Origin of the sequence: Clostridium sp. K13, assembly GCF_019734195.1 — a bacterium.
Lineage (GTDB): Bacteria > Bacillota > Clostridia > Clostridiales > Clostridiaceae > Clostridium.
Genome location: NZ_JAASHM010000004.1, coordinates 115,344 through 173,014, shown reverse-complemented (window position 1 = coordinate 173,014; position 57,671 = coordinate 115,344). Strand labels below are relative to the sequence as shown.

41 protein-coding genes, 1 pseudogene and 1 riboswitch (2 of these 43 cut by a window edge) are annotated in these 57,671 nt (G+C 27.9%); of the genes and pseudogenes, 36 read left to right on the top strand and 6 right to left on the bottom strand.

Annotated elements, in window-relative coordinates; genetic code table 11:
• The 9 genes from HCG76_RS04640 to HCG76_RS04605 form a co-directional block, all read left to right on the top strand.
• Nucleotides 1-112, top strand: the 3' portion of a protein-coding gene (locus HCG76_RS04640) for a DUF3006 domain-containing protein (protein WP_221698755.1). The gene continues 110 nt to the left of window position 1, outside the view; only the last 112 of its 222 coding nucleotides appear in the window; its start codon lies beyond the left edge, outside the window; the stop codon is at nt 110-112.
• Entirely contained in the window at nt 112-633 is a 522-nt protein-coding gene (lepB, locus tag HCG76_RS04635) for a signal peptidase I (RefSeq protein ID WP_294173671.1), read from the top strand. Before HCG76_RS04640 ends, lepB begins: the two co-directional genes overlap by 1 nt.
• A 172-nt stretch (nt 634-805) precedes the next feature.
• Complete coding sequence (gene ftsH / locus HCG76_RS04630) at nt 806-2,893, top strand: ATP-dependent zinc metalloprotease FtsH (RefSeq protein ID WP_221698757.1); 2,088 nt, start codon at nt 806-808, stop codon at nt 2,891-2,893.
• A 109-nt stretch (nt 2,894-3,002) separates the two neighbouring features.
• Nucleotides 3,003-5,096 carry a HelD family protein gene (locus tag HCG76_RS04625; protein ID WP_221698758.1) on the top strand — a complete coding sequence of 698 codons (2,094 nt, stop codon included), beginning with the start codon at nt 3,003-3,005 and terminating at the stop codon, nt 5,094-5,096.
• 310 nt (nt 5,097-5,406) lie between these two features.
• Nucleotides 5,407-5,859, top strand: a complete 453-nt coding sequence (locus HCG76_RS19360) for a CAT RNA binding domain-containing protein (protein WP_311776381.1) — start codon at nt 5,407-5,409, stop codon at nt 5,857-5,859.
• Nucleotides 5,860-5,874: 15 nt separating this feature from the next.
• Nucleotides 5,875-6,258 carry a PRD domain-containing protein gene (locus tag HCG76_RS19355; RefSeq protein ID WP_311776382.1) on the top strand — a complete coding sequence of 128 codons (384 nt, stop codon included), beginning with the start codon at nt 5,875-5,877 and terminating at the stop codon, nt 6,256-6,258.
• The gene (gene ptsG / locus HCG76_RS04615) at nt 6,255-8,351 is read left to right on the top strand and encodes a glucose-specific PTS transporter subunit IIBC (RefSeq protein ID WP_221698759.1); all 2,097 of its coding nucleotides are present in this window, start codon (nt 6,255-6,257) and stop codon (nt 8,349-8,351) included. Before HCG76_RS19355 ends, ptsG begins: the two co-directional genes overlap by 4 nt.
• 233 nt (nt 8,352-8,584) lie before the next feature.
• Nucleotides 8,585-11,149: an MGH1-like glycoside hydrolase domain-containing protein gene (locus tag HCG76_RS04610; RefSeq protein WP_221698760.1), complete on the top strand. Its 2,565-nt coding sequence runs from the start codon at nt 8,585-8,587 to the stop codon at nt 11,147-11,149.
• Between the two features lie 278 nt (nt 11,150-11,427).
• Complete coding sequence (locus HCG76_RS04605; protein WP_221698761.1) at nt 11,428-12,792, top strand: MFS transporter; 1,365 nt, start codon at nt 11,428-11,430, stop codon at nt 12,790-12,792.
• A gap of 61 nt (nt 12,793-12,853) precedes the next feature.
• On the opposite strand, the gene HCG76_RS04600 is transcribed toward HCG76_RS04605, so the two are convergent.
• Nucleotides 12,854-13,687 (bottom strand): AraC family transcriptional regulator, encoded by an 834-nt coding sequence (locus HCG76_RS04600; protein WP_221698762.1) that lies wholly within the window; start codon nt 13,685-13,687, stop codon nt 12,854-12,856.
• A gap of 214 nt (nt 13,688-13,901) precedes the next feature.
• On the opposite strand from HCG76_RS04600, the gene HCG76_RS04595 reads away from it, so the two are divergent.
• The 9 genes and pseudogenes from HCG76_RS04595 (at nt 13,902) to HCG76_RS04555 (ending at nt 25,921) form a co-directional block, all read left to right on the top strand.
• Nucleotides 13,902-16,940: a glycoside hydrolase family 2 TIM barrel-domain containing protein gene (locus HCG76_RS04595; RefSeq protein WP_221698763.1), complete on the top strand. Its 3,039-nt coding sequence runs from the start codon at nt 13,902-13,904 to the stop codon at nt 16,938-16,940.
• A gap of 348 nt (nt 16,941-17,288) precedes the next feature.
• Nucleotides 17,289-17,594: a PTS sugar transporter subunit IIB gene (locus HCG76_RS04590; protein WP_207745941.1), complete on the top strand. Its 306-nt coding sequence runs from the start codon at nt 17,289-17,291 to the stop codon at nt 17,592-17,594.
• Nucleotides 17,595-17,673: 79 nt separating this feature from the next.
• Nucleotides 17,674-18,996: pseudogene (locus HCG76_RS04585) on the top strand (PTS sugar transporter subunit IIC).
• A 265-nt stretch (nt 18,997-19,261) separates the two neighbouring features.
• The gene (locus HCG76_RS04580) at nt 19,262-20,566 is read left to right on the top strand and encodes a 6-phospho-beta-glucosidase (RefSeq protein WP_221698764.1); all 1,305 of its coding nucleotides are present in this window, start codon (nt 19,262-19,264) and stop codon (nt 20,564-20,566) included.
• A gap of 56 nt (nt 20,567-20,622) precedes the next feature.
• Nucleotides 20,623-21,357 carry a chitin disaccharide deacetylase gene (gene chbG / locus HCG76_RS04575; RefSeq protein ID WP_221698765.1) on the top strand — a complete coding sequence of 245 codons (735 nt, stop codon included), beginning with the start codon at nt 20,623-20,625 and terminating at the stop codon, nt 21,355-21,357.
• A gap of 12 nt (nt 21,358-21,369) precedes the next feature.
• On the top strand, nt 21,370-21,696 hold the full coding sequence (locus HCG76_RS04570; protein WP_221698766.1) for a PTS lactose/cellobiose transporter subunit IIA: 327 nt from the start codon (nt 21,370-21,372) through the stop codon (nt 21,694-21,696).
• A gap of 263 nt (nt 21,697-21,959) precedes the next feature.
• Nucleotides 21,960-22,664 (top strand): GntR family transcriptional regulator, encoded by a 705-nt coding sequence (locus HCG76_RS04565; protein WP_221698767.1) that lies wholly within the window; start codon nt 21,960-21,962, stop codon nt 22,662-22,664.
• A 94-nt stretch (nt 22,665-22,758) separates the two neighbouring features.
• A riboswitch (Lysine riboswitch) is annotated at nt 22,759-22,934 on the top strand.
• A gap of 209 nt (nt 22,935-23,143) precedes the next feature.
• Nucleotides 23,144-24,586, top strand: a complete 1,443-nt coding sequence (locus tag HCG76_RS04560) for a YfcC family protein (protein ID WP_221719000.1) — start codon at nt 23,144-23,146, stop codon at nt 24,584-24,586.
• A 204-nt stretch (nt 24,587-24,790) separates the two neighbouring features.
• Nucleotides 24,791-25,921 carry a M20 family metallopeptidase gene (locus tag HCG76_RS04555; RefSeq protein WP_221698769.1) on the top strand — a complete coding sequence of 377 codons (1,131 nt, stop codon included), beginning with the start codon at nt 24,791-24,793 and terminating at the stop codon, nt 25,919-25,921.
• A gap of 58 nt (nt 25,922-25,979) precedes the next feature.
• On the opposite strand, the gene HCG76_RS04550 is transcribed toward HCG76_RS04555, so the two are convergent.
• Nucleotides 25,980-26,702, bottom strand: coding sequence for a LytR/AlgR family response regulator transcription factor (locus HCG76_RS04550; RefSeq protein WP_221698770.1), 723 nt, complete (start codon nt 26,700-26,702; stop codon nt 25,980-25,982).
• Between the two features lie 362 nt (nt 26,703-27,064).
• Here HCG76_RS04550 and HCG76_RS04545 point away from each other — a divergent pair, with 362 nt between their 5' ends.
• From HCG76_RS04545 to HCG76_RS04520, 6 genes are all read left to right on the top strand, one after another.
• Nucleotides 27,065-27,364: a lactococcin 972 family bacteriocin gene (locus HCG76_RS04545; RefSeq protein WP_221698771.1), complete on the top strand. Its 300-nt coding sequence runs from the start codon at nt 27,065-27,067 to the stop codon at nt 27,362-27,364.
• Nucleotides 27,365-27,463: 99 nt separating this feature from the next.
• The gene (locus HCG76_RS04540) at nt 27,464-29,623 is read left to right on the top strand and encodes an extracellular solute-binding protein (RefSeq protein ID WP_221698772.1); all 2,160 of its coding nucleotides are present in this window, start codon (nt 27,464-27,466) and stop codon (nt 29,621-29,623) included.
• A gap of 21 nt (nt 29,624-29,644) precedes the next feature.
• On the top strand, nt 29,645-31,840 hold the full coding sequence (locus tag HCG76_RS04535; RefSeq protein ID WP_221698773.1) for a DUF1430 domain-containing protein: 2,196 nt from the start codon (nt 29,645-29,647) through the stop codon (nt 31,838-31,840).
• A gap of 24 nt (nt 31,841-31,864) precedes the next feature.
• Entirely contained in the window at nt 31,865-32,500 is a 636-nt protein-coding gene (locus tag HCG76_RS04530) for a putative bacteriocin export ABC transporter (RefSeq protein ID WP_221698774.1), read from the top strand.
• Nucleotides 32,501-33,106: 606 nt separating this feature from the next.
• Entirely contained in the window at nt 33,107-34,381 is a 1,275-nt protein-coding gene (locus HCG76_RS04525; RefSeq protein ID WP_221698775.1) for a 4Fe-4S dicluster domain-containing protein, read from the top strand.
• A gap of 303 nt (nt 34,382-34,684) precedes the next feature.
• Nucleotides 34,685-38,191 (top strand): beta-N-acetylglucosaminidase domain-containing protein, encoded by a 3,507-nt coding sequence (locus HCG76_RS04520; RefSeq protein ID WP_221698776.1) that lies wholly within the window; start codon nt 34,685-34,687, stop codon nt 38,189-38,191.
• A gap of 60 nt (nt 38,192-38,251) precedes the next feature.
• Here HCG76_RS04520 and HCG76_RS04515 read toward each other — a convergent pair whose 3' ends face one another.
• Complete coding sequence (locus HCG76_RS04515) at nt 38,252-39,334, bottom strand: PRK06851 family protein (RefSeq protein ID WP_204572388.1); 1,083 nt, start codon at nt 39,332-39,334, stop codon at nt 38,252-38,254.
• 352 nt (nt 39,335-39,686) lie between these two features.
• On the opposite strand from HCG76_RS04515, the gene HCG76_RS04510 reads away from it, so the two are divergent.
• The 4 genes from HCG76_RS04510 (at nt 39,687) to HCG76_RS04495 (ending at nt 44,977) form a co-directional block, all read left to right on the top strand.
• Complete coding sequence (locus tag HCG76_RS04510) at nt 39,687-40,553, top strand: transporter substrate-binding domain-containing protein (protein ID WP_221698777.1); 867 nt, start codon at nt 39,687-39,689, stop codon at nt 40,551-40,553.
• Nucleotides 40,554-40,790: 237 nt separating this feature from the next.
• Nucleotides 40,791-41,471 carry an amino acid ABC transporter permease gene (locus HCG76_RS04505; protein ID WP_195986789.1) on the top strand — a complete coding sequence of 227 codons (681 nt, stop codon included), beginning with the start codon at nt 40,791-40,793 and terminating at the stop codon, nt 41,469-41,471.
• Nucleotides 41,458-42,180 (top strand): amino acid ABC transporter ATP-binding protein, encoded by a 723-nt coding sequence (locus HCG76_RS04500; RefSeq protein ID WP_221698778.1) that lies wholly within the window; start codon nt 41,458-41,460, stop codon nt 42,178-42,180. The genes HCG76_RS04505 and HCG76_RS04500 overlap by 14 nt, the downstream gene beginning before the upstream one ends.
• Nucleotides 42,181-42,376: 196 nt before the next feature.
• On the top strand, nt 42,377-44,977 hold the full coding sequence (locus HCG76_RS04495) for a hypothetical protein (protein WP_221698779.1): 2,601 nt from the start codon (nt 42,377-42,379) through the stop codon (nt 44,975-44,977).
• Between the two features lie 385 nt (nt 44,978-45,362).
• Here the strand turns inward: HCG76_RS04495 and HCG76_RS04490 are convergent, their stop codons facing one another.
• A complete protein-coding gene (locus HCG76_RS04490) occupies nt 45,363-46,538 on the bottom strand; it encodes a cation diffusion facilitator family transporter (protein ID WP_221698780.1) in 1,176 nt (391 codons plus the stop codon).
• Nucleotides 46,539-46,835: 297 nt separating this feature from the next.
• Here HCG76_RS04490 and HCG76_RS04485 point away from each other — a divergent pair, with 297 nt between their 5' ends.
• Nucleotides 46,836-48,131 (top strand): M18 family aminopeptidase, encoded by a 1,296-nt coding sequence (locus tag HCG76_RS04485; RefSeq protein WP_221698781.1) that lies wholly within the window; start codon nt 46,836-46,838, stop codon nt 48,129-48,131.
• 139 nt (nt 48,132-48,270) lie between these two features.
• Here HCG76_RS04485 and HCG76_RS04480 read toward each other — a convergent pair whose 3' ends face one another.
• Both HCG76_RS04480 and HCG76_RS04475 read right to left on the bottom strand, forming a co-directional pair.
• Entirely contained in the window at nt 48,271-48,711 is a 441-nt protein-coding gene (locus tag HCG76_RS04480) for a type II secretion system protein (RefSeq protein ID WP_260458009.1), read from the bottom strand.
• A gap of 761 nt (nt 48,712-49,472) precedes the next feature.
• A complete protein-coding gene (locus HCG76_RS04475) occupies nt 49,473-50,144 on the bottom strand; it encodes a helix-turn-helix transcriptional regulator (protein WP_221698782.1) in 672 nt (223 codons plus the stop codon).
• Between the two features lie 636 nt (nt 50,145-50,780).
• On the opposite strand from HCG76_RS04475, the gene HCG76_RS04470 reads away from it, so the two are divergent.
• The 7 genes from HCG76_RS04470 to HCG76_RS04440 form a co-directional block, all read left to right on the top strand.
• Nucleotides 50,781-52,673 carry a polysaccharide biosynthesis protein gene (locus HCG76_RS04470; RefSeq protein ID WP_221698887.1) on the top strand — a complete coding sequence of 631 codons (1,893 nt, stop codon included), beginning with the start codon at nt 50,781-50,783 and terminating at the stop codon, nt 52,671-52,673.
• Nucleotides 52,673-53,836, top strand: a complete 1,164-nt coding sequence (locus tag HCG76_RS04465) for a DegT/DnrJ/EryC1/StrS family aminotransferase (RefSeq protein WP_221698783.1) — start codon at nt 52,673-52,675, stop codon at nt 53,834-53,836. The genes HCG76_RS04470 and HCG76_RS04465 overlap by 1 nt, the downstream gene beginning before the upstream one ends.
• 59 nt (nt 53,837-53,895) lie before the next feature.
• Complete coding sequence (locus tag HCG76_RS04460) at nt 53,896-54,492, top strand: sugar transferase (RefSeq protein WP_221698784.1); 597 nt, start codon at nt 53,896-53,898, stop codon at nt 54,490-54,492.
• 110 nt (nt 54,493-54,602) lie between these two features.
• On the top strand, nt 54,603-55,343 hold the full coding sequence (locus HCG76_RS04455) for a YveK family protein (protein WP_221698785.1): 741 nt from the start codon (nt 54,603-54,605) through the stop codon (nt 55,341-55,343).
• Complete coding sequence (locus HCG76_RS04450) at nt 55,294-55,986, top strand: CpsD/CapB family tyrosine-protein kinase (protein WP_221698786.1); 693 nt, start codon at nt 55,294-55,296, stop codon at nt 55,984-55,986. Before HCG76_RS04455 ends, HCG76_RS04450 begins: the two co-directional genes overlap by 50 nt.
• Before the next feature lie 19 nt (nt 55,987-56,005).
• Entirely contained in the window at nt 56,006-56,656 is a 651-nt protein-coding gene (locus HCG76_RS04445; protein WP_221698787.1) for an acetyltransferase, read from the top strand.
• A gap of 3 nt (nt 56,657-56,659) precedes the next feature.
• Nucleotides 56,660-57,671, top strand: partial view of a glycosyltransferase family 4 protein gene (locus tag HCG76_RS04440; RefSeq protein ID WP_221698788.1) — the 5' portion only. It continues 152 nt past the right edge of the window; the window shows 1,012 of its 1,164 coding nt (coding positions 1-1,012); it begins with the start codon at nt 56,660-56,662; its stop codon lies off the right edge, out of view.

The window sequence follows — 57,671 nt, the reverse complement described above, 5'->3', positions numbered from 1 at the left end:
TAAGGATGGCGACGTAGTGATAATGCACAATAATTCATTTTATGTAGATAAAGATGCTACAAAACAAAGAAAGAATAAAATTAATAGTTTAATGAAAGGTATGTGGGAATAGTGAGTCAAGGAACAAAGAAGTCCAATTTCTTTAGTGACTGGATTGTACCTATAGTAATAGCTGTAATATTAGCCATATTAATAAATAGATTTTTAATATTTAAGGTTAAAATTCCATCAGAATCTATGGTACCGACATTAAATGTAGGTGATAGATTATTTGTTACTAGAGTTTATAATCCAGAAAATTTAAAAAGAGGAGATATAGTAGTTTTTTATTCAGAAGAAAAAAATGAAGATATGATTAAAAGACTAATTGGTTTACCAGGAGATAAGATTGTAATTAAGGATGGAACAGTAATTGTAAATAATGAAACATTAAAGGAAAATTACATAGGAACAGCAGATAATTATAATGGTGAGTTTATAGTGCCAGAAGGAAAGTATTTCTTTTTAGGAGATAATAGATATTGGTCATTAGATTCTAGGTACTGGGAAGATCCATATATTGATGCAAGTGAAATAAAGGGGAAAGCTCAAGTAAAGGTATATCCATGGAAAGACTTCGGGAAAATAGAATAAAGAGCTTTATAAATTGAATTCTTAGTTTTAACTGTAGGGTTAACTCATTTAGAATGTTAGAATTCATTATCTAGAAACGTGACATTGTTATATTAAATTTAGGTAATTTGGATTATTACAATGTCTAGATATCAGATAAAAGACTTTAGAGTTAGTAGGAGATTTTAAAAGTATGAATAATGATGTAAACAATAGAAAAGATGGAGAAAAAAAGAACAATAATAAAAAGTTTTTAATAATTTATGCAGTAATAGCATTCCTATTTTTATACTCATTTTCAACAGCAAAGGAAATGTTAACGACAAAAGAAATTTCTTATAATGAATTTGTCCAAATGGTTGAAAATAAGGAAGTTAAAGAAGTTACAGTTGATGGAACAGCACTTGTAATCACACCACAAGATTCAAGTGAGATGAAAGGTAAAGTCCTTTACACTGGTAATGCAGATAATCCAGATTTAATAAAGTTATTACTAGATAATGATGTTAAATATTATCCACAAATAACAAAACAACAATCTGTATTTATGGATTTCATAATACTTAACGTATTACCGTTAGTATTAATGTTCTTCTTAGTTAGATTTGTATTTGGAAAAATGGCTAAGAAAATGGGCGGCGGCCCAATGGGAATGGGCATGGGTAAAAGCAATGCCAAAGTATATGTTGAAAAAGATATAAAGGTTAGTTTTGAAGATGTTGCAGGGCAAGATGAAGCTAAAGAATCATTAACAGAGATAATAGATTTCCTTCATAATCCTAAAAGATATACAGAGATAGGAGCTAAATTACCTAAGGGTGCGCTTTTAGTAGGGCCTCCAGGAACAGGTAAAACTCTTATAGCAAAAGCAGTTGCAGGTGAAGCAAAGGTACCATTCTTATCAGTTTCAGGTTCAACATTTGTTGAAATGTTTGTTGGTATGGGTGCAGCTAAAGTAAGAGACTTATTTAAAGAAGCAGAAAAAATGGCTCCTTGTATTATATTTATAGATGAAATTGACTCTATAGGTAAGAGCAGAGATAATCAAATGCAAAGTAATGATGAAAGAGAGCAAACTTTAAATCAATTACTTACTGAAATGGATGGATTTGATACATCTAAGGGAATAGTTATCTTAGGTGCTACAAATAGACCAGAAATATTAGATAAGGCACTTTTAAGACCAGGTAGATTTGATAGAAGAGTTATTGTTGATAGACCTGACTTAAAGGGAAGAATTGCAATATTAAATGTTCACTCTAAAGATGTTAAAATGTCTTCAGAGGTTGATTTAGAATCAATTGCAAAGGGAACTCCAGGTGCTGTAGGAGCTGATCTTGCTAATATAGTAAATGAAGCAGCTTTAAGAGCAGTTAGAAGTGGAAGAGAGTTAGTTATTCAAGAAGATTTAGAAGAAGCAGTTGAAGTAATAATTGCTGGTAAAGAAAAGAAGGATAGAATACTTTCTAAAAAAGAAAGAGAAGTTGTTGCATTCCATGAAGTTGGGCATGCGCTTGTTGCTGGACTTTTAGAAGGAACAGATCCAGTTCATAAAATAACTATAGTTCCTAGAACAATGGGTGCATTAGGTTATACAATGCAGCTTCCAGAAGAAGAAAAATACCTAGTTTCTAAGGAAGAGTTAATGAATCAAATAATGGTTATGCTTGGTGGTAGAGCTGCAGAAGAAGAAGTATTTAATCTTGTATCTACAGGGGCTTCTAATGATATTGAAAGAGCAACTCAAACTGCAAGAAATATGGTTACTATTTATGGTATGACTGATAATTTTGATATGATGGCTTTAGAATCAGTTCAAAACAGATATTTAGATGGTAGAGCAGTTAGAAATTGTAGTGAAGAAACATCAACTTTAGTAGATAAAGAAGTTTTATCTATAATAAGAGAATGTCACCAAAAAGCAAGAGAAATATTAAGGGAAAATAGAGATTTATTAGATAAGATATCTGAATATTTATTAGATAAAGAAACAATCTTCGGAGATGAGTTCTTTAAGTTTGTGTATGAAAAATATCCAGAATTAAAGATAAAAAGAGAAGAAGAAAAGAAAAGTAGAGAGCTTGAAAATAATGAAAAAGCTTCTGAAGAGGTAGTAACTGAGGTAGAAGAAGAATTGCAAGATAAAAAGGTTGCACAAGAAGTAATCGAAGCAGTTGAAAAAGAAGAAGAAGCCATTATGAAAGAAGCATCTATTGAAACTGTAGAAATATTAGATATGGACAAAGAAGAAGCTAATAAAGAAGATTCAAAAGATAAATAAGAATTTATAAAGATAAGGGGTTAAGACGGTATATCGACTTAACCCCTAATGTTAGTTAGAAGTTAATATATAACTACTAACAACTAACTAATCAAAGGAGTGTGTTGTTTTGAATAAATTTGAATTTTTACAAGAAGAACAAAATCTAGAGGTAACTTTAGAGTTATTAAGCAAAGAAATATTAAATTACATACAAAAAAGAAAAGATGTTGCAGATTATATATTAGAGTATAGAAAAAAATTCATAGAAGAATACAGAGATGATGAAGATAAAGTAATGGAATACTTCGATCATGAGAGATACGTTAAGGAAGAAATGTATAGAACTATAGATAGAAAGTTAGCAGAATTTACAAAGTTAAAAGAATCACCTTACTTTGGAAAAGTTAATTTTGAGGATAATGGTTATGCAGAACAAATATATGTTGGTAGATATGGTTTAACTCCAGAAGGAAGCTTTGATGCAGCTGTGGTAGACTGGAGAGCTCCGGTAGCATCATTGTTTTATAAAGGAACATTAGGTGAAACAAGTTATAAATCACCAGATGGGGAAGTGCCAGTAGATATATTAGCAAGAAGACAAATAATGATTAAAAAAGGTAAATTAGAGGGATTCTTTGATTCAGATGTTGATGTAAAAGATGATATTCTTCAAATGATTTTATCATCAAATGCTGGTGAAAAACTTAAAGATATAGTTATGACTATTCAAAAAGAGCAAGATGAAATAATAAGAGAAGAAAGAATGAAGGTTGTAGTAGTTAATGGAGTTGCTGGTTCAGGAAAAACTACAATTGCCCTTCATAGAGTTGCATATCTTTTATATAATTTTAGAGAACAATTAGGAGATAAAGTGCTAATATTAGGACCTAATGATATCTTTATTGATTATATTAGAGATGTACTTCCTACATTAGGAGAAAGTAAGGTTAATCAACAAACATTTGCTCATTTTGCAATGAATGAAATAGGATTAAATGAGTCTGTAGTTGATTTTACTGCTTATTTAGAAGAAGTTTTAAAAGGAAATGAAGAAGTTATTAATGAAATTAAGTATAAAGCTGGAGAAGAATTTATAGCTGTTTTAGATAAAAAGTGTGAAGAGTTAGAAAATAATTACTTTGAATTTGAACCAGTAAAATTCTTTGATGAAGAGGTAGTTTCATTAGATGAAATAAATGAATTATTTGAAAAGCACTATAAATACATGCCTTTATTTAGAAGAAGTCAAAAGATTAAGAGAGTTATTATTTCAAAGCTAAAGGATAAGAGAGACGAATTAGTAAGAAACTTAAATGCAGAAGTTAAGGATAAGCTTGCTAGTCTTTCAGAAGAACAATTAGCTATTGAACAAAATAATATAGAATTCCAAAGAAGATTAAGAGTTAGAGAAATTGTAGGAGAACTTATGGTTCAAAAGGATAATTTAGCTCATTGGATAGACAATAAAAATATAGTAGATATTTATAAAGAATTTACTAATACTGAGCAGTTATCATATTTAGATTTACCTGCAATTCTTTATATGATGATTAAGCTTGATGGTAAAAAAACTAAACATGATATTAAACATATAGTAATTGATGAAGCGCAAGATTATAGTATGTTACAATTCATAGTATTAAAAGAATTAACTGGTTGTAGAAGCTATACTATTGTTGGAGATGCAAATCAAAGACTAATAAAAGTAGAAGAAGAGCCAGCAATGCTTAAATTAAAGTCTCTATTTGGGGGATTTGTTAAGAATTATGCTTTAAATAAGAGCTATAGATCAACATTCCAAATAATGGAGTATGCAAGTAAGCTATTAGATGAAAATGCAATAGTTCCATTTGTTAGAAAAGGTAAATATGATGTTGAAGAAGTTAATATTAATGATAAAGATGATTTAATTGATACTATTTTAGAAACATTAGAAGATTATGATGATGAAAATTATGATAATATTGCAATTATAACAAAGGATAAAGAAGACCTTAAGAAGATAGCACCAGAGCTTAAAAAGTTTACTAAGCTTTTAGCTTTTGATAGAGAAGAAGTTATGTATAGAGGTGGTAAAGTTATAGTTCCATCTTATTATGCTAAAGGATTAGAATTTGATGGAGTTATAATAGTAAACTTTGATGATAAGACTGATGATTTAGTAAAGTATATTATGACAACTAGAGCACTTCATAGATTAAAAGTGATAAATTATAAATAATTGAAAAAAAGCTGTATTTTAGACAAAATACAGCTTTTTTTATAAGTTTTACAATCGGACGTTTAAAGTAAAAAAAATAGTTTTAAATTTAAATGAATATTTAAAAATTAAAGTATTATTTTTTAAAGGTAATTATTAATTAATTAATTTAAACTATATGATTTTATAAAATATTTTAATAAAAATAGACTATAATTTTTCAATTTATAAGTTAAATTAAAATTATAATTTTGTTGACAACGATTACTTCAGGTGATATTTTATATCTTCAGAAGCACTTTAATTAAATTTAAGATGAGGAGGGGCTAAAATGATTATAGAAAAAGTTTTAAATAATAATACTATTGTAACTATTGATCCAAAAACTAATAAGGAGATTATTCTAGTTGGATGTGGTATTGCATTTAATAAAAGGACAGGTCAAGAGGTTGATGAAGACAAAATAGAAAAAACTTTTATTATAGAAAATAAAAGAATAGGAAATAAGTTAAAAAAGCTTATTAATCAAATACCAGATGGAATTTTTGAATTATCACATATGATAATTAGTCATGCAAGTAAGGAGTTAAATAGAAATCTTGATAAACAAGTTTACATTTCGTTATCAGATCATATAGCTTTTGCAATCAAAAGATATAAAAAAAATATATTAATAAGAAATCATTTTTTAGATGAAATAAGAAGAATTCATAAAGATGAATATAAGGTTGCCTTATGGGGAGTTAAGCTTATAAATGAAAAGCTTAATATAAATTTACCATAGGATGAAGCTGCATTTATTGCACTACATTTAGTTAATGCAGGTAATAATGATAGTTCAAAGGAGTCTTTAGAAACAACTAACATAGTAAAGGGAATACTAAACATAATAAGATATTATTATTCAGTTGAATTTAATGAAGATGATTTAAATTATGATAGACTTTTAACTCATCTTAAGTTTTTTGCAAAGAGAATATTTACTGAAAATCAACATAGACAAAGTGATGGAATGCTTTTAGAGATAGCTGAAAAAAATTATCCAGAAGCATTTGATTGTGCATTAAAAGTTAAATATTACATAGAAAATAATTACAATTATGTGGTTGTTGATGATGAAGTAGTATATTTAACTATACATATTCACAGAGTTATTAGTGTTTTAAGGGATGAGCTTAAATGAGTATAAGAGAGGGTTTTAAAAATTCCTTTGGTGGATTACAGAAAATAGGAAAAGCACTTATGCTGCCAGTTGCATTATTGCCGGCAGCAGGGTTATTAGTAGGAATTGGACTAATTTTTAATAATCATGAAGTTATGGTAAATTCATATTGGATTAATACTTTTGCCAATATTTTATCAGCAGCAGGAAATATTATATTTGATAATTTACCACTTTTGTTTGCAACAGGTGTTGCTATTGGATTGTCTGATGGAGATGGGGTATCTGGATTATCAGCAGTAGTAGGATTTTTAGTTCTTAATATGACAATGTCAGTATGTATAGGACTAACTACAGGTTCAATTAGAGGTAATCCATATTTTGATATGGTTTTAGGAATTCCAACATTACAAATGGGAGTAATGGGAGGAATAATTATAGGTGTAGTAACCTCAATCGTATACAAGAGATTTTATAAAATTAGATTACCTGAATGTTTAGGATTTTTTTCGGGAAAAAGATTTGTACCTATCATGACTGCAATAGTATCTGTATTTTTAGGTTTAATTCTAGTAGGAATTTGGCCTAGAGTACAAACTTTATTGATGAGTATATCAAGAAGTTTAATAAATACAAATCTGAATTTATCTACGTTTATTTTTGGGACAGTAGAAAGAGCATTAGTTCCAGTTGGGTTACATCACATTTGGTATAACCCATTTTGGTATCAATTTGGAGAATATATAAATTCATCAGGCCAATTAATTATAGGAGATCAGGCAATATTTTTTGAGCAACTTAAAGATAATGTAGCTCTTACCGCAGGTACTTTTATGACAGGAAAATTTCCAATAATGATGTTTGGATTACCAGGTGCTGCTTTAGCAATGTATCATGAAGCTTTTGATGAAAATAAGAAAAGAGTATCAGCATTGCTATTATCAGCTGCTTTATCATCATTTTTAACAGGAATAACAGAGCCAATAGAATTTTCATTTTTATTCTTAGCACCAGTATTGTTTGCTATTCATTGTGTATTTGCAGGCTTCTCATTTATGATTATGAATCTATTAAATGTCAAGATTGGAATGACTTTTTCAGGAGGATTAATAGATTTCTTATTTTTAGGAGTATTACCTAATAAAACACCATGGTACTTAGTTATTCTAGTAGGAATAGGATTTTTTATTATATACTATTTCGGATTTAGGTTTATAATTAGAAAATTACATTTACAAACTCCAGGTAGAGAGCAAGATGATGATCTTGAAGCAATAAATGAATTTGAGATAGAAATTGATTTAAATGGGGAAGAATTAGCTAAAAATGTTTTAGATGCATTAGGTGGAAAAAACAATATAAAATATCTAGATGCTTGTATAACAAGATTAAGAATAACAGTTAAAAATTTAAGAAAAGTACAAAAACAAAAACTAAAAAAATTAGGTGTGGCAGGAATTATGGTAATTGGTAATAATATTCAGGCTATTTTTGGACCACAATCAGATCTTTTAAAGGATCAAATAAAAGACTTAATGGAAGGAAAAGAAGTAAAGCTACCGAAAGTCAAAAATAAAGAGCTTCAAATTATCAAAAAAGGAGAAGATACAGGGAAAAAAGTATTTATTCCTATTGGTGGAACTATAAAAGCATTAGAAAGCGTTCCAGATGATATTTTTTCTCTTAAGCTTATAGGAGATGGTTTTGCAATTGAACCCTCTGAAAATATAATAGCTTCACCAGTTGAAGGAGAAGTATTATTTATATCACCTAATAATCATGCTATAACAATAAAATCAAATGATGGATTAGAGATACTTATTCATATTGGAATAGATAGTATTAAGATGAAGGGCAAGGGGTTCAACTCATTAGTTAAGGTTGGAGATATAGTAAAAGTTAATGATGAGCTTATAGAATTTTCATTAGATTTATTAAAAAAAGAAGCTAAATCAACTATGATTCCAATAATATTTAAGAATTTATCAAGAAAAGAATTTATATATTTTATACCAGATAAAGCTGTTGAAAGGAGTATGAATAATATAGTTCACATACATAAAAAACAAGATAATTCTAATAATAATTTAGATAAAATTCAGGTTTCACAATAAATATGAAAAAAAATTCACACAAAATGTTGACAATGTTTACAGTACATTGTACAATGAAATCAACTTAAAACAATTTATAAATATTAGGATTGTTACTGAAGAAGGCGATACCTAAACAAAGAATAATTTTTAACGAAATTATTATTCTTTGTTTAGGTATTGCCTTTTTGGCTTGTATTAATTATGTCGCGACTTTTAATAATAACAATATATTTAAAGAGGAGAGAAATTTTATGGCATTAAAATTAGGGAAAAAATCACTTATGGCAGCAGCTTTAGCTACAGCATTAACTTTAAATTTAACAGCGGTAAATGTACTTGCTACAGATAAAAGATCAAAAGTTGTAGATTTTAGCAATGTATTAAACGTAACTGCAAACCCAACAGATTTATTATATGGATCATATTCAACAAATAAATACAACAACTTCTCAGATCAAGGTGCATGGCATGGATACTACTTACCATCAAAAGATGCTACTAACATCTATGGAGGATTTGCAGGACCTGTAATAATAGCTGAAGAATATCCAGTAAACTTAGGTGATACAATAAGTAAAATTACAGTAAGCAATGTAGAAAATGGACAAGCGTATGATTTAGCGCAAGCAGAAGTTTCATTTGATTATTATCCAGGAAAGTTAGTTCAAACTTATGATTTAGAAGATTTTAAATTAACTTTAGAATTAATATTTGCTTCTAATAGAACTGCATTAATAACAACTAAAATTGATAATAAAACTAATAAAGATTTAAACTTAAACCTAGAATGGACAGGAAATATATTTAACCAATTCAAAGAAAAAGAAGATGGAAAAGTATATGAATTAGGACAAAGTTTACAAGCTACTGAAAATGGAGTACAAGTTAACTTCTCTGAAATGAGAGAAACTTGGAGATACTTCTCAACAGAAGAAACTAAATTCGTAGTTAATTACGAAGGTGATGTTGAAACTATAGTTGAAGGAAACTCTTATACAACAAGACTTACAACTCCAGTAACTATTAAGTCAAATGAGTCATTCACAACAGATTCAACTCAAACATATACATTTACAACAGAAGAATTAAATAATGAGCAATCAAAGATTCAAGACATGCTTAGTAATTCAGATAAATACTTTGTAGAAAACAACACTCGTTGGCAAGGTTACTTAGATAAGACTTTTGCTAATGCAGAAGGAAAAGTTGACGAAAGCTACAAAAATGCAGCTGTAAAATCTATAGAAACTTTAACTACTAACTGGAGAAGTGCTGCAGGAGATATATTACATGATGGTGTAGTTCCTTCAATGTCATACAAATGGTTCATTGGAATGTGGGCTTGGGATTCATGGAAACAAGCAGTAGCTACAGCAGAATTCGATGGAGAATTAGCTAAAAACAACATAAGAGCATTATTTGATTACCAAATCACAGAAGAAGATGAATTAAGACCACAAGATGCTGGTGCAATAATAGATGCTATATTCTATAACAAAGATGCAGCTAGAGGAGATGATGGTGGAAACTGGAACGAAAGAAACTCTAAGCCAGCATTAGCAGCATGGGCAGTATGGAATGTATATGAAGCTACTAAAGATGAAGCTTTCTTACAAGAAATGTATCCAAAGCTAGTTGCTTACCATGATTGGTGGTACACAAACAGAGACCATGATAAGAACGGTATTGCTGAATACGGTGGAATGGTTCACGAATTAAATAATTCAAAAGAAGAAATTATATTAGCAGCAGCTTGGGAAAGTGGAATGGATAACGCTCCAAGATTTGACGTTGAAGGATATGGAGAAGGAGATACAGGTGTAGATGTATTTGAAAACAAAGCTGAAGACGGAACTCTTTTAGGATATTCTATAAACCAAGAATCAGTAGATTTAAATGCATATTTATATGCTGAAAAAGGATTCTTAAAATCAATGGCAGCTGCTTTAGGAAAAGATGAAGATGTTAAGAAGTACACAGAAGAAGCAGAACATGTAAGAGAATACGTAAGTGATAACATGTTTGATGAAGAAACAGGATTCTTCTATGACTTACAAATAAATGAAGATGGTTCAGAAAAGAAATTATTAGTTAACAGAGGTAAAGGACCAGAAGGTTGGATACCACTATGGGCTAAAATGGCTACTCCAGAAGAAGCAGAGCAAGTTGTAGAAAATATGTTAGATGGAAACAAATTCAATACAACTGTACCATTCGGAACAGCTTCTCAAGATAACCCAAGCTTCAGTGCAAGCAAATATTGGAGAGGTCCAGTTTGGTTAGACCAAGCTTTATATGGAGTTGAAGCTCTTCAAAACTATGGTTACTATGATGAAGCAGTAACAGCTGCTAAAAAGATGTTCAACAATGCTGAAGGATTAATGGGAGATGGACCAATAAGAGAAAACTATAATCCATTAACTGGAGAAGGGTTACACACTAAAAACTTCAGTTGGTCTGCATCAGCTTACTACTTAATGTACAAGAACACATTAGAAGGTGATGAAACAACTTCTCAAAAAGGATTTACTATTCCAACTGATGTTGAAGTTCCAGTAGAACCAGAAAAACCAGAAACTCCAGATGTTGATGTTAAACCAGAAACACCTGAAAACCCAGGAAAACCAGAAAACCCAGGAAAACCTGAAAATCCAGGAAAGCCTGAAAATCCAGGAAAACCTGAAAACAAACCACAAAAACCAAATGGATCACTTCCACAAACAGGTGCTGTAGTTGGTTCAGGAATATTAGCTGCAATTGGGGCAGCAACTGCAGGTGTAGGTTTCTACTTAAACAGAAAGAAAAAAAATAAATAATTAATTAGCCCTATATCCTATTAAATATATAAAACTTAAATACTTATGGAAAAATAACCTATACAGATAAACTCTCTTTTGAGAGTCTATCTTATAGGTTATTTTTTATTATCATATATTTTATTAGGAATTATAAATCAATATTTTAGAAACTTAATTCTATTTTATTAATAATAAAAATTTGTAATAATATATTTGAAGGATGAGAAAACGATTTCTCTTAAATGTTTAATTAAACAGACATTACAAATTTTGTTATAAAATATAGAGGTGATGATTTGAATACTACAATAAATAAAAAAATCAATAAAAATAATGATGTTTCTATAAAAACTTTATTTGCTTATAGCTCAGGAAGCTTAGGAAATAATATGGTATGTGCATTAATTAACTCTTATCTTTTAATTTTTCTAACTGATAGTTTTGGAATAGGTGCAGCAGCAATAGGTACACTATTTCTAGTAGCAAGAATTATAGATGGAATAACAGATCCAATAATGGGTATTATAGTTGATAATACTAATACAAAGGTTGGGAAAAGTAGACCATACTTATTTATTGTTCCTATATTTATGGGAATTGCAACAATAATGTGCTTTTCATCACCTGACTTAAGTTATAGTAATAAGATAATATGGATGTATGTAGCATATATCTTATGGGGAATATGTTTTACAGCTATGGATATACCATATTGGTCACTATCTGCAAATATTACAAAGTCTTCTCAAGGAAAAACTAAAATTGTTACAGCTGCAAGAACAGTAGCATATGTAGGTAACTTTATAGTATTATCACTTACTATACCACTTGTATCAATTCTTGGAAGTTGGACAAAGGTAGCTATAATTTATGTTTGTTTTGCTACTGTTTTTACTTGGATTACTGCTTTTGGAGTTAAAGAACTTACTAATGAGAGCAATAAAAAAGAAAAGCAAGGCATAAAGCAATTTATAAATTTATTAAAAACAAACAAGCCTTTAAGAATAGTACTATTATCAATGTTAGTGTTAGAGTTAAGTAATTCAATAAAAGGTACAATACTAATATATTATGTAAAGTATAATTTTAATGCAGAGATGATGATTCCAATAGTAAGCTCAATTGGTATGGCAGCAAGTATAGTAGGAGGAATAATCTCTCCATATATAGCAAGTAAATTAGGAAAGAAAAAAACTGCTCTATTAGGATTAGTATCTAGTGCATTAGGGTCACTTATGGTGTTCTTCCTATCATATTCTTCATTACCTTTCCTAATAGTTATAAACTTTATAAGTGGAATTTTTGATGGAGCAGGTTATATTACTTTAACATCAATGGTTGCTGATTGTGTTGAATATGGAGAATGGAAAACAGGAAAGAGATCAGAAGGAATGATATTCTCTCTAAATATATTTAAAAGTAAGATTGCCAACGCAATTGGTGGTTCTGTATGCGGATATATTTTAGCTTATATTGGTTATAGTGCTAATACAGCTCAATCTACATTTACACTAAACGGAATACACATCATTCAAACTATAATTCCATGTGTAATTATAATAATAAGCTTCTTACTATTAAGAAGATATAATTTATCTGAAGCAGAATATGATGCAATAGTTGATGATTTAAAAAATGGTGTTACAAGAGTAAGCCAATAGAAATTTAATAAAAGTATAAATGAAGTATATTAAATTAAACTTCATTTATACTTTTTATATTTTATTCCTTATTTACTTTATTATTTCTATAATTTAATGGAGATACAGAAAAATACTTTGAAAAAGTTTTTGAAAATAACAAAGAATCAGCATACCCTACTTTATTTGCAACTTCTCCTATGGGAAGCTTAGTATTTTTTAATAAAAGTGTTGCTTTATACATTCTAAGATTTATAAGATACTTTTGTGGAGAAATCTTAAGATTTTTTATAAACATTTTATATAAATAACTCCTACTTAAGTTCACATGTTCAGCAATTTCATGAACAGTTATACTATTCATATAATTAGAATTAATAAAATCGATAGCATCTTGAATATATGTGTGTAATTCCTTATCTTTGTACTCAAAGGGTTTAGGAAATTCCTTTATAAGTGTATACAATAATGAATAAAGTTCCTTTAATAATACTATGTCATCAGAATTGGATGGATTATAAGTTTTTGATATTTCACACATATTTACTATTATATTTGGTATTTTTGAATTTCCACTGCAATTAGCAACATAAGAATCAATAATAGAAGTCCTATTTAAATATTCACCAACCTTTGAGCCACTAAACCCAATCCAATAATACTCCCAAGGATCATCTATAGAAGCCATATATTCAACATCCATACCTTTTAATAATATAAATATATCCCCTTCTTTTAAATTATATACTTTATTATTAAACTTAAAAGTTCCGCACCCTTTAGTTACATAATGTATAACAGAATTTTTTAACACTTCATACTTGTATCCAAAACCTGGAATACCTTGTTCTATACCACATTCATCTAAATTCACTTCAAAATTTTCTTTTGTGTATTTTTTCCAAAGTATTTGCATATATATACCCTACCTTTATGTACAAATCGATTTTATAGGAAACATTATAACATATTTTAGAACTTTATAACTATTCTAAAAGATTAATTCGTATATTAATATTGTATTATAAGCAAAAAATGTATTAAAAAATAAATTATATGGAATTATGTTTCATACTTATAGAATTATGTTTCATACTACATAATGATTATAAATATATTAGGAGGGAAAAATGTTACTACTAAATGAATACCATGAAGATATTTCTAAACTACATGTAAATATGATGCAAAGAAGGAGTTATTATGTTCCTTTTATAGATGCTAACGAAGCTATTACTATTAAGGATAGAAATAAACAAAATAACTTCTTTTCACTTAATGGCCAATGGGAATTTAATTATTTTGATAGCTTACAATCAATTAAGGAATTTGATAATATTAATGAAATCACTCTTTCAGATACAATAGAGGTTCCTTCTGTTTGGCAACTAAACGGATATGATTATAATCAATATACTAATGTAAAGTATCCTATTCCTTATAATCCACCTTTTGTTCCTAAAAATAATCCATGTGGAATTTATAAAAAAGAATTTGACTTTGAAGTACTTCCAGAAAAATATGATTATAATATAAACTTTGAAGGTGTTGATTCATGTTTCTATTTATGGATAAATGGAGTATTTGTAGGATATAGTCAAATAGCTCATAGTATATCAGAGTTTGATATTACAAAATTCTTAGTAAATGGCAAAAATACAATTACAGTATTAGTTTTAAAATGGTGCGATGGAACTTATTTTGAGGATCAAGATAGATTTAGAATGTCAGGTATTTTTAGAGATGTATATATATTAAAAAGAGCAAAATCAAGAGTTGTAGATTATAAAATAACTCCTGCTGTTAATGTAGAAGATAAAGAAGGAAAACTAGATATTGAGATTCTTTCTACTATTGGTAACCCAACTATTAACTATAGTTTACTTGATCCTAATAATGATGTTATCTCATCTGGAAATATAGATAATGATAAAATACAAATAGATATTAATGATGTAGAACTTTGGAGTGCTGAATCACCTGCTCTATATACATTATTAATAAAAACAGAAAATGAAGTTATAAAAGAAAGAATAGGTATGAGAGATGTTAAAATAGAAAACTCTGTTTTAAAAATTAATAACGTACCTGTTAAATTAAAAGGTGTTAATCACCATGATTCTGATCCAGTTAAAGGATATGTAGTTAATTATGATGATTTAATTGTAGACTTAAAATTAATGAAGGAATGTAACATTAACTCTATAAGAACTTCACATTATCCTAAAGCTCCAATTTTTTATGAGCTATGTGATGAATATGGATTCTATGTTATGAGTGAAGCTGATATTGAAGCTCATGGTGTTGTTGAATTATACGGCTTAGGATATTTAGATAATTATAATATGATAGCTGATGATATAACTTATAAAGATGTTATCGTTGATAGAATTGATTCTTCTATAGTTCCTTTTAGAAATAGATCTTGTATCTTTATGTGGTCACTTGGAAATGAATCAGGATTTGGAATTAACTTTGAAATCGGAGCAAAATATTCTAAAGATCTAGATCCTTCACGTCCAGTACATTATGAAGGAGCATTTTACGCAAATAAAGAAAGAAATAATGACTTCAGCAATCTTGATGTTATTAGCCGTATGTATCCAAGTCTAGAGGAAATCAATGAGTATTTTGAAAAAGGACTAGATAAGCCATTCTTATTATGTGAATATGCACATGCAATGGGAAATGGTCCTGGTGGATTAATTGAATATGATGAATTACTTCAAAAGCATGATGAATTTGCAGGTGTATATGTTTGGGAATGGTGTGACCATGCTATTGTTATGGGTGAAGGTAAAAATGGCAAAAAGGCATATGGCTATGGAGGAGACTTTGGAGAACAAAATCATGATGGAAACTTCTGCGTTGATGGTTTAGTTTATCCGGATAGAAGACCTCATACTGGATTATTAGAATATAAGAATATTAATAGACCTATAAGAGCAGTAGAATTTGATCAAGCTAATAAAAAAGTTAAATTTAAAAATATGCTTGATTTTAAAAATGCTAGTGAATTATTCGATGTTACTTATAAAGTATGCGTAGATGGCGAACTTATCTCATTAAATAAATTAGAATTAGAAAGTTTAAGTGCAAGAGAAGAAAAATGGTATGATTTAGATATACCAAAATTACCTGTTGGAATTACTACTATCTTGTTTGAGTATAGTGCAAAATGTGATAATTCTCTTTGTGAAAAAGATACTGTATTAGGTCACGATCAATTTATTATAGAAACTGAAGCAAAAAATATAGAATCTGTAAATAAACTAATAGGAATTAATGATAATGAAGAAAAGTTTAATATAGAAGAAAAAAATAATACAATAAAAATCACAAATTCGAACTTTAATTTTGTATACAATAAAAATACAGCAACATTTGATTTTATTGAATCATTAGGAGAAGTATTTATAGATAGTCCAATGGAATTCTCTATTTGGAGATCACCTACAGATAACGATAGAAAAATTAAGAATCTTTGGATTGAGGCTGGCTTTAACCAAATTGAACCATATGTATATAGTACTGAAATTAAAGAGTCTTCAAACAAAGTAGACATAGTTAGTGTTTTAAGCTTACTTCCAATATATAGAGAAAAAGTACTTGATGTTACAGTAACATGGAGCATTTACTCATCTGGTTTAATTAAATGTGATATTAAATCTAATAAAAATATGATAACTCCTTATTTACCACGTTTTGGAGTAAAACTTAAATTAAATAAATCATATGAAGATGTAAGCTATTTTGGTTTTGGTCCATATGAAAATTATATAGATAAAAATTCATGTTGTTATTTAGGTAGATTTAATTCAACAGTTTCTGAAATGCATGAAGACTATATAAAACCTCAAGAAAACGGAAGCCATCATTTCTGTAGAGAAGTATCTGTTAAGAATGATTCTGGAAAGATATATGTTTTATCTGAAAATGATTTTGCATTTAATGTCTCACATTTTTCAGTTGAGCAATTAACTAATACAGCTCATAACTTTGAGTTAAATGAAGAAGATTCAACTTATTTAATCGTTGATTATAAGCAAAGTGGTATTGGTTCAAATAGTTGTGGTCCTGATTTACCTGAAGAATATAGACTTAATGAAGAAGATTTTTCATACAATTTTTATTTGAAATTTGAAAATTTTAATAAAGAAATAAATTAGTATAGTTAGTATATAGCTGTCTCATAAGTTATTTAAAATAATTTATGGAGACAGCTTTATTTTATTTTATTTAAAAGTTTATATAGTAATTTAAATGTATTTAGAAAAGTAATAAAATTAGTTTTAAATGTATAGTTCAAATGTATAGTTAGAATTAGAGTATATGTACATTTAAGAGATGATTTTAGTTTTTGAAGTATAATTATTACTTAAAAAGGGAAAAGTGTAATGAAAATGCTTAAAAAATTTTTATAAAACTACTTAAAATGTATAGACAATTAATATACAATGTATACATAAGGTAAGAAAACGAATACATTATTTAATAAATGTTTGGAGGTATATATTATGATTAAAATTATGTTAGCTTGCTCAGCAGGTATGTCAACAAGTTTATTAGTAACTAAAATGCAAGAGGCCGCAAAGGAAAAAGGCGTAGAATGTGAAATATGGGCTATTTCAGAAGTAAATTTACAAAATGAAATAACAAAGTGTGATGTTTTACTATTAGGGCCACAAGTTAGATATATTTTAAGTAAAGCAAAAGGTTTAGCAGATCCACATGGAATTCCAGTAGAAGTTATCAATATGATGGACTATGGAAGATGTAATGGTAAAGCTGTTTTAGAAAGAGCATTAGAATTAAAGAAATAGAATATAAAAAATGGTATTTAGGTATTGAGAATTAGAGAAAAAGCATATAAAAAATGTAAGGTAAAGGTAGGGGAAGAACATGGAAAAGTTTATGGCTTTTATGGATAAATATATTACTCCATATGCAGCAAAGATGGGAGCACAAAGACATCTTGTAGCAGTTAGAGATGCTTTCGTTGTAATGATACCGTTAACAATAATCGGATCTTTAGCAACACTTATAAATAATGCACCAATAAAAGCATTAAATAATTTTTTAGCAGAAAATACATTCGGACAACAAATAAAATCATTAAACGGAGATATATGGTTTGGAACATTAGCTATTATGGCATTACTTTTAGTAATAGGTGTTGCATATAATCTTGCAAAATCATATGAAGAAAATGGTCTTCAAGCATCAATGATAGCAACATCAATATTAGTTCTTTTAATTCCACAAGTTGCAAAGATTGCAGTAGATGGACAACCTGCAGTAGAAGGTTGGGGATTCATTGGAGTTGCATACTTAGGAACAGGAGCATTATTTACAGCAATTATAATAGGTATATTATCAACAGAAGTATTTATAAGATTAGGTAAAGTAAAACAATTAGTAGTTAAAATGCCTGATGGGGTACCACCAGCAGTATCAAGATCATTTGCTAAGTTAATACCAGGAATGTTAACAGTAGTTATATTCGCAGTTATAGGATTATTAATAAGATTAGCAGCAGGTGGACAATTCTTAACAGATTTAATAAACAAATACTTAGGAATTCCATTAAGTAATATAACAGATACATTACCATCAGCTATATTAATAGCATTCTTTATACATGGATTATGGTTTGTTGGTTTACATGGTGCAAACATTGCATTACCTTTTACAGGAACAATGTTAACTAACTTAGGAGCATAAAATGCAGAAATGATTCAAAGTGGAGCTCCATTAGAACAATTACATGTATTAGCAGGGCCATTCTTCGATGCTTTCATATTCATGGGAGGATCAGGAGTAATCATCGGTTTATTAGTTGCTATAGCAATAGCAGGTAAAAGAAGAAGAGATATGCTTGCTTTAGGATTAGCACCAGCAATATTCAATATTAGCGAACCAGTAATATTTGGATTACCAATAGTATTAAATCCTATATTCGGAATACCATTTGTAATTGCACCAATTGTTACAACAATAATTTCATATCTTTCAATTTCATTTGGACTAGTTCATCCAGTAATAATGGCAACTATGCCTTGGACTACACCTCCAATACTAGGTGGATTCATGGCAACAGGACATTGGTCAGGTGCAGCATTATGTGTAGTTAATATAGTAGTTTCAATATTAATATACTTACCATTCGTAGTTATGGCAGAAAAGATGGATGCTAAAAAAATGGACATGGACCAAGCAGCTTAAAAGGACTTAATTAAACATATAAAAATAGAGTTTAAGTTAAAGGAAAGGTAAGGCCGACAATTAAGTCGGCTTTGCTCCAAACTCAAAATGTATAGAAGTTTGTATTTTGTTTTTTATTCATTTATATAGTGAGTAAAAATCAGCATATAAAATGCTATCTTAAATGATACTTTAAAAATAAATACAAAGATAATCACAAGAGAATTAATACATATAGCTTAGTTAAAGCAAAATTTATAAATAAAAAGTTAGGATGGTGGATAGTATGAAAAACGGAATAAAAATAGTTACTATAGGTGGAGGATCAAGTTATACACCTGAATTAGTAGAGGGTTTTATAAAGAGACATAAGGAACTACCAGTAAGAGAATTGTGGTTAGTTGATATAGAAGAAGGTAAGCATAAGTTAGAAATAGTAGGTAATCTTGCAAAGAGAATGGTTAAAAAAGCAGGAATAGATATGGAAATACATCTAACTTTAAATAGAAGAGAAGCATTAAAGGATGCTGATTTTGTAACTACTCAATTAAGAGTTGGATTATTAGATGCAAGAATTAAAGATGAAAGAATTCCACTTTCACATGGAGTTATAGGTCAAGAAACTAATGGAGCAGGTGGATTATTTAAAGCACTTAGAACAGTTCCAGTGGTATTAGATATTATAAAAGACATTGAAGAGCTTTGTCCAAATGCATGGCTAGTAAACTTTACAAATCCAACAGGAGTAATTTCAGAAGCGGTATTTAAATATACAAACTTCAGAAGATATATCGGTTTATGTAATGTTCCAATAGGTGTTAAGAATGGAATGGCAGATATATTAAAAGTAGAAAAAGATAGACTTGAGATGGATTTTGCAGGTCTTAACCATATGGTTTATGCATTAAATGTAAGATTAGATGGAAAGGACATAACTAAAGAAGCAATAGAGAAGTTTGTTACTTCATCATTAACAATGCAAAATATAAAGGATATTCCACTAAATGCTGATTTTGTTAGAGCATTAGGAGTTATACCTTGTCCATATCACAAATATTACTATAAGCATAAAGAAATGCTTGAAGAAGAATTAGAAGGCTTTAAAGATGGAAAAACTAGAGGTGAAACAGTTAAGGCATTAGAAGATGACTTATTTGAATTATATAAAGATGAAAACTTAGCAGTTAAACCACCACAATTAGAAAAAAGAGGTGGAGCATATTATAGTGATGCAGCTTGTAACTTAATTAACTCAATTTACAATGATAAAAAAGATGTTCAAGTTGTAAATACATTAAATAATGGAGCAATAAGAGACTTTAGAGAAGATTCAGCAGCAGAAATGAGCTGTGTGATAACTAAAGATGGTCCTAAGCCTTTAGCAGTAGGATATTTACCAGTTGCAGTTAGTGGATTAGTTACTGAAATAAAGGCATTTGAAATATTAGCAGCTAAGGCAGCAGTTGAAGGAGATTATAATGCAGCATTACAAGCATTATGTATAAATCCATTAATACCATCAGATGATTTAGCTAAAACTATATTAGATGAAATGCTTGAAGCTCATAAAGAATATTTACCACAATTTTAGAATTATAAGAGAAAAAGGAGATATTCCTCTTTCTCTAGGGAAACCGAGGTGTTAGTATGACAAAGATAATAGTAAATGCAGATGATTTTGGACTAAGTGAAGCTGTTAATTATGGAATTATATCAGCTTATAAAAATGGAATAGTAAGGTCAACGACTATAATGCCTGGTATGCCTGCCTTTGAGCATGCTATTGGTTTATTAAAAGAAAATAAGGGATTAGGATGCGGAGTTCATATGACATTAAGCGTAAATAAACCTATTTTAAACTGTCATAAAACAATAGTAGATGAAAATGGAAATTTCTATAAAAGAATAACTAATGAAATTATAGAAGAAAAGTTTGATTTAGATGAAGTATATGAAGAATTTTCTGCTCAAATTGATAAAGTAATTAATAGTGGAGTTAAGGTTGATCATTTAGATTCTCATCATCATGTCCATACATTAAAAGCTTTAAAGTCTGTCATAGAAAGAATATTAGAAAAATATAAACTACCTATAAGAGGTGGATTTGAATACGAACTTAATTATGATAAAGTTATTCCAATGACAGAAGGCTTCTATAGTGATAATGTAACAGATGATTATTTTGAAAACTTTATAAATGAAATTAAGGGACATGAAATAATAGATATTATGTGTCATCCGGCATTTATAGATGAAAACTTAGTTAACTCAACATCCTATGTAATGCAAAAGATAAAAGAGTATAGTATTTTAACATCTAAAAAAGTACAAGAATTTTTAACAAGAAATAATATAGAACTTATTAATTATAGTAAATTATAGGAGAATATGAATATGAACGAAGAATTAATGGAAATATCATTTGGACTAATAGCAAATGCAGGAGAAGCAAAGGGGTTAGCTTTTGATGCTTTAAGTAAAGCAAAAGAAGGAAACTTTGAAGAAGCTAGAGAATTAATAAACAAATCAAGAGAAGAGATGCATAAAGCTCATGCATTCCAAACTCAACTTATAACTAAAGAAGCTTTAGGAGAAAAATTAGAAATAGGTGTATTATTAATACATTCTCAAGACCATTTAATGAATGCTATGAATTTTCAACAATTAGCTGAAGAGTTTATAGATGTATATGAAAGATTATCAAAGTTAGAAAATAAATAATTAAGAAGATAAACCATTTAACATTTTAAATATATAAATTAGAAAGTAACGATGTAGTTATAAGGGAAGGTTTCTTATTAGCTATGTCGTTATTTTTATGTGCGTTTCAAAGCAACCTTAAAAGAAAGATTTATTATATATTTAATAAAGTTTAATAATTAAATTACATTATATTATAAGTAATTAAGTTTAGCATTATGGTACAATAAATAAAGAGAATATTTGAATTTGTATTTAATATAGTGCAAAGAGGAGTTTAGCAAATGAGTGAGCCAATATATATAAAAATAGAAAAATATTTAAAGGATTTAATTGATTCTGGAGAAATAAAGCAAGGAGAATTACTTCCTTCTGAAAATAAGTTATGTGAAAAGTTTAATGTTACAAGAATGACAGTAAGATCAGCCTTTAACAATTTAGTTAAAGAAGGATATATATCAAGAAAAAGGGGTATAGGAAGTATAGTTTTAGTTAATAGAATTTCTGATAATATAGGTACTGTAGAAAGCTATACAAAGGAAATGGTTAATAAGGGATATAGCATTATAACTAAATTAATAAGTTTAACTATAGTTGAAGCGGATAATATAATAAAGGATAAGTTAAATTTAGATTTAGGTGAAAATGTTTGGGAAGTTAAAAGAGTTAGATATGCAGATGGATGTCCGGTATCATATATGATAACTTATATGCCAGTAAAAATGTTTCCTAACTTAAAAAGATCAGATTGTAATTCACTATATAATTACTTAGATCAATGTGGATATAAGATATCAACAGCTCAACGTGTAGTTGAAGCATTAATATCAACGGAAGAGTTAATGGAATTATTAGAATTAGATTGTGAATCACCAATATTACATATAGAACAAGTGGGAATATTAGAAGATGGGGAAGCATTCGAGTATTCTCATACATACCATTATGGATATAAATTAACTCTAAATGCAGCAGTAGATAAATTTTAGGATTAGCTGAAGTCGACAATTTAGTTTATATTTATACAAAATATCCTTTACAATATGTATAAAAAATTGTATATTATAAGGGACAAGTAGATATGAAGTAGATAGAGGTTGCGATATTTAAGAGTATGTTTACGGAGGTAAGCACAAGGATGTAAACAGAAAGGAAATTTCGCCGAAACCTATAGTTAATGCTTTGAAACTATAGCGTTGGGGTTATGTAGAATATATATAACACTGTCACAAATTCATTTGTGAAGAGCTATCACTTAACGGTTATATTATTTATAATAAGTACTTTAAATTAAGTTGTTTAGTATTTAGTGATTATATAGTCTTGAGTGAAGAAGCTCAAGGCTTTTTTTATTATAAATATCAGATGAAACGTGAAGAACTATCACTTATTAGTTAAAAACTTTTAAAAGATTATCTCCTTCAACCTATCATGTCAAGATATAAAACTTTAGGGGGATTTTAAACTAATGCAGAATGTAGCAAATAACGAAAGAAAAGGGTTTTTTAAGAAATTTAGTGGAGGAATAAAGATTCCACATACTTTAGTTATTATTTTTTCAATAATAATTTTAGTAGCTATAGCAACTTACATAGTTCCAGGGGGAGCTTATGAAAGAGTAGTAACGGAAGTTAATGGGCAAAGTAGAACTGTAGTTTTAAATGGGTCATTTACATATGTTCAGAATGAAGCACAAGGATTATTTTCAGTAATGCAGGCACCTGTAAAAGGACTTGAACAGTCAGCTGAAATTATAGCTTTCTTATTCATAGTTGGTGGTGCATTTAATTTAATAACAAGAACAAAGGCAATAGATTCAGCTATTGCTAAGGTTGTTAATGTTTTTAAAGGAAATGAGATATTAATAATTCCTATTATATTCACATTATTCTCTCTTGGTGGAGCAACTTTTGGTATGACAGAAGAGGCAATACCATTTATAACAATATTAGTACCATTAATGCTTGCCTTAGGGTTTGATAGTATATTAGCAGTTGGAATAAGTTATTTAGGATGTATCGTAGGGTTTGCAACAGCTATGCTTAACCCATTTACAGTTGGAATAGCACAATCAATAGCTGAAATTCCTTTATTCTCAGGAGTAACATATCGTACTATTGCATGGGTTATAACAACAGTTGTAGGAATTATATTCTTAATGATTTATGCAAGAAAAGTTAAGAAAAATCCTGAATTTAGTCCAATGTATAAAATAGATCAAGAAAAACGTGAAAAATTAAGTGATATTCAAAGTGAAGAAGTTAAATTCACATTTGCACATAAAATTATTATTGCTTCAATTGGTGTTTGTTTAGCAGTTATCATATGGGGAGTATTAAAGCAAGGTTTCTGGATTCCAGAAATAGCAGCAGTATTCTTAATAACAGGAGTATTTGCAGGAATAGTTGGTGGATTAAAGGCTGATGAAATGGCAGAATCTTTTATAGCTGGAGCTAAAGATATGATTGGAGCTGCAATGATAATTGGATTTGCAAGAGCTATAGTAATAATAGCTGAAAATGCTCAAATTATAGATACAATATTATTTGGTTTATCATCATTTATAGGTAAATTACCATCAATGTTAGCTGCATGTGTGATGTTACCAGTTCAAATGTTTATAAACTTCTTTGTTATTTCAGGTTCAGGACAAGCGGCATTAACTATGCCAATATTAGCACCACTTGGTGATTTACTTGAAATATCAAGACAAACAACAGTATTAATATTCCAATTAGGAGATGGTTTCTCAAATGCTATTTTCCCAACATCAGGAGTATTAATGGCATGCTTAGGAATGGCTGGAATACCTTATTCAAAATGGTTTAAGTGGATAATGCCATTACAAATTATCTTATTTGCATTAGGTATAATATTTATAACTTGTGCTATGATGATGGGATGGGCATAGGATTAGCTAGTAGTTTTAAATTAGAACCATAAGTAAATATTAAGAATTAATATAACATAGATTAAAATTTATTAATTTATAGTTATATAAGAGAATATATAGTTAGAAATATGCTCGATATCTGTTATATAAAATTGTTGGTAGCTTTTTATTACAGATGGAGGGCATATTTCTTTAATAAGATAATATAGGAGGAAAGAATAAATGAAAGAAATATTATATAATGAAGGTCAATTAATTAAAGAAAGATTAGCTGAAATAAGTGATTACATATATAGAAATCCAGAGTTAGGGAATGAAGAATATAAGGCTGTTGAAGCATTAACTACTTTCTTAAAGGAACATGGCTTTGAAATCGAGTGTCCTTATTCTGGAATGAATACAGCTTTTAAAGCAACATTTGATAGTGGAAAAGAAGGAATGACAGTAGGATACTTATGTGAATATGATGCTCTTCCTAAAATAGGACATGGATGCGGACACAACATGATTGGTGTTATGTCTGCTGGTGCAGGAGTTGTTTTAAGTAAAGTTTTATCTGAAATTGGTGGAAAAATTATAGTTTATGGAACTCCAGCAGAAGAAACTAATGGAGGAAAGGTTATATTAACGGAAGCAGGAGCATTTGATGAGTTAGATGCTGCTATGATAGTTCATCCAGATGGAGAAACTAGAGCAAGTGGATCAAGTAGTGCCTTATATCCAATAAGATTTATATATAAGGGAAAAACTGCTCATGCTGCATCATGCCCAGAGAAAGGAATAAATGCTTTAAATAGTGTTATTCAATTATTTAATGGAATAGATGCACTTCGTCAACATGTAACACCAGATGTAAGAATGCATGGAATAATAACTAAAGGTGGAGTTGCAGCAAATATAGTTCCAGATGAGGCAATTGCAGACTTCTATTTTAGAGCCTCTACTAAGGAAAGAGTAACTGAAGTTGTGGAAAAAGTTAAAAGAATTGCAGAAGGTGCAGCTTTAATGACTGGAGCAACTCTTGAAATGGAAAGATATGAATTACCTTATGATGATTTAAAAACTAATGAAACATTATCAGAAATATTTAATAGTAACTTAAGAGAATTAGGAATTACAGATATAAAGGAAGCTAAAGTAACTGGGGGTTCAAGTGATATAGGAAATGTTAGTCATGTTGCACCAACAATTCATCCTTATATTGGAGTAACAGATTGCCCAATGGTAGGTCACAGTGTTGAAATGGCAAATTCAACAATAACAAGTAAAGCACATGATAGATTATTAATAGCTGCATTAGCTATGGCTTATACAGGTCATGATATAATAGTTAGAAATGAAAGTTTAAGATAAAAAAATTCTACCTGCGGGGTCAATTCAATATATGGATTAATCCTGCAGGTAGATTTTATTATTTTATAAGAAATTTTATTCCACGAGTTGAAATTAAACATTCCTCGCCATTAAGCATATAAGCTATTCTATCTTTTTTATTAATTTCTCTGATTTTATCTTTATTTACTATAAAAGAATTATGGCATCTGCAAAATCTATCATCTAATATTGCTTCTAATTCTTTCATTTTTTTATAGAATTCTATTTTTTTATCCATACAATGAACTACGACCTTATGAATAGTTGATGATGTTTCAAAAAATAAAATTTTGTCATAATCAATGTTTAGTATTTTATCATTAGCTTTTATAGTAAGTACCTTGTGAAGTTTAGTCACTTTTGATATTTTATCATGAGCACTTTTTATACAATCTTTTATTCTTATTGGTATACTTTTAAAATCAGTTTTCAATATATAATCCATGGCTTCAACTTTATGAAAGAATATTTTACTACTTTTGCTTGGATCAGCAGTTATGAATATTATAAAACATCTAGGGTCATAATAACGTATTTTTTCAGCAAGCTTTATTCCATCAATATCTGAATTTAAATGTACATCTAAAAAGTATATTCCAGTATAATTTGTATCTTTTATATTATCTAATAACTTATAAGGATTAGAAGTTACTAATGAAAGCTCCATATCATAATTTTCAATACAAATAGTATTAGATATTATTTCTTTTAAATAAAGTTGTTGATAATACTCATCTTCACAAATATAAACTTTAAGCATAATAATCTCCTTTTAATAAAATAGAAAACGTTACCAGAATATTTTACCATGATTTAAAAACTTTATTCAATGAAAATATGTAAAAAAGAGTATTATTTATTATTTTTTGTAAAAACCTACAAAATAATAATATCAGATAAGAATAATATAATGAATTTTATTAGAAATAAAAGAATTTTATAAGATTTAAATAAAAAATGATAAATTTTAAGTAAAAAGTGAATCTATTAACAGTATAAATCGCAAAAATTAGAAAAAACAAATAAATTATTATATAAACGAAATTTTATGTAAAAAAATGGTTATTATATAAGTGTGATATCGGTATCAAAAAACAAAATTAAGTTCGGGGGGACAACATAATGAAAATAAAAAATATTAAAAAGTCAATAACAGCATTAGTTTTAGGGGGAGTAATTTTATCAAATTCAGCAGTAGCAATGGCTGCTAAAAAGAACCTTAGTGGAGGAATACTATACTATGGAGTAACAATTTCGGAGTGTTATTCAAATTATTTTCATGCAGGTAAGGAACATAGATCAACTGCTATAAATGGTAAAGGAGATTCGTGTGTAAGTAAATGGATGCCTGTTGATAAAACATCTTATGCAAGTATAAATAGAACTCTTACTGGTAATGAGTCTTTTGGTAAAACTAGATAAAATAAATTATCTAAAATGTTAGAAATATTAAATTCCTACTTAAAATTTTATAAGTAGGAATTTAATAAATTTTAATATAAGGTTGAGGGGGAATATTATGTGAAGAAGTTTAAAGATATATGTAATATTTTTATTATAAGTATATTAATTTTAATAAATATTACTGGATGCTCTAATAAAGAAAAAGAAAGTATTCAAGACACCTTAGTTTCGGAAGAAAAAATTGAGATTTCAGAGGAAATAAATAAAATATTTAAAATCATCAAGGTAAATGATGAGAGTTTATTAATATTAGGAAGTAATAATAATGATGACTTAGTATATTTTAAAGTCAACAAAGATTTTGAAGAATGGGAAAAAAAAGAGGTGAATTTTATAAAATCACAAATAAAAGATACTACTCAAATTATATCAGCTGATTTGAATTCAAATGGGAAAGTAGTTATTCATTATTTAGATGAGAATAATAAGAGTGAAAAAATATTATTAGCTGATATTAATGATTATGAAGTATCTAACTTAAGTTTAGAAAATAAAGCTAAAGAAATATATATAAATAATAAGGATTTAGTAATACAGTTTGAAGCTGAAGAAAAATTACTACATTATAATTTAGAACAAGGCAATTTAATTAGGGAATATAAGGATGTTATTATGCCCCAAATACAATTATCTAATAATAGGTTAATTATTGATGATAGTGATAAGGAGTTAATAGCTATTTACGATATAGAAACAGGTGAAGCTATAAAATCTGTTGAGAAATTAAGTGATTATAATAATTGTATTATTTTTACTAATAATAATTCTGATGATATTTACTTCAAAAGTGATGAAGGAATATATAAGTATGAACATGATAACAATGAAGTAGAATTACTTTTTAATATAGATAATACTCAATTAAATAATACAGATATAAAATTAAACAAGTTTTTAGTGTTAGATGACAGTAATATATTAGCCTACGGAGTAAATAGTGAAGATGAAGATAAACTATATAAATATACATTTGGAGAGTCAAAGCTACGAATTAATGTGGAAAATAATAAAGAAGAATTTATTGTTTATTCATTATATGAAAATGAAACTATAAGAAATTACCTGTTAAATTTTAAATATAGTTATCCAGAAATAGACTTTAAATATACATATGGTATATCAGAAAATAATGAAATAAATGAAAATGATGCTATATTAGCCTTAAATACAGAACTTTTAAGCGGTAAAGGTCCAGATATTTTATTTTTAGATCACTTAAATACAGATATCTATATTGAGAAAAAAATACTAGAAAACCTAAATGATATAGTGGAGAAAAATGAAGAAAGTTTATTTGATAATATAATTAATGAGTATGAGAAGGATGGTAATATATACTCTATTCCTACAGCTTTTAGTATTCCAATAATTATAGGACAAGATGTATCTGATATAAAAGATTTAAATTCTTTAATTTTAAAATGTGAAGAAAACATAAATAATGAAGAGATAATCTTAAATATATCGTCAGCAGAAGAAATTATTGATACCTTTTATGATAGTATATCTACTAATATATTAAAAGACGATAAAAGTTTAAATATTGAAGCTATAAAAGATTCATTAAATAAGCTTAAAGAAATTTATGATTTAACAGCTAGCAATTTATCAGATTATGAAGAAGAGATTATTCAAGATAACAGGCAGTATATAGATAATTTTCTTGCGTTATATTTAGTTCATAAAAATGCCAATATAAATATTTGTAATATAAATAGCTATAAGGATATTTTGTTTTTAAGTGGAGTCCAGAAGCAATATAATTGTGAATATTCATTATGGAATAGTAATAATGAGAATTGTTTTAAACCAAAAGATATTATTTCAGTAAATTCAAATTCTAAAAATAAAGATATATCTAAAGAATTTATTAATTCAATATTGAAAGGAAGCTTTTATAATACAGAGCTTAGCAATTTATCAGTTAATAAAGAAGTTTTTAAAAGCGTTTTATATGAAATTAAAGATTATGACTCTGGAGTTGTCATTATGGATGAAAATGGTGAAGGTGATTTATTAGAAGCTATAAAATTAACAGAGAATGATATTGAGAATATAACAAATTATACTTCTTCATTAAATAAGGTTATTAATAGCAATAGTATTATTTTAGATAAAGTTAAGAATGAATTTATAAGCTATATTGAAGGGGATATAAATATAGAAGAGGCGATAAATAAAATAAATGATAATTTGGAAATTTATTTATCAGAATAGGGAAAAGGAAAGTGAGAATTTATGAAAAAAATAATTATAGGAATATTAACTATTAGTTATTTGTTAGTTTCATTTATATATTTACAAGTATATTCTACTAAGGAATTAGAAGCAGTATATACAAGTAATGTAAAAAGTATAAGAATAGATGAATTTGAAAATAGCATAGATAATGAAAATCTATTAAATGAAATAGATAAACTAAGTAAAGATATAGGGATAAATATTTATAAGGTAGTATATAATCAGTTAACGGACTCAGAGGATATGATAATAACTGTATACACTGCTTTAGCAGATGAAAATAAATTAAAAGATAAATTTCATATTAAATATAATGGCTCAATTGAAAATTTAATTTTAAATGAAGGATATTTATCATCAGAAAATAAAGAAATTGGAGTTTTTAATAGAAATTTAATTATAAGAATAAAGGGGTTAAATGAAGCTGTAAATGAAAATGTTATTGGAGAATATTTAGTTCAAACAGATGATATAAATGAATTTGAAAATATAAAAGTAGAATTTACAGATAGACTAAAATGTAAATTATATGATGGAGATGGAGGGAGTATAACTAATGGAGGGAGTATATTAAATACTATAGAAATAAAGTATTTAATATTAGTTTTAATATTACTAATATCAGTTGTACTAGCTTTTATATATTATATAATCTTCAGATATAAAGAGTTTGCTATAAAAAAGATGTTAGGACATTCAGATAGTAAAATAATATTCAAGGACTTATTTAAAGAAGTATTAATAATGCATTGTGGAACCTTAATGCTTTCAATTTTAATAGTAGGGTTATATTTATATTGTTATAACAACTTAAATTACGTATTAGATTATTTTAAAATTTTAATTATTGTATTAATAATGTTTTCAGTGATTTTAATATTTATAGAAATGGTAGTGTCATTAAATATAGATAATATAAAAATAAAAGATATGTTAAATAATAAAAAGCCAATGGTACTTATTCAAAGTTTAAATTATATTAGTAAGTTATCATTTTCTATTGTGTTAGTAGCAATAATAATGAATTTACTAAGTAGTTATAATAGTTTAATATATCAAAACAAAAATTTAGAAAAATGGAAAACTACAAATAATTATGTATATGTTAATATGAGTGATAAATATAGGGATACAGAACAAATAATATGGAATTATAATCAAGGTTTAAGGTGTAGGGAGTTTTTTAAATACTATAATAATAAGGGTGGACTTCTTATATCTCCTTCAGACTATATTTTATACAATAGGTTTTATGAAGAGGAAAGATTAGAAAATAGAAAAGAATATGATCCTATTGATGGAAATGCGCTAGAAGTAAATGCAGAATACTTAAGGCAAAATCCAATATATGATGTAAATGGTAACGAAATTTCTATAGAAGATGAGTATGGGGATTATTTAATTATATTAGTTCCAGAAAAGTATAAGGAAATTAAAGATGAATTGTTAGAAGTATATAAAGAAATATATCAGTTTAGGAGATTTATAGATGAAGATATTTATAATGAATATATGAATAATGAAGATATTGAACATCCAGAGGTAAAAATTGAAATTATATATACTAAAAATGGACAAGAATCATTTTTATACAATCCATCGTTAGAGATAGAAAATCAAAATGCTATTATAGATGCTATTCATATTGTAATAAATTCAGAAAATATTGGGGGAGATAGTTATCTAAGTTTTATAAGTGGTGGAAGTTTCTTTGCAAAAGTTGATGGAAGTGTAGAGGGAGATGCGTACTCTAAAATATCAGGTGATATAAAAAAATTAAATATGGAAAAGGATATACTTAGTGCAAATACCCTATATAGTGAGGTTGATTCATATATTTATAAATTAGAAAATACAATTAATGAATACATTATTTCAATGATAATAATTTTAATTTTAGAAATATTATTATCAATATATATGATAATAAATTATATACAAAGAAATAAGTATATTAATGCCATAAAAAAGATAAATGGATATTCATATATAAGGCGACATAATAAATTTATCTTATTAATAGTAGGAACTTGGATAGGAATTTTAATAGGAGGATATATTTTAGGAGTGTCTTCTATTTTAGAAGCATTAAAAATAATAATTTCTCTTGCAATATTAGAAATATTAATTATGTATGTAGTATTAAAGAAGATAGAGAGTAATGAGATATTAAGCGTTTTAAAAACAAAATAGAGGTTAAAGAAGAGGGATATTGAGATGATTATAGAATTAAAAAATATAAATAAAAGCTATAGTAATAAATATTTATTTAAGAACTTAGATTTCTCAATTAAAAAAGGGGAAATGGTAGCAATAACAGGGCCTAGTGGGGTAGGTAAGAGTACATTATTAAATATTATTGGGTTGATAGATAAGCCTGATTCCGGAGAAGTAGTAATATGTAGCAATAAAAATCCTTTTGATAAGGAAAAAGTAAAACTAAAATTATTTAGGGATAATATAGGTTATTTATTTCAAAATTATGCTTTAGTAGATAATTATACAGTAAGTAAAAATTTAGATATTGCTTTAGAGTATGTTAAAAATAAAAATAAGAAGAGATTAAAAGAAGAAGCTTTAGAGAAAGTAGGCTTATTAGATAAATTAAATAATAAGATATTTGAATTAAGTGGTGGAGAACAACAACGTGTTGCCTTAGCAAGATTAATGTTGAAGGAAAAGGATATTATACTAGCTGATGAACCTACAGGGTCTTTGGATGAAGATAATAGAGATATAATACTAAAGTTGTTAAAGCAGTTAAATGATGAAGGAAAGACAATTGTACTTGTAACACATGATAAAACAGTAGCTAATATGTGTAATAGAGAAATAAATATAAAAGAATTATAAAAATTACCTGCTGGGTCAATTCAATATATGGATTGACCCCGCAGGTCTATAAAATTTAAAATAAATTCTCTACAGAAAAAGAAAAGTTTTTTGTAAGCGAAGATAGTACATATAAGGTTGTATTAAGTGAAGATGGAATCATTTTACCATATATAGTAATAGGTGATACTGCTTATTATTTTGATCGTGAAGTTGCTGAAAAGAAAGCACCTAAAGAATTAGAAAAGTTAGGTGGAATAAGCGCATTTGGTGGAAATCTAGAAGGGGTTTCTGATGATAGTGATGCAGCATTTCAATTTGTTCAAAGTTTAACAGTATATGAAGATGAAAGTGATAATACGTTAGTTTATACAAAGTATGCTAAAGAAGATGGCTATCAAATTTGGAAGAACTATGATGCTATGCAAAAATAAAAATAAAATAAGTTTTTAAATAAAAGTCAAATATATTAATTACTATTTGGTAAATAATATATCTGACTTTTATTTATGAGAAAGTAATATTTTAGATGTTAATTAACAACACTATGAATAAAATTAAGTGATATAGAAAATAATTGTAAATAATAGTAAAAACTATAGGTGTTAAATGGAGGATATTGAGATAATGTCACATGTAGTTGGAAAATCAGCATACAAAAGCTTAGAAGAAAGATTAAATAGATTCCCACAGGGGGCCCCTGCATCAGAAACACTTTATAAAATATTAAAGGTACTTTTCGATGAAAAAGAAGCTGAACTAGTTGCACAACTCCCAATACAAGCATTTACTATAGAAAAAGCAGCAAAGATTTGGGGAATGAAGTCAGTAGAATCAGAAAAAATACTAAATAAATTAGCTAGCAGAGCTATTTTATTAGATATGGAGCATGAGGGTAAAAGAACATTTTTATTACCACCACCAATGGCTGGGTTCTTAGAATTTAGTATGATGAGAACTAGGGGAGATGTAGATCAACATTTATTAGCGGAGTTATATTATCAATATTTAAATGTGGAAGAGGACTTCATAAAAGACTTATTTTACAGTACAGAAACTAAATTAGGTAGAGTATATGTACAGGAAAAAGTACTTACAAATGATAATTCAGTAGAAATTTTAGATTATGAAAGGGCTTCACATATTATAAAAACAGCAAGTGATATAGGCATTAGTATGTGCTATTGCAGGCATAAGATGAAACACATGGGTAAAGCATGTGATTCACCTATGGATATATGTATGACTTTTAATGGAACAGCATCATCATTAATTAAATATGGTCATGCAAGAAAAGTTGATGTATCAGAATGCTTAGAGCTTTTAGATTTAGCATATGAAAGTAACCTAGTACAATGTGGTGAGAATGTTAGAAAGGGAGTTAATTTCATTTGTAATTGTTGTGGATGCTGTTGTGAAGCAATGCTTGCAGCTAAAAAGTTTGGAGTAATGCATCCTGTAGAAACAACTAACTTTATTGCAGAAGTAAATAAAGATACATGTGTAAACTGCGGGAAATGTGTAAAGGAATGTCCCGTTGGAGCAATTAAGAGAGTTGTTATAAATGAAGGAACACCAATGGAGAAAACAGTAGCAGAGGTTGATAAGGACTTATGCTTAGGTTGTGGGGTATGTGTAAGAAACTGTTTTAATAATAGCCTTATGCTTAAATCAAGAGAAAAGAGAGTAATAACTCCAGCAACATCAGTTCATAGAGTTGTACTTATGGCAATTGAAAAAGGACAATTACCAAATCTTATTTTTGATAATAGAGGGTTAACAAGTCATAGAGCAATGGCAGCAATATTATCATCAATATTAAAGCTTTCACCAGTAAAGAAGGCAATGGCAAGTGAACAAATGAAATCTGTATACTTAGATAAATTATTAAATACTAAGTAACTTAATATTAAAAATTAAAGATAAAAAAGTAAAACAAATGGTTGAAATGTTATAATTTGTATAGTAATATAGTGTTATTGTAATATAGAAGTTAAATTTAGCGTGCCATCAATAACTATTGAGCATTAGCTGAAAAGGATTATTATATCCTTTTCAGCTTTTTTTTGTCTTAAAATTTAAATTTTATAAATAAATCATATTATTAATGAGAAAAAAATAAAAAAATGAGTTTGTAAAACCTAATAAAACATTGTTTTATTGGTTATGCAATAGATTAATATTAACAAAGGGGGAATTTTGAGAATGAAATTAAAAGCTCAAAATTTAAAGAAACTTATGGCTAAAGTAATGACACTAGTTATGTTAGTTGCATTACTACCAAATGTGTTAGTACAAAATGTACAAGCTGTAGAAAAACAAGATGAAGGATATGAAATATATCCTATACCTCAAAGTGTAGAATACAATGACGGAACATTAAACTTAGGTAACGATGTAAATGTTGTTTTTGAAGAAGGTATTGACGATGCTACAAAAAATAGACTTATGGAAGTATTATCTATTAAGAGCATTTCATATGAAGTAACTACAGAAGTAAAAAGCGATAAAACAAACTTTTTAGTTGGATTACATAATTCAAATGGAGTTGTAGATAATTATTTTACAGAAAATAATTTAAATGATAATACTCATTTTGAGAACTTTGATTCTCATATATTATCAGTAAAAGATAATGTAGTAGCTGTTTTAGGAAAAGATACAGATGCTGCTTTTTATGGAATTACAACTTTAAAATTAATATTTAAGCAATTAGAAGGATCTGAAATCAGAAATTTAGTAATCAAAGATTTTTCTGATGGTCAATGGAGAGGATTCATTGAAGGATATTATGGTATTCCATGGAGCAATGAAAACAGAAAGAGCTTAATGGAGTTTGGTGGAGACTTTAAGATGAATGCTTATATCTTTGCACCAAAAGATGATGAATATCACAGCCTTAAGTGGAGAGAATTATATCCAGATGAAAAATTAGCTGAAATAAAAGAGTTAGTTGATGTTGGTACTGCAACAAAAAATAAATTCATATGGACAATTCACCCATTCTTAAAGGATGGAATGGACTTCTCAACAGAAGAAACATATCAAGCTGAATTAGAAAAAATTATTGCTAAGTTTGAACAATTATACAACATAGGTGTACGTCAATTTGGTGTACTTGCAGATGATGCTGAAGGTGATGAATCAAACCAAGTAAAGCTTATGGAAGATTTAGAAGAGTGGAGATTATCTAAAAAAGATGTATACAATTTAATCTTCGTTCCTAAAGTATATACAAAAGAGTCTGCTGGTGGGGATGTTAACAATGCTTACTTAAAGACTATAGGTACAATGCCAGAAACTGTTGATATCATGTGGACAGGTGACGTAATTCTTGGTTATGTAACTCAAGATACTTTCGAATTCTTTGAAGAAGCAGTTGGACGTCAAGCATTCATGTGGTTAAACTGGCCAGTTAATGATATTAATTCAAAAAGATTATTAATGGGTAAAGGTGAAATGCTAGATCCAGAAGTTAATAACTTTAAAGGTATAGTAACGAATCCAATGCAAGAAGCACAAGCTTCAAAGGTAGCACTATTTGCAATAGCTGACTATGGTTGGAACAGAGCAGATTTTGATATGGATAAGAGTTGGCAAGATTCTTTCAAATATATAGATGAAGATGCATCTGAAGAATTATATACATTTGCTAAGCACATGAGTGATCCATCTCCAAACTGGCATGGATTAGCTTTAGAAGAATCTGAAGAAATAAGACCAGTTATTGAAGAGTTTAGAAGAAAATTATTCGCTGGAGAATCTATTTTAGAATATAGTAAAGTTGTTTTAGCTGAATATCAAGAAATTTTAAATGCTACAAACAGTTTTGCACAAAAATCTAAAAATGAATTATTAAAGAACGAAATTAAAGGTTGGGTTGATTCATTAAGAGATATAGCTGAATCAACAATTGCATATGTAAATTCAGCAGTTGCTTTAGAAAAAGGTAACTATGATGAAGCAATGAAGTATTATGTACAAGGTGAAGAAGAATATACTGCTTCAAGAACTCATAGAGTTCCTGCAATAAATGATGGACAAACTAGACCAGAACCAGGTACAAAAGAATTAATACCATTTGCAAAAGATTTATCAAGAATAATTAGTGAAAAAGTTAACCAAACAATAAATCCAGATACAAATATATTAACACTTTTACCATATACAAATATGGGACCAAGCTTATATTGGGGACATATTCAAAATATAGTAGATGGAGATAATGCTAGATTATCTTGTATGTGGGTACGTGGAGCTGCTAAAGAGGGAGATTTTGTTGCTGTAGAATTAAATCAACCAACAGAAATTAATAACATAATCTTTGAACATGGTGAGCCAGGAGCTGGAGATGGATTTAACTATGTTAAATTCCAATACTCTATGGATGGTCAAAATTGGACTGATTTAAATGGTGAAGCATATGGTCCAAACCTTCAAAAGATAGTTATAGACAATTTAAATGTAACAGCTAAATATGTAAGAGCTATTCCAACTGGTGAAATTTTAAATAACTGGATATCAGTTCGTGAATTCTCAATAAACAAAGATGATGCAGATCATATAATAAGAAATGTTTACACAAATGTTGAAGCATTAGCAGAAAATAAAGTTGATATTTTACCATCTAATGCAACACTTACAGATTTAAATGATATTACATTAGCTGAAGGACAATATGTAGGTATTAAATTAAATAAGATTAGAGAATTAACAAATATTACTTCAGAGATTACAAATAGTGATAAGTTAACATTAGAAACTTCTATTAATGGTGTTGAATGGACAGCTGTAGAAGATACAACAAAAACTGTTGCAGCAAGATATGCTCGTTTAATAAACAATGGAAAAGATGCAGTTAAATTTAATGTTACAAATTTAGCATTAGAATATTCAAACAATGATGTTACATTTGATATTAGACCAGCTGCAGAAGCTAAATTTGAGCCAACTAAATTAATAGATGGTAAGTTAGGTACAGCATTTAAACCACAAGTAAATGCTCCAAAAACAGGAAGTCTTGTATACAAAGTTTCTGAAAATACAGATATAACTCAATTTACAGTAATACAAAATCCATCAACTACTTCAGATGCAGTTGTTTCTGTAAGAAATGAAAGTGGATGGAATGAAGTTGGTACTTTATCTAAAGCCATAAATACATTTGATACATCTAACTTAAATAATGTATTTGAAATAAAGATTGCATGGGATGGGGTTGCTCCAACTATTCATGAAATAGGAACTTCAACAAAGAAAGAAGTTTCTGAAGTTAATAAAGAAGAATTAAATTCTTTAATTACTAAAGCAGAAGCTCTTAAGGCTGATAGCTATACAGAAGAAACATGGGCATCATTACAAGAAGTATTAGCAAATGCTAAGAAAGTAATGGCAAATGCAGAAGCTACTCAAGAAGAAGTAGATGAAGCTGTAGCAGCTTTAACAAAAGCAATAGATTCTTTAGTTGAGAATCCAACAAATCCAGGTGAAGATAATAAACCAGGTGAAAATAATAAACCAGGTGAAGACAATAAACCAGGTGAAAATAATAAACCAGGAGAAAATGTTAAACCAGTACCTCCAACAAATAACGGAAATAATAAGCCAGGTAAATTACCTAACACAGGAGTAGAAGCAACAGCAGTAGCACTTGCAATAAGTGGAATACTTTCAACAGCTGGTGTATTAACTCTAAAAAAGAAAAACAAATAATTAAATTTTAAAAATGAGAACTACAAGTTTATTAACCTGTAGTTCTCATTTCTATTTTAACTATTCGTATTTTTCTAATTTTTTAATAACTTTATCATAAATATCATCAGCAACAGAAAAGTCCATTGCTTTAATATAATAAGCTTCTAATTCATCATGTAATACATGAGCATTATGAATCAAAGAAATACCCTTATTAACTAAATTGTAGAATAACTCAGAATTATACTTTATATCATCAAGTTTATTTGTAGATAAATTAAATTTTGTGTAATCAAGAAGATTATAGTCTATACCAGTATAATTAGCTTGATTAATTTCATTATTAGTTATAATACAAGTAGAAACTTCAGGAATAAATATATGCTCGATACGTTCAGGAACAAAAGGATCATGCATATATTCAATAAAATAACCTTTCTTTTGGCCACAACTACCTATAAATTTTAAAATATCAGTTTTACCAAATCCAGGGCCACCATTTAAAACATACTTTTTCTTAAAATCAGAGCTTAAAGAATCTGCATAAGTAATTATTCCGTCAGGAGTAATTGCAGTAGCAAATAAATGACGCTCATTACCGTAGCCTATCTTATCAGTTTTAAAAATATTATTTTTCAAGTTTTCAAGAAGATTAGAAATTTTATTAGAATCTAAAGTTTCATAATTTAAATTACTCCAATCATCATGAATACATTTAGCTGAACCTAAGAATCTATAGGCTCTTTTAAAGTTTTTACCTATTTCTTTATTTAATAAGATTATTTCTTTTTTCTTTTTAGCAAGCATATCCATGTCAAGGGCATCACCCATATTAAGTATTTCATCTACAGCACCAGGGTTAATAGGATCAACTATATGAGGAGAAGTACCATCTAATAAAGCTATGTTTAATTCCTTAACTAAAATCCCATCTAAAGAATTAGGATCAGAAGAACAATGGTGATATTCAATTGTATAGCCCTTTTGACTAAAATGAGCTCCAATTTTTTTCATTAATTGAGATTTACCTGTTCCAGGACCACCTTTTATACAAAGAATACGTTTGGCATCATCTTGTGGAAGTACATATCTATAAAATGAATAGAACCCTTTTGAAGTATTTCCACCTGGGAAAAGATGTCTTTCCTTTAATGTAGACATTAAATCACTCCTAAATAAATATAAGTTGTTCATAATATTTTATTCAATATGTACGAAAAAATGGACAAAATAAAATAAATATTTTCAATGACTTTAATGGTTAATGAATATAAAAAAAACTTTTATGCAGAATTAGTGTATAAAAAAACAATATACTAACAAAAAATATACATTCTTTATTTATAAAAAACGCAAAAAAACTAAAAATATTCATTTTAAATATAGAATTTATGCATAAATATAAAAAAAATAAAAAAATATAAAAAACTATTGCATAAATATGATTGTATGATGTATAATTATACCATAGTCAAGGAAATGTTTTACAAGTAATAATAAGGGGGGTTTAAATATGAAAAAAGGATTAATAAAAAAAGTAGTTGCATGTGCATTATTAGGAATAATGACTATGGGGTTTGTTGGATGTGGGGTAGCAGATAACAAGACTACAGATGGAAATAAAGGTGAAGGTAAAGATTTATTAAATACAATTCAAGAAAAGGGAAAAGTAGTTGTTGGAATGAGTGCAGACTATGCACCATATGAATTTCACTACATAGATGAAAATGGAAAAGACGTTATCGGAGGCTTTGATGTAGATATAGCTAACGAAATTGCAGATGCACTAGGTGTTGATTTAGTAATTCAAGAAATGGACTTTGATGCATTAGTAGCAGCATTACCTGCAGGAAAAGTTGATTTAGTAATTTCAGGTATGAACCCTACCGAAGAAAGAGCTAAAGTAGTAGATTTCTCAGAAATTTATTATAACTCAAAACATGGAATATTAGTAAGATCAGAAGATGCGGACAAGTTTAAGACATTTAAAGATTTAGAAGGGGTAAAAGTTGGTGTTCAATTAGGTTCTACTCAAGAGCAAATTGCAAAAGCTGAAATTCCAAATGTTGATTTACAACAATTAGCTAATGTTAATAATTTAATTTTAGAATTAAAAGCTGGAAAAGTTGATGCAATAGTTATGGAAAAGCCAGTTGCAGAAATGGCAGTTAAAAGTAATCCAGAATTAGCAGTTGGAGAGCCAACATACGAAGAAAAAACAGGTGGAAATGCAGTAGGTGTTGCTAAAAATAATGAACAATTATTAGCTAAAGTAAATGAAGTTATTAAAGAGTTAAATGAAACTGGAAAGATGGACGAGTATATAGTAAAGGCTAATGAATTAGCTGGAAGTGTAAAAATAGTTGGAGAAGACGAATAGTTAATTATATTGTAAAGTTTTGCTTACTAAATTGGGGCTATTTTAGTAAGAATAAACTTTAGAATAAATTATAAAATTTAGTTATAGCAGAACCTATTGAAAATCAAGAAATTAAGAATTTTGGGGCAAATTCTTAATTCTGCTAACGCTATTAATTATTTAATTAACTAAAGGCTTTTAATTTATCAAAGGTTCTGTTAAATAGTAAATTTTATATAAAAAAGAGGGGGATAAAAAATGAATTTTGATTTTAGTTTCGTGCCAGATTATATGCCTTATTATTTAGAAGGTGTTAAATATACATTATTAATTTCTTTAATTACAGTACTTTTTGGGGCATTATTTGGTTCTTTATTATTCTTTATGAAGACTTCAAACTTTCATATTTGGAAGATTAAGCCTTTAAAAATAATAGCAGTAGTTTATATTGAAATAATTAGAGGAACTCCAATGCTATTACAAATCTTAATTATGTATGCTGGTTCTAAGATGTTCTTTGGAATAGATTTAAGTCCATTTACATCAGCAATAATAGCAATTGCATTAAATTCAGCAGCATATGTATCAGAAATTGTAAGAGCAGGTATTGAAGCAGTTGATAAAGGACAAATGGAAGCTGCAAGAAGTTTAGGAATGAGAAAAAGTACAGCGATGGTTTTAATAGTAATACCTCAAGCTGTTAAAAATATATTACCAGCAATCGGGAATGAGTTTGTTGCAATAATTAAGGAATCATCAATGGCTTCAATAATAGGGGTTAATGAGCTTATGTTTGCATCAAAAGTTGTAGTAGGTTCTACATATAGAGGATTAGAGCCATATATAGTAGCAGCAGGATTCTACTTTATTATGACATTTACATTAGGTAGAATTATATCTCTTATAGAAAGGAGAATGAAAAAAAGTGATTCACGTTAATAATCTTTATAAAAGTTTTGGAAAAAATGATGTTTTAAAAGGTATAGATGAGCATATTGAAAAAGGTGAAGTTGTAGTTGTAATAGGTCCATCAGGTTCAGGAAAGAGTACATTCTTAAGATGTTTAAACCTATTAGAAGAACCAACTTCAGGGCAAATAATATTTGAAGGTAATGATATTACAGATAAAAAAGTAGATATAAATAAAATCAGAGAAAAGATGGGAATGGTGTTCCAACAATTTAATCTTTTTCCACATAAAACTGTACTACAAAATTTAACTATAGCGCCAGTTAAGGTTAAAGGACTTAGTAAAGAGCAAGCAGAAAAAAAGGCAATGGAATTACTTAAAAGAGTTGGATTAACTGATAAGGCAAAAGCTTATCCATCATCACTTTCAGGTGGACAAAAGCAAAGAATAGCAATAGCAAGAGCATTAGCTATGGAACCAGATGTTATGCTATTTGATGAACCAACTTCTGCTTTAGATCCAGAAATGGTTGGTGAAGTTTTAAGTGTTATGAAAGACCTTGCAAAAGAGGGAATGACAATGGTAGTTGTTACTCATGAAATGGGATTTGCAAGAGAGGTTGGAGATAGAATCTTATTTATGGATAATGGAAACATTGTAGAACAAGGTACTCCGGAAGAAATATTTTCAAATCCAAAAAATCCAAGAACAATAGACTTTTTATCAAAGGTATTATAATTGTGTATTTCGCCTCAGGGGAAAAATATACATACTGTGTATTTTTCCCCTGAGGCAAAATACAAAAAACTCCTAGTATCCTATGGATACTGGGAGTTTTATTTACCCCGAAGGCATTTTTTATTACAATTGATGCGTAATAAAGACCTTAACCATATAATAAACTAATAGTAGAAGTAATAGCATTGGAGGATATATGAACAAAATCTTTAGTTATGATTTTTTAAAGCTAGAGTTTAGGGATATATATGAAGATATAGAAGAGTTAAAGAAAAAGACAACTCATGATGATATAGAGGAAAGTATTAATGCTATAATTGGTGATATTATTTATTATATATATAAGAAAAATAATATATTATATGATGAGAAGCTTAACTGGGAAAAAAGATTAAGCTTACTAAAAGAAATAAATATAATACCTGCTGATATCTTAGATAAGATTAGAGTGTGGGCTGAAAAGATTAGAGTAAACTACTCTCAATGTACAGCTTCTGAAGATGAACTTTCAGAAATGAAAATATTATATGAGATTTTAGCCTGGTTTGTTACTAATTATGGAGAAGAAAACTACTCTTTAATATTAGAAGGATTATTGGATTCAGAAAAAGAGATATTTAAAAAGTATTTGCTGGAAAATAAAAATGATGTAGAAAAAAATACAGTAAAAAATATTGAAAATATAGTAGATGAGCCTCAAGTTAAAGAAGATATAGTTCGGTTGCTTCTTGAAAAAGGTGAGAATTATTATTTTGGTAGAGGTGTAAAAAAAGATAGTAAAAAAGCCTATAAATATTTTTTAGATGCAGCAAAATATAAGGATGAATATGCAGAAACTTATCTTGGATTATTTTATGATAAGGGGATAGGTATAAGTAAAAATTATGAAATTGCATATCAATGGTATTATAAAGCTGCAATAAAAGGAAATGCTTTTGCACAATATTCCTTAGGTGTATTATATTCAGAAGGAAATGGAGTTATTAAGGATAATAACAAGGCATTTATGTGGTTTCAAAAGAGTGCAGAAAATGATTACGTAGGCTCATATTATCAGTTAGGACGTGCTTATTATAATGGCTTAGGTGTAGATAAAGATGAGGAAAAAGCCTTTAAGTGGCATAAGAAAGCTGCTGAAAATAACCTTCCAGCATCACAGTATGCTTTATCATTAATGTATAAAAATGGAGAGGGATGCGAGGAAAATCTAGTAAGTGCATATTATTGGGTTGAGAGAGCAGCAGAAAATGATTATGAGGATGCTTATTATATAATAGGAAGATCATATTTAGAAGGAATATGTTTAGAGGTTAATTATAAAAAGGCATATTACTATTTAAGTAAAGGCTATTTATCTTTAGATACAAACTGTATAGAATCTCTTGCAGAAATGTATTTGAAAGGTCTTCATGTAAAAAAAGATGTATATACTGCATTAGAATTATATAATAAAGCAATTGAATTTGGTGATAGAAGTATATATTTCAAGGTTGGAAAAGTATATGAAGATGAAGGTCTAATTAATCAAGCAATTTTAATATATGGACAAGGACATGAAGAGGGAAATTTAAAGTGCACACAAAGATTAGGAATAATATATTACAATGGAGAAGGTGTTGAAAAAAATCTAGAAAAAGCAATGGAATATATGGAGATAGCAGCAGCTAAAAAAGAGCCACATGCTATGTATGTTTTAGCAGTTGCATATTATAGATTAAATAAATTTGGAGACAAAACAAGTGATATTGTTAAAGCTTTATTAAAGGAAGCATATGAGTTAGGTTCACCTTATGCAGGGGATTATTTAGCTTGTATAATGATTAATGAAATAAAAGAAGGAAAAGATGTTAATAAAAATGATCTTGTAACTTATATAAAATTTGGAGTAGAAAATGAACTAAAAGAATCAATATTTAAGTATGGATATATATATGAAAAGGGAATTGGAATAGAACAAAACTATGAAAAAGCCTATTATTACTATACTTTAGCAGCTGAAACTAAATATGTTAAGGCAATGATTAAGTTAGGAGATTGGTATAAGTTAGGTATATTTTTAAGTAGAAATATAGACTTAGCAATTAAGTGGTATGAAAAAGCAGCAAAAGAAAATGACATTGAAGGAACAGAAAAATTAATAGAGATATATGAGAAGGGAATTGGAGGCAGAAGAAGTGATATAAAAGCTATCTACTATGTATTTAAGCTTATAGATTTAGATGCATTAAAGGGAAAAGAAAAGCTTGTATATTATTGTTTTAAGGGAATAGGTGTTGAGGAAAATAAAGAAAAGGGATATGAATTAATTGATGAAATTAAAGAAATAGATGTTGGAACATCAAAATATATTAAAGGATATTTAGGGGAGCAGGGCTTAATAGATATAGATAAAGATGAGATTATAAAATCATATAGAGATGGAATAGAACTTGGTAATCTAGAGTGTTATGGACAGCTTGCAGCTTATTTATATAATAATGAATTAAATAAAAATAATAAATATAAAGAAGCATTTGAAATTTCAATGGAAGGTCAAAGCTTAGGAGTAAACAAATGTAAATATATATTCTTAAAGGAAAAGTTAAAAGAAATTCAAAGTAGTGGAATAGTTACTGTGGAAGAATTAATAATTGTTAAAAAACTTGGAAAGCTTATAAACCGTGGAGTTTATGAAGTAATTAATGATTTGATTGAGTGGTACAATACTAGAAGACCACAAGATAAAACAATTTATTATGATTTGCAAGAAAAGGCTATATATTTTAATGTTATTAAGAGTGAGGAAAGACTTCAATAAAATAAACGACGAGGTTTAATTTTTGCCTCGTCATTTATTTTGAATAGACATTAAAAAAAGTTAGTAATATAGAGTTATCTCTAAAATGAGAATAAACTATATTACTACAATTTATATTAAGTGTTAGAAGAGTGAGCATATAAATCTTTTAGTTAATGATTAATATACATATTGTATATTAATCATTAACTAGTGTTTCTCTATTTACTTTAAAAAATAAAGGGAGTTCAAAGTAAAAATAGAAACGATTCCAAAAAAGTGTGAAATTTTTTTGATTAGATTGTTTGGTATAAAATATTTTATTTATATTTTGTGGAAGTTATGTAAATAATTATAAAACAAATTCCTCCAAGATTCTATTGGAGGAATTTACAAAAATAATAGTTTATAAAGCTAAATCAACGGTAATAACACATTTGTATTCTGGAGATTTTTCTTTTATATCATTTTTAATATTAGATAATAATTTAGCAGAATTACTTTCATTAGATAAACAAGTAGGAGAAACTTCAATATCAAAAATAAGATTTTTCTTATCATGATCTCCAACAATTCTAAAATCATGGAAAGATTTAATTTCTTCATATTTACTAAGTACATCTTGTACCATGTTTCTAGCTTCAATTATTTCATCAGTATCAACACAAATAGGATCCATATGAATAACTAAATATATGTTTAACTTTTTAGAAATTTCCCTTTCGGCAGTATCAATAATATGGTGAATTTCCATAATATCAATGTTGCTAGGAATTTCAGCATGAATAGAAGCCATAATTCTACCAGGACCATAATTATGAACAATTAAATCATGAATTCCAGTTATATTTTCATAAGACATAACCATATCGGTAATATTACTAACTAGAACTGGATCTGGTGGTTCACCAAGTAATGGATTTAATGTTTCCTTGATAAGTGAGAAACCAGAATAAACGATAGCTAAAGCCACAATAATACCAATATAACCATCTATAGGTAAAGTAGTAAACTTAGATATTAAAAATGAAATTACAACTGTAGTAGAAGTAAAAACATCTCCCATAGCATCAGTTGCAGTAGCTTTTAAAGTAGAAGAATTAATCTTATTACCTATAGATTTATTAAATTTAGATAGCCAAAATTTAAAAACTATAGAAACAAGTAATAATATAAATGGCAATAATTCAAAAGTTACTGGTGTAGGGTTAATAATCTTTTGGAATGAAGTCTTAACGAATTGTAACCCAACAAGCATAACCATGAAAGATACTATCATTGCAGTTATATATTCAATACGTCCATGTCCAAAAGGATGCTCAGCATCAGCAGGTTTATTTGCCATTTTAAAACCAACAATAGTTATAATTGAAGATGCAGCATCAGATAAATTATTAAAGGCATCTGCTAATATTGAAACAGAATTAGAAAGTAAACCAACAGATAGTTTTATTATAAAAAGAATTAAGTTAGTAATTATTCCAACTACTCCGGCAAGATTAGCATATGCGCCTCTTACCTTTATGTCTGAAACATTTTCTGAATCTTTAACAAATCTTTTAACTAAAAAATTTGAAAACATAAATATCCTCCCATTTTTATTTAAATTAATATAATTACCTATATTAATAGTATGTTATTTTTTTTAGTAATTACGCTTATTACAATATGCTAATTTAATCCAGAGTAAAAGTCAAATTAATATATATATATATTCTGTTATATCAAAATGTTGTTATTATAAAATCACCAACATTTTGATATAACAGAAGCACAAAGAGGAATAATAGTATGTATAAACCTATTAAGTAAATGAGTTGTGAAAAAATAGCAAATGAAGTATATTAGATGTATATAGATAGTAAAGGAGTAAAAGACTATGGAAAAAAAGTTAGCATTAGAATTAGTAGATTTTTTATATGATAGCCCAAGTGCTTGTCATGGGGTAAAAGCAACACAAAAAATATTAGATGAAAATGGATTCGTTGAAATAAAAGAAACTGATAAATGGAATTTACAAGCTAAAGGTAAATATTATGTTATAAAAAATGATTCAGCATTAATTGCTTTTGAAGTTGGTACTGGAGATATAGAAGAAAAAGGATTTAGACTTATAGGAGCTCATACTGATGTTCCAGGGTTTAGAATTAAACCAAATCCACAAATGATTTCAGAAGGAAAATATGTTAAGTTAAACACTGAAGTTTATGGTGGACCAATACTTCATACTTGGTATGATAGACCATTATCAATAGCTGGTAAGGTATCATTAAAAGGTTCATCACCATTAAAGCCAGAAACAAGATTAGTTAATATAAATAAACCATTATTAATAATTCCAAGCTTAGCAATTCATATGAATAGAGAAGTTAATGAAGGCTATAAAATAAACAGACAAGTAGATACACTTCCTTTATTAGGCCTTATTAATGATAAGTTAGAAAAAGAAGATTACTTAATGAATATTATTTCAGAAGAGCTTCAAGTTAATAAAGAAGATATATTAAACTTTGAATTAGGTTTATATGAATATGAAAGAGGATCATTAATTGGAATGAATGAAGAACTTATTTCTTCAGGCAGATTTGATGATTTATGGATGGTATTCTCAGGAATTAAGGCTTTAGTTGATAGTAGAGAGAATGAAGCAACTAAGGTTATGATTTGTATAGATAATGAAGAAATCGGAAGCTTAACTGCTGAAGGTGCTAATTCAACATTATTAAATAACATATTAGAAAGAATAGCTTTAGGATTAGGTAAGGATAGAGAAGGATATTATAGAACATTAGCTAATTCTATAATGATTTCTGCTGATTTAGCTCATGCTGTTCATCCAAACTTAGGAGATAAGCATGATCCAACTAACAGACCTGTACTTGAAGGTGGTCCTGTATTAAAGATTGCTGCTTCTGGAAGCTATAGCACTGATAGCTTTAATGGTGCTGTATTTGCAGGTGTATGTGAGGCTGCAGGTGTACCATTCCAAAAGTTTGTTAACAGATCAGATGTTAGAGGTGGAACTACAATAGGTCCTGTAACAGCTGCAAACTTAACTATTCCTGTTATTGATATGGGAGCTCCAGTACTTGGAATGCACTCTATCAGGGAATTAGCAAGTGTTAAGGATAACTATTATACAGTTAAAGCATTTACTGAATTCTTTAGTCTTTAATTAGTACTTTATATTTAATATAAAAGTTAAATTTTTAGATAATGATGATATATTTAGTTAAAACTATAATTAAATATATCATCATTTTTTATTTAGTAAGATTTTATTTGAATTTTATAGATAGGTTTTTATAATATACTTAATCAGTATTATCAGTTTTGTCTTGAGGAATTGTATCATTATCAACTGAAATTAATATTCCAGCGGATGATACTTCAAATTTAGTATTGGGATCAAGTAATTTTCTACATTGAGAAACTTTTGTAGCAAGGGGAAGCTTATTTGGAGATATATCTGTATAATTGCTAGTTACTAAAGTAGATATATCGGTATTAGCTTCATCAGTATCAAGTTTATGACTTACAGCTTCATAAGCAGTAATAACACTTTTAGCTTCATTTAAAACTGTAACCTTTTTAGCTTCAGTAATATAATTTGAAAACTTAGGTACAAAAGCAGCAGATAAAATAGCAATGATAGCTAAAACAGCAACAAGTTCAATTAAAGTAAATCCTTTTTTCCTTTTCTTCTTTGATTTTAAAAATAATTTATTAATTTTCATATTGATCAAATATTTCATTGTTCAACTCCTTATTAAAATTTTTTTTATTTCATGAAATAATTCTTTAGGAGTATCACCGATAAATAAATCAGATATTCAAAAAAAGATAAAAAAAATTACAAAATTCATATTTTTGTAAAAAGTTATAAAAAAATATGAATAAATTAACCTAAAAAAGGATAAAACAATAATAGAGATAACAAATAATAAATAATAAATAATTTATTGTTTATAAATTTTAAGCTTAATATGAATATGATATGTTTGTTGTACTCGATGTTGGCTTTAAAGTTTATACGTTATCTCTTTTAGGATTTTGATCTATTTCTTTCAAAATACATAGTATACAGAGTTATTTTTATAAAATAACAGCGATATTAATTTTTGAAGGATGCTTATTTATATTTAAGAAAAGCTTTATAAGGGCACATGATGGTTCGAGATAGTATTTTAATATTAACTGTGATTAATATTAAGCATAACTTCGGATATTTCTATTTAGACATACTGCAATAAGAATGATAAAGAAATTTATCAGGAGATGACTAAAGTTATGTATAATACGCTTGTCAACAAGTCATAGAGGATAAGGGACTATCTTTAATATAAATACAGTAATTTAAGTTTATAGTTTTAATGATATTTATATTGTTAAAAAGTAAAGCTTAAAGAAAATAGATTCAAAATCCTTTAATTTTTTTAAATAAAAATAAGTAGTGAAAGGCTATTATATATAGCTTCTCACTACTTATTTATTTTAAGTGTATGCAAACGCTAATTTATAAGAATAAAGGCTTAGCTATTAAGCCTGATTCATAAGCATAGATTATAGCTTGAGTTCTATCCTTAACATTTATCTTTATAAATATATTACTAATATGTTTCTTAACAGTATTTTCACTTATATTAAGATTTTTAGAAATTTCAAAATTACTTAAACCATTAGATAATTGAGATAAAATCTCTAATTCTCTTCTAGTTAATGGGCTTCCTAAACTGCCTTTACCAGTAATAGTTGCAGCAGGCTCATCTTCTACTAATCTATATAATAATTCTCTATCGTAGAATTTAGTTCCAGTAGATATTTTATGAAGAGCATAATTTATATCCTCTTGGGCAAATGTTCCTAGCATATAGCCATCGATATTTAATTTAGATACTTTAAAGAACATGTCTTTACTTTCATTAAAATCAACAATTAATAATTTAAGTTTAGAATAGTTATCTTTAATAGATAAAATATTGTCTATTATTCTTAAGTCCTCTCTAAATAAAGTAATAATTAAAACTGTATCTTCTGAATCGTTTACTAAATTATTATCAGGATTGTCCAATGTTTTAAAACAATCATCAATAGAAGTAAAAGAGGTGATGCTTTGATACTTCTCTTTTAATATTGATTTAATTCCCTCATGAATAACTTGATATTTACATAGTATAGAAACTTTCATTGTAATCACCCTTTTCAAACTTCATATAATCTATATTAAAATTATAATAGTAAAAAATATAAAAGTCTATTAAAAATTACATTAAATGCCAAAGTTTATTCTACAGAAGTATTAATAAATAGTATAAGTAGTAATACTTAAAGGTAATTACAAAGTAGTAATACTTAAAAATGACAATTAAAATAAATAATAAAAATTTAGAGTTAAAATAATAAAAGATAGTAATCGCAATTAATTTTAAGAATAAGATGCAAAAAAAGTTTACGACTAAAAGTGCTAAATAAAAACAAAATGTAACAAAAGCGTATTGAGGTTTTTAATAAAAATAATATGTAATGTATATTAAAAGCTATAGAAAATGTTTACGGTGGGTAAAAATTAATACTTAAGTATTAGTAAATAATAGAACTAAAGAATTATTAAAAGATTATACATAGTGTTAATTAAAGTACTACTGAATTGTATGAGAAGTGGTATAGAACCAATAGATTATTTACTGGAAAAACATGCAAATATATAATTTAAATGATAATAAATGGTAAATATGTAGTAGGGTGTTAAGCTTGGTAGTAATAAGTAGTATACATATTTAACAAAAATTATAAGGGGGAAATAATTGTGCAGGATTTATCAATAATGAACCTAAGTAGAAGAAATAAAAACATAATATTACTACTAATTGACGTATCAATAATAATATTATCATATTTTGTATCAATTATACTAAGTAACAATATAGATAATATAGTTTTAAACTTAAGTATAACATTACCTATTGCAGTAGTTACTTATATATCATTTTTAAAACTATGTAGGATGTATAGCTGCATTTGGGTTAATGCAGGTTCATATGAGCTTATGCAGTCTATAGTTGCATCAGGATCAGGATGTATAGTAAGTACAATATTAATGTCAATTATACCGAATACAGTTTTAGCATTAACTAATGTTATTGCAGGTATATTAATAATGGTTTGCGTTACAGGGGTAAGGCTATCTCTAAGAATAGTTACTAGATTTATAACGTATTCTATGGCAGATAGAACCAATGGAAAATACAATGTTTTAATTATAGGAGCTGGTGATTGCGCGTCGTCAATTATAAGTGAAATAAGAAAAGAAAAAAGTGAACAATACAATATTATAGGAATTATAGATGATAATAAATCAAAATTAAATAGCTTTCTAAACGGAGTAAAAATATTAGGAAGTAGGGAAAACATAAAAGAAATAGTAGAAAAAGAAAAGATAGATCAAATATTATTTGCAATAGCAAAGATAGATGGTGAAGAAAAAACAAATATCTTAGATATATGCAATAGTACAAAAGCAAAGGTTAAGGTTATTCCAGGATATTATCAGCTGTTAGAAGAAGGTATATCAATTAATAAAATGAGAGATGTAGATTTAAGAGATTTAATTGGTAGAGAAGAAGTTAAGTTAGATAAGTCAGGAATAGAAAAATATATAAATGATAAGGTTGTTTTAGTAACTGGAGGCGGTGGCTCAATAGGATCAGAACTATGCAGACAAATAGCAAGATTTAATCCAAAGTTACTTTTAATACTAGATATATATGAAAATAATGCATATGATCTTCAAAATGAATTAAATTATAAAGTTCCACAATTAAATAAGAAGGTAATAATTGCGTCAGTAAGAGATAAATCAAGAATAAATCAAATAATAAGTGCATATAAACCCAATATAATTTTTCATGCTGCAGCTCATAAACATGTACCATTAATGGAAGATAATCCATCAGAGGCAATAAAAAATAATGTAATGGGAACATTAAATATGGCTCAGATTGCTAGTCAATATAAGGTAGAAAAGTTTGTTTTAATTTCAACAGATAAGGCAGTAAATCCTACTAATGTAATGGGGGCAACTAAGAGGCTTTGTGAAATGATAGTTCAAGCTGTTAACAATGAAAGAGGAAATAAAACAGAGTTTGTTGCAGTTAGATTTGGTAATGTATTAGGAAGTAATGGTTCAGTAATTCCATTGTTTAAGAAGCAAATTAAAAATGGAGGACCTGTAACTTTAACACATAAAGATATAACTAGGTATTTCATGTTAATTCCAGAGGCAGCACAACTTGTACTTCAAGCTGGTGCATATGCAAAGGGTGGAGAAATATTTGTATTAGATATGGGAAAACCAGTTAAAATTTATGATTTAGCAGAAAATTTAATTAGACTTTCAGGATATACCCCAGATAAAGATATAAAAGTAGAAATAACAGGACTTAGACCTGGGGAAAAACTATATGAAGAGCTATTAATGAATAATGACAACTTAAGCAAAACAGCACACAATAAAATATTTATAGACAAGCCAGAAACTATATCACTAAATAAAATAATAAAACAAATAGATGATTTAGTCTTTGTTGCAAAGCTAGGTAATAAAAACATGTTAAAAGATAAGTTGAAAGAAATAGTTCCAACATATAATTCACCAGATGTATATAACAATAAAAAGATATTAGAGGAAGCAGCAGTTACTGCAGGGGGGATAAAGTAATGGAAGCATTAAAGACTAAGGTAAATAAAAGAATATACTTAGCATCACCACATATGGGAGCTTTAGAAAAAATCTTTGTAAATGAAGCTTTTGACACAAATTGGGTAGCACCACTTGGACCTAATGTAAATAACTTTGAAAAAGAAGTTGCTGAATATGTAGGGGCAAAGCATGCATCAGCATTAGTTTCAGGAACTTCAGCAATACATTTAGCAATTAAGCTATTAGGAATAAAACCTGGAGATATAGTCCTTTGTTCATCATTAACTTTTGCAGCAACTTGCAATCCTATTATATATGAAGGAGCAGAGCCAGTATTTATAGATGCAGAGTATAAAAGCTTAAATATGTCTCCAGTAGCTTTAAGAAATGCATTTGAAGCTTATTCAAAAAAGGGGAAATTACCAAAGGCAGTAATAGTAGTTCACCTTTATGGACAATCATCTGATATGGATAAAATAATGGCTATATGTAATGAATACAATGTACCAGTAATAGAGGATGCAGCGGAATCTCTTGGTGCAACTTATAAGGGAAAACAAACAGGAACAATAGGAAAATACGGAATATATTCATTTAATGGAAATAAGATAATAACTACATCAGGTGGAGGAATGCTTGTTTCAGATGATGAAGAGGGAATAAAAAAATCAAGATTCTGGGCAACTCAAGCTAGAGATAATGCAAGATATTATCAACATACAGAGCTTGGATACAATTATAGAATGAGTAATATAGTTGCAGGAATAGGTAGAGGACAAATAAGAGTACTAGATGAAAGAATAGAAAAAAAGAAATATATATATGAAAAATATAAGGAAGCTTTTAATGATATTCCTGATATAGAAATGGCTAATGTATGTGAATATGGTGAACCAAATTATTGGTTAAGCATTGGAATATTAAGTAATGAATCAAAGGTTAAACCACTTGATATTATTTTAGCTTTAGAAGAAGAAAATATTGAGTCAAGACATATATGGAAACCAATGCATATGCAACCTTTCTATGAAAAATATGATTTCTTTAAGGCTGATAATACTGAAAAAGATAGTGTTTCAGAAGATATTTTTGAAAGAGGAATTTGCTTACCTTCTGATACTAAGATGACTGATGAAGAGATAGAAAGAGTTATTAGAATTATTAGGGGGATTTTTAAATAGATATAGTTTTTAGGTATGGGGTTAAGGACTATAAGTTATAAGGGAATGGGGAAATATAAATGCTTGTTAAAAGATTATTAGATCTTATTATATCGTCGGCGGTATTAATTGTTTTATCACCACTAATGTTAGTTATTTATGTATTAATATTAATAAATCTTGGTGGGCCAGCTTTCTTTGTTCAAGAAAGAGTTGGTAAAGATAATAAAGTCTTTAAAATGATTAAGTTTAGAACAATGAAAGATTCAAGGGATAAAGATGGGAACCTACTTAGTGATAATGAAAGAGTAACTAAGTTTGGAAGCTTTTTAAGAAGCTTTAGTTTAGATGAATTACCGGAGCTTATAAATATTATAAAAGGTGATATGAGCTTAGTGGGGCCAAGAGCTTTATTAGTTCAGTATCTTGAATGTTACAATGATGAACAAATTAGAAGACATGATGTTCTTCCAGGTCTTACTGGATGGGCACAAATAAATGGAAGAAACTCAATTACTTGGAGTGAAAAGTTTAAGCTTGATGTTTGGTATGTAGATAATTGGTCACTTTGGCTTGATATTAAGATTTTCTTTTTAACTTTTTGGAAAGTAGTTAAAAGGGAAGGAATAAATCAAAGTGAGACTGTTACTATGGAATACTTCAATGGAAGTAATTAGAAAATGGTAAATAGTATGTTAGAAAATTAAGATGTTAAATAGTTTATATAGATAAAAGATAAAATGGGAGATTACTTTACTAATTATGAACAGAGGACAGGAGGATGAAGATGGAAGAAAAATTAATTAATTTTGAGTTTGAAGAAGTGTGGTATTTGTTTAAAAAAAGATTCTGGATAATTATTGTTATTACAGCAATTACAACTACTTTAGCAGTATTAAAGGTAGCAAATTTACAGCCAAGCTATAGTGCAAATGCTAAGGTGTTTATGGGAAATAGCAATGATATGCTTGATATTTATTCACAAGAGGAATTAAGTTATTATTCACAGTTTATAACTATATTTAGTGAAATATCAAGAATAGATGGTTTTTTAGATGATACCTTAAAGAAACATAAAATTGATAAAACGTCTCTTGAAGTTGCTTCAGCATTAAGTTTTTCATCTTCAGAAAATACTCCAATAGTTAATATAACTTATTCAAGTTATACAGATAAGCAAATGGCAGAAACTTTAGATGCAGTATGCGATGAGTTATTAAATAAGGTTAAGGAAATAATGCCAGGAACAAATCCTAATATATTAAGTGAAGCTAGAGTAACTACTATATATCCAAATAAAAGGAAGCTTCCTATTATAGCATTTGCAGCAGGAATAATTTTATCAATTGGATTAATTTTAGTTTTAGATTATTTAGATAATAGAATAGTTTCTAAGAAGCAATTAGAAAAAATAATACCAGTACCTGTATTAGGAAGTATACCTGTAGTAGAAAAAGAATTCAGAAAGGAGAATAAAAATGTTTGTAACAAAGGAGATGCCGAGGTCACTGTCAGCGGAAGCCTATAGAAGCTTAAGAACTAGTATAAAGTTTTCTTCTATAGATAAACCAATAAAGACCATAGTAGTAACAAGCTCTATAATGGGTGAAGGAAAATCAACTGTTGTAGGAAATTTAGCACATGTTTTCAATCAAGATGGAGCAAGAGTTTTAGTAATTGATTGTGATCTTAGAAAGCCTGCTATGCATTACAACTTTTTTATATCAAATAGAGAAGGCATAACAGATGTGTTAATTGGAAATACAGACTTAAAGAGTGTTATTAAAAAGATTGATAATTCACTATTTTTAATAACAGCAGGAACAATTCCTCCTAATCCATCAGAAATATTAGGGTCAAAATCAATGCAAGATTTAATAAATGAGTTATCTATTAACTTTGATTATATAATTCTTGATACACCACCAATACTTCCAGTGAGTGATGCTTTACTTTTAGCATCAAAGGCAGATGCAACCTTAATTGTTGTTAAGGCTAGAAAAACTAAAGAAAATATGATTAAGCAAACTTATGATCAGCTTATTGATGTTAGAGCTAATGTTATAGGTACAGTTCTAAATGAGTGTGATAAGTCTTTAGATAATAAATATTACGGATATTATGATGAGGTTAAAAGTAGTAAAAAGGGTAAAAGATTTAAGAAGAAATAGATAGATGTGGAGATTAGTGATGAAAGATATAGTGATAATAGGTGCAGGTGGATTTGCTAGGGAAGTTGCATGGTTAATAGAAGATATTAATAAAATAAGTAATCAATGGAATTTACTAGGTTTTATAGATGAAAACATTCAGAATCATGGAGAAATTATAAATGGATATAAAGTATTAGGTGGATTTGAATTTTTAGAAGATAAAGATGATATATACTATGTATGCGCTATAGGAAAGTCTATGATAAGAGAAAGAATAGTTAAAGAAAAGTGTGAAAAATTAGAAATAAAAGCAGCAACATTAATTCATCCATCAGTAATAATGTCTAAGAATCATAATACTATTGGCGAGGGTAGTATAATATGTGCAGCAAATATATTAACTGTAAACATAAAAATAGGAAAACATTCTATAATTAACTTGGATTGTACAATCGGTCATGATACTAGAATAGGGGATTTTACAACTGTTTATCCAAATTGTAATATTTCAGGTAATTGTATTGTTGGTAAATGTACGGAAATAGGTACAGGAACACAAGTAATTCAAGGTAAAACAATTGGTAATAATTGTATTTTAGGAGCTGGATCAGTTGTTATTAATGATATTAATGATAAATGTGTAGTTGTTGGAGTACCTGCAAAAGTAATAAAAGTTAATGAGGTATAATATATGAAAAAAATATTGTATATAACAACATTAAGTAGGACTATAAATGCATTTTTAATACCTCATATTGAGATGCTTTTAGATAATGGATATCAGGTAGATTGTGCATGTGCTAATGATCAAAATATTAATAAAATATTATTAAATAAAGGGGTAAGGATATTTGGTATCCCATTTTCAAGAAGTCCATTAAAAGTTAATAACTTAAAAGCTTTTATGAGGTTAAGAGAAATTCAAAAAATAAATAATTATGATATTGTTCATGTTCATACACCAATAGCAGCTATTTACGGAAGATTATTAAAACTAAGTTATCCTAATTTAAAAACAATATATACTGCTCATGGATATCATTTCTTAAAAGGCGGTTCTAAGTTAGCTTGGTTAGTATATTATCCAATAGAAAAAATTATGGCAAAGTTAACTGATGTAATTATTAATATAAATAAAGAAGATTATGAAATAACTAAGGAAAAGCTTAAACCTAGAATTTCTTATTTACTTAATGGAGTTGGGCTTGATTTAAGTAAATATAAAAAATTAAGTAATGATGAAATTTTAGAGAAAAAGAAAGAGCTTGGAATAACAGATAATGATTTTATAGTTTTAATGATTGCAGAACTTAATAAAAATAAAAATCATATACAGTTAATTAACGCTATTGATACATTGAAAAAGCAATATTCTAATATAAAGGTTTTTTGTATTGGTGATGGAGATATGAGAGAAGATTTAGAACAACAGATAATTTCAAGAAATTTACAAAATAATATATTTATGTTAGGATATAGACAGGATGTAAATAAATTAATAAATATATCAGATATTGGTATATTGATGTCTTATAGAGAAGGATTACCTCGAAATATTATGGAGTTTATGGCTTCTGGTAGGAAAGTAATTGCAACAAATATTAGGGGTTGTAGGGATCTTATTTGTAATGAAACTGTAGGAACTTTAGTTAATGTTGGTGATTATGAAGAAACAGCTAAAGCTATAGAAAAGTATTACCTTT

Bases quoted from the DNA above. Each gene is read 5' to 3' on its own strand.
- ftsH (WP_221698757.1), top strand. From the start codon at position 806: ATGAATAATGATGTAAACAATAGAAAAGATGGAGAAAAAAAGAACAAT.
- HCG76_RS19360 (WP_311776381.1), top strand. From the start codon at position 5,407: ATGATTATAGAAAAAGTTTTAAATAATAATACTATTGTAACTATTGAT.
- ptsG (WP_221698759.1), top strand. From the start codon at position 6,255: ATGAGTATAAGAGAGGGTTTTAAAAATTCCTTTGGTGGATTACAGAAA.
- HCG76_RS04610 (WP_221698760.1), top strand. From the start codon at position 8,585: ATGGCATTAAAATTAGGGAAAAAATCACTTATGGCAGCAGCTTTAGCT.
- HCG76_RS04600 (WP_221698762.1), bottom strand. From the start codon at position 13,687: ATGCAAATACTTTGGAAAAAATACACAAAAGAAAATTTTGAAGTGAAT.
- HCG76_RS04595 (WP_221698763.1), top strand. From the start codon at position 13,902: ATGTTACTACTAAATGAATACCATGAAGATATTTCTAAACTACATGTA.
- HCG76_RS04590 (WP_207745941.1), top strand. From the start codon at position 17,289: ATGATTAAAATTATGTTAGCTTGCTCAGCAGGTATGTCAACAAGTTTA.
- HCG76_RS04580 (WP_221698764.1), top strand. From the start codon at position 19,262: ATGAAAAACGGAATAAAAATAGTTACTATAGGTGGAGGATCAAGTTAT.
- chbG (WP_221698765.1), top strand. From the start codon at position 20,623: ATGACAAAGATAATAGTAAATGCAGATGATTTTGGACTAAGTGAAGCT.
- HCG76_RS04570 (WP_221698766.1), top strand. From the start codon at position 21,370: ATGAACGAAGAATTAATGGAAATATCATTTGGACTAATAGCAAATGCA.
- HCG76_RS04565 (WP_221698767.1), top strand. From the start codon at position 21,960: ATGAGTGAGCCAATATATATAAAAATAGAAAAATATTTAAAGGATTTA.
- HCG76_RS04560 (WP_221719000.1), top strand. From the start codon at position 23,144: ATGCAGAATGTAGCAAATAACGAAAGAAAAGGGTTTTTTAAGAAATTT.
- HCG76_RS04555 (WP_221698769.1), top strand. From the start codon at position 24,791: ATGAAAGAAATATTATATAATGAAGGTCAATTAATTAAAGAAAGATTA.
- HCG76_RS04550 (WP_221698770.1), bottom strand. From the start codon at position 26,702: ATGCTTAAAGTTTATATTTGTGAAGATGAGTATTATCAACAACTTTAT.
- HCG76_RS04545 (WP_221698771.1), top strand. From the start codon at position 27,065: ATGAAAATAAAAAATATTAAAAAGTCAATAACAGCATTAGTTTTAGGG.
- HCG76_RS04535 (WP_221698773.1), top strand. From the start codon at position 29,645: ATGAAAAAAATAATTATAGGAATATTAACTATTAGTTATTTGTTAGTT.
- HCG76_RS04530 (WP_221698774.1), top strand. From the start codon at position 31,865: ATGATTATAGAATTAAAAAATATAAATAAAAGCTATAGTAATAAATAT.
- HCG76_RS04525 (WP_221698775.1), top strand. From the start codon at position 33,107: ATGTCACATGTAGTTGGAAAATCAGCATACAAAAGCTTAGAAGAAAGA.
- HCG76_RS04520 (WP_221698776.1), top strand. From the start codon at position 34,685: ATGAAATTAAAAGCTCAAAATTTAAAGAAACTTATGGCTAAAGTAATG.
- HCG76_RS04515 (WP_204572388.1), bottom strand. From the start codon at position 39,334: ATGTCTACATTAAAGGAAAGACATCTTTTCCCAGGTGGAAATACTTCA.
- HCG76_RS04510 (WP_221698777.1), top strand. From the start codon at position 39,687: ATGAAAAAAGGATTAATAAAAAAAGTAGTTGCATGTGCATTATTAGGA.
- HCG76_RS04505 (WP_195986789.1), top strand. From the start codon at position 40,791: ATGAATTTTGATTTTAGTTTCGTGCCAGATTATATGCCTTATTATTTA.
- HCG76_RS04495 (WP_221698779.1), top strand. From the start codon at position 42,377: ATGAACAAAATCTTTAGTTATGATTTTTTAAAGCTAGAGTTTAGGGAT.
- HCG76_RS04490 (WP_221698780.1), bottom strand. From the start codon at position 46,538: ATGTTTTCAAATTTTTTAGTTAAAAGATTTGTTAAAGATTCAGAAAAT.
- HCG76_RS04485 (WP_221698781.1), top strand. From the start codon at position 46,836: ATGGAAAAAAAGTTAGCATTAGAATTAGTAGATTTTTTATATGATAGC.
- HCG76_RS04480 (WP_260458009.1), bottom strand. From the start codon at position 48,711: ATGAAATATTTGATCAATATGAAAATTAATAAATTATTTTTAAAATCA.
- HCG76_RS04475 (WP_221698782.1), bottom strand. From the start codon at position 50,144: ATGAAAGTTTCTATACTATGTAAATATCAAGTTATTCATGAGGGAATT.
- HCG76_RS04470 (WP_221698887.1), top strand. From the start codon at position 50,781: ATGAACCTAAGTAGAAGAAATAAAAACATAATATTACTACTAATTGAC.
- HCG76_RS04465 (WP_221698783.1), top strand. From the start codon at position 52,673: ATGGAAGCATTAAAGACTAAGGTAAATAAAAGAATATACTTAGCATCA.
- HCG76_RS04460 (WP_221698784.1), top strand. From the start codon at position 53,896: ATGCTTGTTAAAAGATTATTAGATCTTATTATATCGTCGGCGGTATTA.
- HCG76_RS04455 (WP_221698785.1), top strand. From the start codon at position 54,603: ATGGAAGAAAAATTAATTAATTTTGAGTTTGAAGAAGTGTGGTATTTG.
- HCG76_RS04450 (WP_221698786.1), top strand. From the start codon at position 55,294: ATGTTTGTAACAAAGGAGATGCCGAGGTCACTGTCAGCGGAAGCCTAT.
- HCG76_RS04445 (WP_221698787.1), top strand. From the start codon at position 56,006: ATGAAAGATATAGTGATAATAGGTGCAGGTGGATTTGCTAGGGAAGTT.